This window comes from Bradyrhizobium iriomotense, assembly GCF_018129405.1.
In the GTDB taxonomy this organism is placed as follows: Bacteria; Pseudomonadota; Alphaproteobacteria; order Rhizobiales; family Xanthobacteraceae; genus Bradyrhizobium; species Bradyrhizobium iriomotense_B.
In genome coordinates, this window is record NZ_JAFCLP010000004.1 from 222699 (window position 1) to 279171 (window position 56473).

General features: G+C 64.8%; 54 protein-coding genes (2 of these 54 only partly in view). 15 read left to right on the top strand and 39 right to left on the bottom strand.

Annotated elements, in window-relative coordinates:
- The 8 genes from JQ592_RS12515 to JQ592_RS12550 form a co-directional block, all read right to left on the bottom strand.
- On the bottom strand, positions 1 to 336 hold the 5' portion of the coding sequence (locus JQ592_RS12515) for an NAD(P)/FAD-dependent oxidoreductase (protein ID WP_211403344.1). It extends 894 nt beyond the left edge of the window; only the first 336 of its 1230 coding nucleotides appear in the window; it begins with the start codon at positions 334 to 336; its stop codon lies beyond the left edge, outside the window.
- The gene (locus JQ592_RS12520) at positions 333 to 1250 is read right to left on the bottom strand and encodes an SDR family NAD(P)-dependent oxidoreductase (protein WP_211403157.1); all 918 of its coding nucleotides are present in this window, start codon (positions 1248 to 1250) and stop codon (positions 333 to 335) included. The genes JQ592_RS12515 and JQ592_RS12520 overlap by 4 nt, the downstream gene beginning before the upstream one ends.
- A gap of 225 nt (positions 1251 to 1475) precedes the next feature.
- Positions 1476 to 1955, bottom strand: a complete 480-nt coding sequence (locus tag JQ592_RS12525) for a MaoC family dehydratase (protein WP_211403158.1) — start codon at positions 1953 to 1955, stop codon at positions 1476 to 1478.
- A complete protein-coding gene (locus JQ592_RS12530; protein ID WP_211403159.1) occupies positions 1956 to 3677 on the bottom strand; it encodes an AMP-binding protein in 1722 nt (573 codons plus the stop codon).
- 10 nt (positions 3678 to 3687) lie between these two features.
- Positions 3688 to 4575 (bottom strand): 3-hydroxyisobutyrate dehydrogenase, encoded by an 888-nt coding sequence (gene mmsB, locus JQ592_RS12535; protein WP_211403160.1) that lies wholly within the window; start codon positions 4573 to 4575, stop codon positions 3688 to 3690.
- Positions 4576 to 4600: 25 nt separating this feature from the next.
- Positions 4601 to 5668 carry an enoyl-CoA hydratase/isomerase family protein gene (locus tag JQ592_RS12540; RefSeq protein WP_211403161.1) on the bottom strand — a complete coding sequence of 356 codons (1068 nt, stop codon included), beginning with the start codon at positions 5666 to 5668 and terminating at the stop codon, positions 4601 to 4603.
- Positions 5665 to 6810, bottom strand: coding sequence for an isobutyryl-CoA dehydrogenase (locus tag JQ592_RS12545; RefSeq protein ID WP_211403162.1), 1146 nt, complete (start codon positions 6808 to 6810; stop codon positions 5665 to 5667). The genes JQ592_RS12540 and JQ592_RS12545 overlap by 4 nt, the downstream gene beginning before the upstream one ends.
- A gap of 122 nt (positions 6811 to 6932) precedes the next feature.
- Positions 6933 to 8429, bottom strand: coding sequence for a CoA-acylating methylmalonate-semialdehyde dehydrogenase (locus JQ592_RS12550; protein ID WP_211403163.1), 1497 nt, complete (start codon positions 8427 to 8429; stop codon positions 6933 to 6935).
- Between the two features lie 102 nt (positions 8430 to 8531).
- Between JQ592_RS12550 and JQ592_RS12555 the strand changes: the two genes are divergently transcribed.
- Positions 8532 to 9440: a LysR family transcriptional regulator gene (locus tag JQ592_RS12555; RefSeq protein WP_211403164.1), complete on the top strand. Its 909-nt coding sequence runs from the start codon at positions 8532 to 8534 to the stop codon at positions 9438 to 9440.
- A 109-nt stretch (positions 9441 to 9549) separates the two neighbouring features.
- On the opposite strand, the gene JQ592_RS12560 is transcribed toward JQ592_RS12555, so the two are convergent.
- Entirely contained in the window at positions 9550 to 10170 is a 621-nt protein-coding gene (locus JQ592_RS12560; RefSeq protein WP_211403165.1) for a TetR/AcrR family transcriptional regulator, read from the bottom strand.
- A 70-nt stretch (positions 10171 to 10240) separates the two neighbouring features.
- Positions 10241 to 10768: a PaaI family thioesterase gene (locus JQ592_RS12565; protein ID WP_211403166.1), complete on the bottom strand. Its 528-nt coding sequence runs from the start codon at positions 10766 to 10768 to the stop codon at positions 10241 to 10243.
- A 155-nt stretch (positions 10769 to 10923) separates the two neighbouring features.
- Here JQ592_RS12565 and JQ592_RS12570 point away from each other — a divergent pair, with 155 nt between their 5' ends.
- The 3 genes from JQ592_RS12570 to JQ592_RS12580 all read left to right on the top strand — a co-directional run bounded on the left by JQ592_RS12570 (position 10924) and on the right by JQ592_RS12580 (position 14611).
- Entirely contained in the window at positions 10924 to 11694 is a 771-nt protein-coding gene (locus JQ592_RS12570) for an enoyl-CoA hydratase (RefSeq protein WP_211403167.1), read from the top strand.
- Between the two features lie 315 nt (positions 11695 to 12009).
- Complete coding sequence (locus JQ592_RS12575) at positions 12010 to 13206, top strand: acetyl-CoA C-acyltransferase (protein ID WP_211403168.1); 1197 nt, start codon at positions 12010 to 12012, stop codon at positions 13204 to 13206.
- Between the two features lie 109 nt (positions 13207 to 13315).
- Positions 13316 to 14611: an MFS transporter gene (locus JQ592_RS12580; protein ID WP_211403169.1), complete on the top strand. Its 1296-nt coding sequence runs from the start codon at positions 13316 to 13318 to the stop codon at positions 14609 to 14611.
- Here the strand turns inward: JQ592_RS12580 and JQ592_RS12585 are convergent.
- The 3 genes from JQ592_RS12585 to JQ592_RS12595 form a co-directional block, all read right to left on the bottom strand.
- Positions 14608 to 15981, bottom strand: a complete 1374-nt coding sequence (locus JQ592_RS12585) for a carbohydrate porin (RefSeq protein ID WP_246820379.1) — start codon at positions 15979 to 15981, stop codon at positions 14608 to 14610. The genes JQ592_RS12580 and JQ592_RS12585 overlap by 4 nt on opposite strands.
- A gap of 45 nt (positions 15982 to 16026) precedes the next feature.
- Complete coding sequence (locus JQ592_RS12590) at positions 16027 to 17043, bottom strand: transporter (RefSeq protein ID WP_211403171.1); 1017 nt, start codon at positions 17041 to 17043, stop codon at positions 16027 to 16029.
- A 108-nt stretch (positions 17044 to 17151) separates the two neighbouring features.
- On the bottom strand, positions 17152 to 17934 hold the full coding sequence (locus tag JQ592_RS12595; RefSeq protein WP_211403172.1) for an acetoacetate decarboxylase: 783 nt from the start codon (positions 17932 to 17934) through the stop codon (positions 17152 to 17154).
- 282 nt (positions 17935 to 18216) lie between these two features.
- Between JQ592_RS12595 and JQ592_RS12600 the strand changes: the two genes are divergently transcribed.
- A complete protein-coding gene (locus JQ592_RS12600; protein ID WP_211403173.1) occupies positions 18217 to 19392 on the top strand; it encodes a patatin-like phospholipase family protein in 1176 nt (391 codons plus the stop codon).
- A 157-nt stretch (positions 19393 to 19549) separates the two neighbouring features.
- Here the strand turns inward: JQ592_RS12600 and leuD are convergent, their stop codons facing one another.
- From leuD to JQ592_RS12625, 5 genes are read right to left on the bottom strand one after another with little or no spacing between them, the layout of a single operon-like run.
- Positions 19550 to 20173 carry a 3-isopropylmalate dehydratase small subunit gene (gene leuD, locus JQ592_RS12605; protein ID WP_211403174.1) on the bottom strand — a complete coding sequence of 208 codons (624 nt, stop codon included), beginning with the start codon at positions 20171 to 20173 and terminating at the stop codon, positions 19550 to 19552.
- Positions 20170 to 21579, bottom strand: coding sequence for a 3-isopropylmalate dehydratase large subunit (gene leuC, locus JQ592_RS12610; protein WP_211403175.1), 1410 nt, complete (start codon positions 21577 to 21579; stop codon positions 20170 to 20172). Before leuC ends, leuD begins: the two co-directional genes overlap by 4 nt.
- Positions 21580 to 21582: 3 nt before the next feature.
- On the bottom strand, positions 21583 to 22578 hold the full coding sequence (locus JQ592_RS12615) for a Bug family tripartite tricarboxylate transporter substrate binding protein (protein ID WP_211403176.1): 996 nt from the start codon (positions 22576 to 22578) through the stop codon (positions 21583 to 21585).
- A 47-nt stretch (positions 22579 to 22625) separates the two neighbouring features.
- Positions 22626 to 23840, bottom strand: coding sequence for a CaiB/BaiF CoA transferase family protein (locus JQ592_RS12620; protein ID WP_211403177.1), 1215 nt, complete (start codon positions 23838 to 23840; stop codon positions 22626 to 22628).
- Complete coding sequence (locus JQ592_RS12625; protein WP_211403178.1) at positions 23837 to 24796, bottom strand: hydroxymethylglutaryl-CoA lyase; 960 nt, start codon at positions 24794 to 24796, stop codon at positions 23837 to 23839. The genes JQ592_RS12620 and JQ592_RS12625 overlap by 4 nt, the downstream gene beginning before the upstream one ends.
- Positions 24797 to 24915: 119 nt before the next feature.
- Here JQ592_RS12625 and JQ592_RS12630 point away from each other — a divergent pair, with 119 nt between their 5' ends.
- A complete protein-coding gene (locus JQ592_RS12630) occupies positions 24916 to 25878 on the top strand; it encodes a LysR family transcriptional regulator (protein ID WP_211403179.1) in 963 nt (320 codons plus the stop codon).
- A 217-nt stretch (positions 25879 to 26095) separates the two neighbouring features.
- Here the strand turns inward: JQ592_RS12630 and JQ592_RS12635 are convergent, their stop codons facing one another.
- The 6 genes from JQ592_RS12635 to JQ592_RS12660 all read right to left on the bottom strand — a co-directional run bounded on the left by JQ592_RS12635 (position 26096) and on the right by JQ592_RS12660 (position 32378).
- Positions 26096 to 26761 (bottom strand): TadE/TadG family type IV pilus assembly protein, encoded by a 666-nt coding sequence (locus JQ592_RS12635; protein ID WP_211403180.1) that lies wholly within the window; start codon positions 26759 to 26761, stop codon positions 26096 to 26098.
- Positions 26761 to 27321: a TadE/TadG family type IV pilus assembly protein gene (locus JQ592_RS12640; RefSeq protein ID WP_211403181.1), complete on the bottom strand. Its 561-nt coding sequence runs from the start codon at positions 27319 to 27321 to the stop codon at positions 26761 to 26763. Before JQ592_RS12640 ends, JQ592_RS12635 begins: the two co-directional genes overlap by 1 nt.
- An 11-nt stretch (positions 27322 to 27332) precedes the next feature.
- Complete coding sequence (locus JQ592_RS12645; RefSeq protein WP_211403182.1) at positions 27333 to 28760, bottom strand: TadE/TadG family type IV pilus assembly protein; 1428 nt, start codon at positions 28758 to 28760, stop codon at positions 27333 to 27335.
- 383 nt (positions 28761 to 29143) lie between these two features.
- Positions 29144 to 29638: a hypothetical protein gene (locus JQ592_RS12650; protein WP_211403183.1), complete on the bottom strand. Its 495-nt coding sequence runs from the start codon at positions 29636 to 29638 to the stop codon at positions 29144 to 29146.
- A 276-nt stretch (positions 29639 to 29914) separates the two neighbouring features.
- Complete coding sequence (locus JQ592_RS12655; protein WP_211403184.1) at positions 29915 to 31474, bottom strand: acyl-CoA carboxylase subunit beta; 1560 nt, start codon at positions 31472 to 31474, stop codon at positions 29915 to 29917.
- Positions 31404 to 32378: an IclR family transcriptional regulator gene (locus JQ592_RS12660; RefSeq protein ID WP_211403185.1), complete on the bottom strand. Its 975-nt coding sequence runs from the start codon at positions 32376 to 32378 to the stop codon at positions 31404 to 31406. Before JQ592_RS12660 ends, JQ592_RS12655 begins: the two co-directional genes overlap by 71 nt.
- A gap of 96 nt (positions 32379 to 32474) precedes the next feature.
- Between JQ592_RS12660 and JQ592_RS12665 the strand changes: the two genes are divergently transcribed.
- From JQ592_RS12665 to glsA, 4 genes are all read left to right on the top strand, one after another.
- On the top strand, positions 32475 to 32696 hold the full coding sequence (locus tag JQ592_RS12665) for an acetyl-CoA carboxylase biotin carboxyl carrier protein subunit (protein ID WP_211403345.1): 222 nt from the start codon (positions 32475 to 32477) through the stop codon (positions 32694 to 32696).
- 167 nt (positions 32697 to 32863) lie between these two features.
- Positions 32864 to 34030, top strand: a complete 1167-nt coding sequence (locus tag JQ592_RS12670; RefSeq protein WP_211403186.1) for a TAXI family TRAP transporter solute-binding subunit — start codon at positions 32864 to 32866, stop codon at positions 34028 to 34030.
- A gap of 37 nt (positions 34031 to 34067) precedes the next feature.
- Positions 34068 to 36143 (top strand): TRAP transporter permease, encoded by a 2076-nt coding sequence (locus JQ592_RS12675; protein WP_211403187.1) that lies wholly within the window; start codon positions 34068 to 34070, stop codon positions 36141 to 36143.
- A 21-nt stretch (positions 36144 to 36164) separates the two neighbouring features.
- Positions 36165 to 38012, top strand: a complete 1848-nt coding sequence (glsA, locus tag JQ592_RS12680) for a glutaminase A (RefSeq protein WP_211403188.1) — start codon at positions 36165 to 36167, stop codon at positions 38010 to 38012.
- Between the two features lie 5 nt (positions 38013 to 38017).
- Here the strand turns inward: glsA and JQ592_RS12685 are convergent, their stop codons facing one another.
- From JQ592_RS12685 to JQ592_RS12750, 14 genes are all read right to left on the bottom strand, one after another.
- Positions 38018 to 38320, bottom strand: coding sequence for a nucleoside triphosphate pyrophosphohydrolase family protein (locus tag JQ592_RS12685; protein WP_211403189.1), 303 nt, complete (start codon positions 38318 to 38320; stop codon positions 38018 to 38020).
- 26 nt (positions 38321 to 38346) lie between these two features.
- Positions 38347 to 38874, bottom strand: a complete 528-nt coding sequence (locus tag JQ592_RS12690) for a carboxymuconolactone decarboxylase family protein (RefSeq protein ID WP_211403190.1) — start codon at positions 38872 to 38874, stop codon at positions 38347 to 38349.
- Positions 38875 to 39469: 595 nt separating this feature from the next.
- Positions 39470 to 39829, bottom strand: a complete 360-nt coding sequence (locus JQ592_RS12695; protein ID WP_211403191.1) for a Zn-ribbon domain-containing OB-fold protein — start codon at positions 39827 to 39829, stop codon at positions 39470 to 39472.
- Positions 39826 to 40962, bottom strand: a complete 1137-nt coding sequence (locus tag JQ592_RS12700; protein WP_211403192.1) for a thiolase family protein — start codon at positions 40960 to 40962, stop codon at positions 39826 to 39828. The genes JQ592_RS12695 and JQ592_RS12700 overlap by 4 nt, the downstream gene beginning before the upstream one ends.
- Positions 40963 to 41089: 127 nt before the next feature.
- A complete protein-coding gene (locus JQ592_RS12705; protein ID WP_211403193.1) occupies positions 41090 to 42289 on the bottom strand; it encodes a CaiB/BaiF CoA transferase family protein in 1200 nt (399 codons plus the stop codon).
- 126 nt (positions 42290 to 42415) lie between these two features.
- The gene (locus JQ592_RS12710; protein WP_211403194.1) at positions 42416 to 42622 is read right to left on the bottom strand and encodes a hypothetical protein; all 207 of its coding nucleotides are present in this window, start codon (positions 42620 to 42622) and stop codon (positions 42416 to 42418) included.
- A 147-nt stretch (positions 42623 to 42769) separates the two neighbouring features.
- Entirely contained in the window at positions 42770 to 43939 is a 1170-nt protein-coding gene (locus tag JQ592_RS12715; protein WP_211403195.1) for an acetyl-CoA acetyltransferase, read from the bottom strand.
- A gap of 60 nt (positions 43940 to 43999) precedes the next feature.
- Positions 44000 to 44650 carry a bifunctional 4-hydroxy-2-oxoglutarate aldolase/2-dehydro-3-deoxy-phosphogluconate aldolase gene (gene eda / locus JQ592_RS12720; protein ID WP_211403196.1) on the bottom strand — a complete coding sequence of 217 codons (651 nt, stop codon included), beginning with the start codon at positions 44648 to 44650 and terminating at the stop codon, positions 44000 to 44002.
- 17 nt (positions 44651 to 44667) lie between these two features.
- Positions 44668 to 45642, bottom strand: a complete 975-nt coding sequence (locus JQ592_RS12725; RefSeq protein WP_211403197.1) for a sugar kinase — start codon at positions 45640 to 45642, stop codon at positions 44668 to 44670.
- A 29-nt stretch (positions 45643 to 45671) separates the two neighbouring features.
- On the bottom strand, positions 45672 to 46658 hold the full coding sequence (denD, locus tag JQ592_RS12730) for a D-erythronate dehydrogenase (RefSeq protein ID WP_211403198.1): 987 nt from the start codon (positions 46656 to 46658) through the stop codon (positions 45672 to 45674).
- Between the two features lie 66 nt (positions 46659 to 46724).
- Positions 46725 to 47570, bottom strand: a complete 846-nt coding sequence (locus JQ592_RS12735) for a carbohydrate ABC transporter permease (RefSeq protein ID WP_433996417.1) — start codon at positions 47568 to 47570, stop codon at positions 46725 to 46727.
- 73 nt (positions 47571 to 47643) lie between these two features.
- The gene (locus tag JQ592_RS12740) at positions 47644 to 48561 is read right to left on the bottom strand and encodes a carbohydrate ABC transporter permease (protein WP_409334104.1); all 918 of its coding nucleotides are present in this window, start codon (positions 48559 to 48561) and stop codon (positions 47644 to 47646) included.
- A gap of 100 nt (positions 48562 to 48661) precedes the next feature.
- Positions 48662 to 49981, bottom strand: a complete 1320-nt coding sequence (locus tag JQ592_RS12745) for an ABC transporter substrate-binding protein (RefSeq protein WP_211403200.1) — start codon at positions 49979 to 49981, stop codon at positions 48662 to 48664.
- 52 nt (positions 49982 to 50033) lie between these two features.
- Positions 50034 to 51101 (bottom strand): ABC transporter ATP-binding protein, encoded by a 1068-nt coding sequence (locus tag JQ592_RS12750; RefSeq protein WP_018645714.1) that lies wholly within the window; start codon positions 51099 to 51101, stop codon positions 50034 to 50036.
- 204 nt (positions 51102 to 51305) lie between these two features.
- On the opposite strand from JQ592_RS12750, the gene JQ592_RS12755 reads away from it, so the two are divergent.
- The 5 genes from JQ592_RS12755 (at position 51306) to JQ592_RS12775 (ending at position 56389) form a co-directional block, all read left to right on the top strand.
- Entirely contained in the window at positions 51306 to 52406 is a 1101-nt protein-coding gene (locus JQ592_RS12755; RefSeq protein ID WP_211403201.1) for a LacI family DNA-binding transcriptional regulator, read from the top strand.
- Positions 52407 to 52541: 135 nt separating this feature from the next.
- Complete coding sequence (locus JQ592_RS12760; protein WP_211403202.1) at positions 52542 to 54368, top strand: IlvD/Edd family dehydratase; 1827 nt, start codon at positions 52542 to 52544, stop codon at positions 54366 to 54368.
- Between the two features lie 125 nt (positions 54369 to 54493).
- Positions 54494 to 55225, top strand: a complete 732-nt coding sequence (locus tag JQ592_RS12765) for an SDR family oxidoreductase (RefSeq protein WP_211403203.1) — start codon at positions 54494 to 54496, stop codon at positions 55223 to 55225.
- Positions 55226 to 55242: 17 nt separating this feature from the next.
- Positions 55243 to 55989, top strand: a complete 747-nt coding sequence (locus JQ592_RS12770; RefSeq protein ID WP_211403204.1) for an SDR family NAD(P)-dependent oxidoreductase — start codon at positions 55243 to 55245, stop codon at positions 55987 to 55989.
- A gap of 7 nt (positions 55990 to 55996) precedes the next feature.
- Positions 55997 to 56389: a GFA family protein gene (locus JQ592_RS12775; protein ID WP_211403205.1), complete on the top strand. Its 393-nt coding sequence runs from the start codon at positions 55997 to 55999 to the stop codon at positions 56387 to 56389.
- A gap of 8 nt (positions 56390 to 56397) precedes the next feature.
- Here JQ592_RS12775 and JQ592_RS12780 read toward each other — a convergent pair whose 3' ends face one another.
- Positions 56398 to 56473, bottom strand: the final stretch of a protein-coding gene (locus tag JQ592_RS12780; RefSeq protein WP_211403206.1) for a DMT family transporter. The gene runs 824 nt beyond the window's last position; 76 of the gene's 900 nt are visible here — the last part of the coding sequence; the start codon falls outside the window, past its right edge; its stop codon occupies positions 56398 to 56400.

A 56473-nucleotide genomic window follows, 5' to 3' on the forward strand; every position in this document is an offset into this window, starting at 1 on the left:
GAGCAACGGCGAAGCCTTGAACGTTTTTGGAAACACCCGTCCACTGCTGCCGACGAACGTCAGCTGCCCAAGCGCCGCACTCCAATCGCGCAGCGCATCCGGCGCAAACGCTTCGATCGCGGCTTGCAGCTTCGGTGCCGCCTCGCGGTAGCGCGTCATGAACTGCGGCAGCGGCTCGCTGTGGGTGAGGTTGAGCCCGCCGCGACCGGCCATGAGGAATTTGCGGCCCGCGGACGGCAAGGCGTCGTAGACGGTGACACGGGCACCGCCCTGCGCCAGCACCTCCGCCGCCATCAGCCCGGCGGGACCTGCGCCGATGACGGCGACGTCAGTCAGAGCTTGATCCCCGCCCGCGCTGCGGCCTGCGCCACATATTTCTGCGTCTGCTCGAACGCGCCCTGCAAGGCCCTCGCCTTCGACATATCGCTGATCTCGGCGAAGTGGGCGGCGATCGCATCGGGCGTCCATTCGGACTCCGGCAGGTTGATACCTTCACTCTCCAGGATCTTGATCACAGCAAACGAGCCGGCACCGGCGCCCATGATGGTGCGGGTTGGCGCGTCCTCGCTCAGCATGTATTCGACGGCGGGCGTGATAGCGTTCGGCTTCATCAGTTGCAGCGCCTGCGGCGGCAGCAGCTCCTCGGTCATGCGGGTCGCGGCGGTCGGGGAGATGATGTTGGCGCGGATGTTGTTCTTGCGGCCTTCCTCGGCGAGCACGTTCATCAGGCCGACCATGCCGGACTTGGCCGCGCCGTAATTGGCCTGGCCGAAATTGCCGTAAAGGCCGGACGACGACGTCGTCAGCACGATGCGGCCATAATTGCGGTCGCGCATGCCGGCCCAGGCCGCCTTGCAGCAATAGAAGGTGCCGACGAGATGCACGTCGAGCACCTTCTGGAAATCGGCGGCTTCCATCTTGCCGAACGACTTGTCGCGCAGGATGCCGGCATTGGCGCACATCAAATCGACGCTGCCCCACTCCCTGGTAGCGCGCTCGACCATCGCGGTGACCTGCTCGAAATTGGAGACGTCGGCGCCGTCGGCCATCGCGATGCCGCCCGCTTTCCGGATCTCCTCGACCACGGCCTCGGCCGGCGTCAGCGAGCCGCCGGTGCCGTCGCGCGCGCCGCCGAAATCGTTCACCACGACCTTCGCGCCGCGGCTGGCGAGCCCCAGCGCATGCGCGCGTCCGAGACCATTGCCTGCGCCGGTGACGATGGCGACGCGTCCGTCGAACCTGATTGCCATTGTGCTTCCTTTCTTCCTTCTCCCCTTGCGGGAGAAGGTGGCGCGCAAGCGCCGGATGAGGGGTATCTCTCGGCAGCCGAGTTCGTGGAGAGATACCCCTCACCCGGCTTCGCGTTCCGCGAAGCCACCCTCTCCCACAAGGGGGAGAGGGTGCACCGAGCGCGATTTGGAGAGCTTTTGAGCAGCGATGGGTTGCCGGGTCAAGCCCGGCAACGACGCCTCAGGTCAGGCGAAATAGATCAGGCCGAGCCACTCGGCGACCAGCGCTGGCTTTTCTTCGCCCTCGATCTCCACCGTGACGTTGGTGCGGGACTGCAGCTCATTCGGCTTGCGCAGCTTGGCCTCGGCGAGCACGAAGCGGCCGCGGACGCGCTTGCCTGAGCGCACCGGCGAGATGAAGCGCAGCTTGTCGAAGCCGTAATTCACGCCCATCGTGGTGCCCGCGATCACGGGCATCACCTCATAGGACATGATCGACAGCAGCGACATCGTGAGAAAACCATGCGCGATCGTGGTGCCGAAGGCGGTTTCCTCCTTGGCGCGTTCCGGATCGACATGGATGAACTGGTGATCCTCGATCACGTCGGCATAGGTGTCGATGCGGGGCTGGTCGATCAGGTGCCACGACGACACGCCGATCTCCTTGCCGACCATGGCCTGATAGGCCTCGAGCGTGACAGGCGGCTTCTTCCAGACTTCGTTCACTTAGGTCTCACTCCGTGTCTTTGCCAGCTCCGGAAAATCCTCCTCGCGGTACTCGGCGCCGCGCAGCGCGTCACCGCGGTTATTCTCCTGTTCGAGCCGGCGCAACTGCACGCGGCGGATCTTGCCGGAAATCGTCTTCGGCAGTTCCGTCACCAGCTCGATCTTCCTGATGCGCTTGAACGGCGCCAGCCGCGCGTGCAGGTGCCGGAAGATCGAGAGCGCGGTCTCCGGCGAACACTCCACACCCAAGGTCAGCAGCACGTACGCCTTGGGGATCGCGAGCCGGATCGGATCAGGGCTCGGGACGACGGCGGCTTCGGCCACCTGTTCATGCTCCAGCAGCACGCTTTCCAGCTCGAACGGGCTGATGCGGTAATCGGAGGACTTGAAGACGTCGTCGGAACGGCCGACGAAGGTGAGATAGCCCTCGTCATCGGCAAACACGACGTCGCCGGTGCTGTAGAGTGCGGCGTCCGTGCCAGTCAACCTGCCATCGTCCCCCTGATAGCCCTGCATGAGGCCTGCGGGGCGATCGGAACCAAGCACCACCTTCACCTCGCCCTCTTTGGCGACATTGCCGTCGGCGTCTGCGATCTTCACCCGATAGCCGGGCATCGGACGGCCCATCGAGCCAATCTTGAGCTTCTGCCCGGGAGAATTGCCGACGATCAGCGTCGTCTCGGTCTGACCGTAGCCGTCCCGAATCGTGAGCCCCCAGGCGGCACGTACCTGATCGATCACTTCCGGATTGAGCGGCTCGCCTGCTCCGAGAACTTCGCGCAGTCTCACCTTGTAATCCGTGAGTTTCTCCTGGATCAGCAGCCGCCACACGGTGGGCGGCGCGCAGAGCGTGGTGATCCGGTGGCGCTCGATCACCGAGAGCAGTCCTTTTGCCTCGAAGCGCGGCTGGTTGAGAATGAAGATAGTGGCCCCGGCGTTCCAGGGAGCGAAGAAACAGCTGTACGCATGCTTTGCCCATCCGGGTGAAGAAATGTTCAGATGTACATCCCCAGGCTGCAGCCCGAGCCAGTACATGGTTGAGAGATGTCCAACCGGATAGCTGCGCTGGCTGTGCCGTACCAGTTTTGGTTTTGCCGTCGTGCCAGAGGTGAAATAAAGCAGCATCGGGTCATCGGCATTGGTCGGCCCGTCGGGCGTAAAGTCTTCCGGCGCGCTATCCGCCTCGCCAAACGGCAGCCATCCGTCTTGCTTCGCGGTTGCGCCGACCACGATGCGTACCAGCCCATCGCTACCGAGGCCGGCAAATTTTGCGACCTGATCCTGCGTCGCGACCACCGCCCTCGCTCTGCCGCGGTCGAGCCGGTCGCGCAATTCATCCGGCGTCAGCAGCGTGGTGGCGGGGATCACGACGACGCCCAGCTTCATCGCTGCCAGCATGGTCTCCCACAGCGGCACGACATTGCCGAGCAGCAGCAACAGATGATCGCCACGCTTCAGCCCCTGCCCGCGCAGGAAGTTGGCGACCTGGTTGGAGCGGCGTGACAGCGCGGCGAATGAAAGCTTGGTTTCCTTATCGCCGGGGTCGACGATCCAGAGCGCAATGCGGTCCCGGCTTTCCGGATTGTGCGCCAACTCGGTATCGAACCAGTCGAGCGCCCAGTTGAAAGGCACCGGCTCGGGCCAGCGAAATCCCTTTACGGCCGCATCGTAGTCGGTGCGGTGCTCGAGCAGAAAGGCGCGCGCTTCCTGAAAGGTCGTCATCGGGACTCCGTTATTTCGCGGCAAGGCTCCTAACGTGCTTGATAATTCCGGAAAAATCCACCCCGCCCTGGCCGGCTGCGTTGAAAGACTGATAGATCTCCTGCGCATGCTTGCCGAGCGGCGTCGCCGCGCCCGCAGCCTTCGCCGCATCCTGCGCCAGGGTGAGGTCCTTCACCATGAGCGCCGAGGCAAAGCCCGGCTTGTAGTCGTTGTTGGCGGGCGAGGTCGGCACCGGGCCCGGCACCGGGCAATAGGTGGTCAGCGACCAGCACTGGCCTGACGAGGTCGAGGCGACATCGAACAGCGCCTGATGCGAGAGCCCGAGCTTCTCAGCCAACGCAAAGGCCTCGCTCACCGCGATCATGGAAATGCCGAGGATCATGTTGTTGCAGATCTTGGCGGCCTGGCCGGCACCGGCGCCGCCGCAATGCACGATCTTCTTGCCCATGTTTTCGAGCACCGGCTTTGCAGCGGCGAATGCCTTCTCCTCACCGCCGCACATGAAGGTGAGCGTCGCCCCCTTGGCGCCGCCGGTGCCGCCGGAGACCGGCGCATCGACCGAGAGCACGCCGCTGTTGGCGGCCAGCGCATGCGCCTGCCGCGCGCTTTCGACGTCGATGGTGGAGCTGTCGATGATCAGCGCGCCCTTGGTCATGGCGGGCACCACCTCGTTCCAGACGCCGAGCACATGCTTGCCGGCTGGCAGCATGGTGACGACGACATCGGCGCCCTTCACCGCGCCCGCGGCGCTGTCGGCGATGCCGGCGCCGTCGGCCTTGGCCTGGTTGCGCGAGGCCTCGACGAGGTCGAACGCGACCACCTTGTGGCCGGCCTTGACGAGGTTAGCGGCCATCGGGCCGCCCATGTTGCCGAGACCGATGAATGCGATCGTGGCCATTGTTGTTTCCTCCGATTGAGCGTTGTTAGTTGAATTTGAGTTCGTCGGCGCCGATCTCGGCGAGATACGGCGCAAGCATGTCCGGCGTGACATCCTCGATCCGCGGCGGCGACCAGGTCGGATTGCGGTCCTTGTCGATCACGGCCGCGCGCACGCCCTCGCGGAAATCGTCGCTGCGGAACACTTCCAGCGCGGCGCGATATTCGCGCACCAGGCATTCCTCCAGGCTCGAAGATGCGCGCGCGAGGCGCAGCAGCTTCAGCGTCACCACCATGCCGCGCGGCGATTTTTCGCCCAGCGTCTTCAGCGTGGCCTGAGCGAAGTCGGAGCCGTCACGCTTCAGCGCCGCGACGATGTCCTCCATGCGGTCGAAACCGAACAGCGCGTCGATCGCCGGCTCCTTCGCGGCGACCGGCCCCGCGGTCTCGCCGGTTGCAAAGCCATCGATGAGCTTTCCGACTTCGGCGGCGGTCGCGCCCGGGCGCACCTTCGTCAGCGCCTCGCGCAGCTCGGGCAGCCTCGAAGCCGGCACCACCCAGTCCGCGAACTTCGCGTGGATCGCGTCCGGTCCGTTCATGGTCTGGCCGGTGAGCCCGAAATAGGTGCCGATCTCGCCCGGCGAATGCGACAGCAGATAGGTGCCGCCGACGTCGGGGAAGAAACCGAGCCCGACCTCGGGCATCGCAAGCTTCGTGCGATCGGTGACGACACGATGGCTGGCATGGGCGGAAAGCCCGACGCCGCCGCCCATCACGATACCGTCCATGAAGGCGACATAGGGCTTTGGAAACTTCTTGATCCGGGCGTTGAGGATGTATTCCTCGCGCCACAGGATCTTGCCGAGGTCGCCACCAGCCTTCGAACTCTCCCAGAGCGTGCGGATGTCGCCGCCGGCACAGAGACCGCGCTCGCCGGCGCCTTCCAGCAGGATCACGGCCACGGCCGGATCGGCCTCGAAGCGGTCGAGCGCCTTCTCGATGTCGCGAAACATCTCCAGCGTCACGGCGTTGATCGCCTTGGGGCGGTTGAGCCGGATGATGCCGGCCGCGCCCTCGACGCGGGCGACGAGATCGCCCTCTTCCGCTCCGCTCATCGCGCGCCCTCGATCAGTTTGCGCGCCACGATGAGCCGCATGATTTCATTGGTGCCTTCGAGGATCTGGTGCACGCGCAGATCGCGCACGATCTTCTCGATGCCGTATTCGCTCAAGTAACCATAGCCGCCGTGCAGCTGGAGCGCATGGTTGGCGACCTCGAAGCCGACATCGGTGCCGAAGCGCTTGGCCATCGCGCACAGCATGGTGGCGTCGGGGTCTTTCCGATCCAGCGCCGCAGCTGCGCGCCACAAAAACGTGCGTGCGGCCTCGAGCTCGATCGCCATGTCGGCAAGACGGAATTGCAGCGCCTGGAATTCGTCGAGGCGTTTTCCGAACGCCTTGCGTTCCTTCATATAGCTGCGCGCCTTGTCGAGCGCAGTTTGGGCACCACCAAGAGAACACGCCGTGATGTTGAGGCGGCCGCCGTCGAGGCCGGCCATCGCGATCTTGAAGCCTGTGCCCTCTTCGCTCAGGCGATTGACCACGGGCACGCGGGCATTCTCGAACATCACAGCGCGGGTCGGTTGCGCGTTCCAGCCCATCTTGCGCTCATTGGCGCCGAAGGAAACGCCCGGCGTCTTGCCATCGATGACGAGCGTCGAGATGCCGCCGGGCCCGTCGCCGCCGGTGCGCACCATCGCGACCAGAATGTCGGTGCCACCCGCGCCCGAGATGAACTGCTTCTGGCCGTTGAGGACGTAATGGTCGCCGTCACGCACCGCGCGGGTACGCAGCGCTGCCGCGTCCGAGCCCGCGCCCGGTTCGGTCAGGCAGTAGCTCGCGATCAGCTCCATGGTGCAGAGCTTCGGCAGCCATTGATGGCGCTGGGTGTCGCTGCCGAAGGCATCGATCATCCAGCTCGCCATGTTGTGGATGGAGATGAAGGCCGAGGTGGTCGGGCAGCCCGTTGCCAGCGCCTCGAAGATCAGCGCCGCGTCGAACCGCGACATGGCGGAGCCGCCGACATCCTCGCGGATGTAGATGCCGCCCATGCCGAGGGTTGCCGCCTCGCGCATCACGTCGACGGGGAAATGCTTCTCCTCGTCCCAGCGCAGCGCGTGCGGCGCAATCTTCTCCGCCGCAAACGCCAACGCCATGTCGCGAACCGCGATCTGTTCCTCGTTCAGAGCGAATTGCATGCTGCCGCCTACCCTTTCAGTCCATCGTCATTGCGAGCGCAACGAAGCAATCCAGCATCCGTCCGCAGAGACAGTCTGGATTGCTTCGTCGCAAGGGCTCCTCGCAATGACGGCTGAGGAGATTACTTCATCAGCGGGATCGAGAACTCCGCGCCTTCCTTGACGCCGGACGGCCAGCGCGAGGTCACCGTCTTGGTCTTGGTGTAGAAGCGGACCGAATCCGGACCGTGCTGGTTGAGATCGCCGAAGCCGGACTTCTTCCAGCCGCCGAAGGTGTAATAGGCAATCGGAACCGGGATCGGCACGTTGATGCCGACCATGCCGACATTGACCTTGGCCGCGAAGTCGCGCGCGGCGTCGCCGTCGCGGGTGAAGATGGCAACGCCGTTGCCATAGTCATGGTCGGACGGCAGCGCCAGCGCTTCCTTGTAATCGTGCGCGCGCACGACCGAGAGCACCGGGCCAAAAATCTCTTCCTTGTAGATCCGCATGTCCTTGGTGACGTTGTCGAACAGCGAACCGCCGAGATAGAAGCCGTTCTCGTAGCCCTGCATCTTGAAGCCGCGGCCGTCGACAGCGAGGGTTGCGCCTTCCTTGATGCCGATGTCGATGTAGCTCTTGACCTTCTCGACCGCCTCGCGCGTCACCAGCGGACCGTAATCGGCCGAGGGATCGATCGAGGTGCCGATCTTGAGCGACTCGACGCGCGGGATCAGCTTTTCCATCAGGCGGTCGGCGGTGGACTTGCCGACGGGGACGGCGACGGACACGGCCATGCAGCGCTCGCCGGCCGAGCCGTAGCCGGCGCCGATCAGCGCGTCGACGGCCTGGTCCATGTCGGCGTCCGGCATGACGATGGCGTGGTTCTTGGCGCCGCCGAAGCACTGGCAGCGCTTGCCGGTCTGGGCCGCGCGCTCATAGATGTACTGCGCGATCGGCGTGGAGCCGACGAAACCGATGGCCTTGATATCGGGATCGTCGAGGATGGCGTCGACCGCTTCCTTGTCGCCGTTGACGACGTTGAGGATGCCGGCCGGCAGACCCGCCTCCATCATGAGCTCGGCGAGCAGCATCGGCACACCGGGATCGCGCTCCGACGGCTTCAGGATGAAGGCGTTACCGCAAGCAATCGCAGGGGCAAACTTCCACATCGGGATCATCGCCGGGAAGTTGAACGGCGTGATGCCGGCGACGACGCCGAGCGCCTGGCGCATCGAATAGATGTCGATGCCGGGGCCGGCGCCTTCGGTGTACTCGCCCTTCATCAGATGCGGGATGCCGCAGGCGAATTCCGCGACTTCGAGGCCGCGCTGGATGTCGCCCTTGGCGTCGGGCACGGTCTTGCCGTGCTCGCGCGCCAGCAGCTCGGCGAGCTTGTCGTAATCGCGCTGCACCAGCTCGACGAACTTCATCATCACGCGGGCGCGGCGCTGCGGGTTGGTCGCAGCCCATTCGGGCTGCGCGGCGCGGGCGTTCTCGACGGCGGCACGGACCTCGGCCTTGGACGCCAGCGCCACTTTGGCCTGCACGTCGCCGGTCATCGGCTCGAAAACGTCGGCGGTGCGGCCAGAGGTACCCTTGACCTCCTTGCCACCGATGAAATGTCCGATTGAACGCATGGAATGGTCTCCTTCAGGCCGAGCGTGGTCGCTTTGACAAATCCTATTGACCTGCATTTTATAGGATTCAAGTCTGAGATAATGCACCATAGATGTGCGAAAATGCTGGATCAAGGTCACATCGACTGGGACGACTTTCGCTTCGTGCTGGCCATCGTGCGGGGCGGCTCGGTGTCGGCTGCGGCAAAACAGCTCGGCGTCGACCATGCCACGGTGATCCGCCGCGTCGACCGGCTGGAAAAGCACCTCTCCGCCAAGCTGTTTGACCGGCGCAAGACCGGCTATCTCCTCACCGAGGCCGGCCAGCGCGTCGCCGACAGCGCCGAAGCCATGGAATCGACCATCGTTGCCAACCAGGAACAGGTCGGCGGTTCGGTGGCGCGGCTGACCGGGACGGTGCGGATCGGCGCGCCCGACGGCTTCGGCACCGCCTTCCTGGCGCCGCGGCTGGCGCCGTTCGCGGACCGGTATCCCGATCTCGATCTGCAACTTGTGGCTACCGCGCGGCTGTTCAGCCTCTCCAAGCGCGAGGCCGACATCGCCATCAGCCTGACCATGCCGAAGGAAGGCCGCATCGTCGGCCGCAAGCTGCTCGACTACCGCCTCGGGCTTTATGCCGCGCCCGCCTATCTCGACCGTTTCCCTGAGATCACCTCGCGGCAGGACCTGCCGCAGCACCGCTTCGTCGGCTACATCGAGGAGCTCTTGTTCACGCCGGAGCTCGACTATCTGCCGCAGGTGTCGCCGCGGATTTCCGCGCGCTTCCGCAGCGCCAATCTGATCGCGCAGCTCAACGCCACCCTCTCCGGCTTCGGCATCGCCGTGCTGCCGCATTTCATGGCGAGCGACTATCCGCAACTGGTGGCCGTGCTGCCGGACGACATCTCGATCACGCGGACGTTCTGGATGCTGATGCACGCCGACAGCAAGGACCTGGCGCGGATCAGGGCCGTGGCGGATTACATCTCGGAGATCGTGGAGCGCGAGCGGGCGCTGTTTGCGGGACGGTAGCACCGGTGCCGTAGGGTGGGCAAAGCGAAGCGTGCCCACCAAATCTTTGCGATCATGGAAAACGTGGGCACGGCGCTGCCGCGCCTTTGCCCACCCTACGGCATCTCGTCTAGTTCTGCCTCGCCTTCTTCGCCGCCGCCATCTTCGGCTCGCGCTTCGCGCCCTCGAGCGCACTGTCCCGGCCCGCCTTCAGCAGTTCGTCGGACAATTCGCTGGAGCCGGCGATCCGCGCCAGCAGCATGGTGCCGGCCATCGTCGCCAAGGTCGCGATCGCCTGCTTGCGCGCGGTCTTGCGCGGCACGTTTGGAATGTAGTCGGTCATCATCTCGATCATCTCGTCGAGCTTGCCGGCGAAGGCTTTGCGCGTCTTCGGGCTCTCGCGGGCGATCTCGGCGCCGAGCGAAGGGATCGAACAGCCGTGGCCGGGATTGTCGCGGTGCAGCGCCGAGAGATAGGCCTCGGCGATCAGCGCCAGCCGCTTCTCGGGCGAGGCCTCACCGGTAATCTTGCGCCAATGCTCCATCGAGCGGTCCATGGCGTAGGCAAAGGCCTCGATCACCAGCGCCTCGCGGGAATCGAAATGCGCGTAGAAGCCGCCATGGGTCAGGCCCGCCTCCTTCATGAGGTCGGCGACGCCGATGCCATGGGCGCCCTTTTCACGCAGCCGCACCGAGGCCTTCTTCACGATGCGGTCGTGGGTTTCCTGCTTGTGTTCCCGGGAATAGCGCATGGACGTCTCATTGCATGTCGGAGATCATCTCATAACACAGAAATGGACCAGGCGGTGAATTAATTCGTGTTCAGCCATTGCCGATCATGGAGAAGGTTGCAGTTGCATGGACCGCGAGCGCACCCTTGCCGTCGCGGACGAACCCCTCGGTGTAGCTGGTCTGGCGTCCCAGCTTGATGATCTTGCCTTCGGCCGAGATCAGCCCGGAACGCACCGACAGCGGCCGCAGGAACGTCATTTTCAGGTCGAGGGTCACGGAGGACTGCCCCGCCTCCAGCCGGGTCGAGATCGCGCAGCCCATGGCGGTATCGATCAGGGCCGCGGCAGTTGCGCCGTGCAGCAGGCCGATGGTATTTTCGAGATCCTCGCGCGGCTCCAGTTCCATCACGATCCGGCCCGGTTCGACCACGGCCATGGTGAAGCCGATCAGCTTGGCGAAGGGCGGCGGCGGCAGTCGGCCATCGCGGATGCCGAGCATGGCGTCCATGCCCGACAGCCCCATGGCCACCTTGGCAACCGGCGCAGGGACCTGCCAGTCCACCACGCGTTCGCGTCGTTGCGCGGGCGAAAACAGGTCGAGTTGATCGGTGTCGGTCATGGGGCGCCCTTTTGAATGATACTCATCATACTATGCCACGGACTTCGCGCTGGCAACTCTCCACCCTCGCCCGCTTGACAAGCAAGGCGTTTCGGCCCGGAAGTGATCCCGACCGGCGCGCTTCGCGCCTTCCACGAAAGCACCGAGATCCCAAGATGGAAATGCTCAACAACCACTGCGGCATCACGCGCGATGCGCGCGGCGTCGTCCATGTCGCGATCTGCAACGCCGGCACGCTGAACATTCTGGGCTCGCCCGTGACCGACGCGGTGCGCGAAGCTTTGCAAAAGCTCGCCACCGACCGCAGCATCCGCGTCATGGTGCTACGCGGCCAGAGCGAGAAGAGCATGATCGGCGGCGCCGACATCAAGGAGATGGCCAGGCTCGACCAGAAGTCGGCCGAAGCCTTCATCAGCCGCCTGCGTGATCTCTGCGAGGCCGTGCGCCAGTTCCCTGCCCCGGTGATCGCGCGCATGCCCGGCTGGTGCCTCGGCGGCGGGCTCGAGGTCGCCGCCGCCTGCGATTTCCGCATCGCCGCCCATGATGCCCATTTCGGCATGCCGGAGGTGCGTGTCGGCATCCCCTCGGTAATCCACGCCGCGCTGCTGCCGCGCCTGATCGGCTGGGCCCGCGCGCGCTGGCTGGTGATGACGGCGGAGAACATCGATGCAGCCACCGCGCTGGCCTGGGGTTTGGTCGACAAGGTCGCGCCGGAGGGCGGGCTCGATGCGGAGATCGAGCATCTCGTGACCGCGCTGCTTGAATGCGGCCCCGAGGCCCTGCGATCGCAAAAGGCTCTGCTGCGCCAATGGGAGGAGCTGCCCCTGACGGAGTCAGTGAACCTCAGCGTGAAAGTGTTCGGCGAGTCGTTTCTGACGGACGAGCCGACGCGGCTGATGGGCGCGTTTGTGAACAGGAAGCGGTAGGCCCTAGGCTAGCGGACGCGGCCTATTGTTTGCCCCTCCTTACAACCACCCTCGGTGTCGTCCCGGCGAAGGCCGGGACCCATACGCCGGGAAGAAGTTGGGACGAGGAGCTCGTAACGACCGGTCTTCGTTCAACTTGACTCGGTGGCTATGGGTCCCGGCCTTCGCCGGGACGACGTTGGGGGAGGCAACTCGGCTCCGCCAAAAAACTTCATCCGACCCACGACATTTTCTCATCCCCGGCGCGGTTGCTTTTTTTGCGCCGCATCATATGATGATCGTAATCTTACAACGTCATCGCCAGGGAGTCCCGTCATGGCCGAAGCCGCCGATCCCGTCGTCATCGTCTCCGCCGCCCGTACCCCGCTCGGTCGCTTCATGGGCGAGCTTTCACCACTCCCCGCGCACAAGCTCGGATCGCATGTGATCGGTGCGGCGCTGGAACGCGCCAAGCTCGCGCCCGAAAAGGTCGACGAGGTCTTCATGGGCTGCGTGCTGCCGGCCGGACAAGGCCAGGCGCCGGCACGGCAGGCCGCGCGCGCTGCTGGCCTCCCCGACGCCACCGGCGCCACCACGGTGAACAAGGTCTGCGGCTCCGGCATGAAGGCGACCATGCTGGCGCACGACATCATCCGCGCCGGCTCGGCCGACATCGTGGTTTCCGGCGGCATGGAGAGCATGAGCAATGCGCCCTATCTGCTGGCCAAGGCGCGCGGGGGCTATCGCGCCGGCCATGACCGCATCATCGACCACATGATGATGGACGGCCTGGAAGACGCCTACGAGACCGGCCGCTCGATGGGCGATTTCGGCGAAGCGACCGCGGAGGTCTATCAGTTCACCCGCAAGGACCAGGACGCCTATGCGATGGAGACGCTGAGCCGCGCCCGCAAGGCGGTCGAGGGCGGCGCGTTCAAGGCGGAGATCGCGCCGATCACGCTGACAGAGAAGGCAGGTCCCCGCATCATCGCCAACGACGAGCATCCGCTGAAGGTCGATCCCGCAAAGATCCCCGGGTTGAAGCCGGCGTTCCGCGCCAACGGCACGATCACGCCGGCGGCCTCCTCCGCCAATGCCGACGGCGCTGCCGCGCTGGTGCTGACGAAGCGCTCGCTTGCCGATCAGAGCGGCCTGCCCGTTCTCGCCGAGATCAAGGGCCACGCCACGCACAGCCAGGAGCCGCAATGGTTCACGACGGCGCCGATCCCGGCGATCCGCAAGCTGCTGGACAAGGTCGGCTGGAGCGCAGGTGACGTCGACCTGTTCGAGATCAACGAGGCCTTCGCCGTGGTGGCGATGGCGGCGCAGCGCGATCTCGGCATTCCCCGCGACAAGCTCAACGTCAATGGCGGCGCCTGCGCACTCGGTCATCCCATCGGCGCCACCGGCGCGCGGCTGATCGTGACGCTGCTGCACGCACTGGAGGCACAGAACCTCAAGCGCGGTGTCGCGGCGCTCTGCATCGGTGGCGGCGAAGCCACGGCGATCGCGGTGGAGCGAAAGGCACACTAGCGCCAATGTCCGAAATTGAGGGAAGTCTGGCATTTCAGACTTCCCTCAATTGTGCCAGACAGCAAGGATGACGCGGGTCCCGTGGGCTCGCCAACAAGATTGAGGCCCAATGATTTCGAACTGGCTCGCGGCAGCACTGTCCCGCCGCAATATCCATTACGGCTGGGTGATGGTCGGCGTGACCTTCCTTGCCGCGCTGATCAGCGCCGGCACGGTCGGCGCGCCCGGCGTGTTCATCGTTCCCCTGCAGAAGGAGTTCGGCTGGAGCACGGCGCAGATCTCCTCCGCGCTGTCGATCCGCTTCATCCTGTTCGGGCTGATGGCGCCGTTCGCCGCCGCCCTGCTCAATCGCTACGGCCTGCGCAACGTCACGCTGACCGCGCAGCTCATCGTGGTCTCGGCGCTGGTCCTCTCGCTCGGCATGACCGAGATCTGGCAGCTCATCGCGCTGTGGGGCGTCGTGATCGGCATCGGCACCGGCATGACCGCGCTGGTGCTGGGCGCCACTATCGCGACGCGCTGGTTCGCAGCAAGACGCGGCCTCGTGGTCGGCATCATGACCGCGAGCGTCGCCACCGGCCAGCTCTTGTTCCTGCCGCTGCTCGCAAGCCTCACCGAACGCTTCGGCTGGCGCCTCGCGCTCGGCTTCGTCTGCATCATGCTCGGCGTCTCGGCGCTGGCCGTCCTGCTCGCGATGCGCGACCGGCCGAGCGATGTCGGCCTGCGTCCGTTCGGTGACGAGGGCACCGAGCCCCTGCCCGCCCCACCGGTCAGCCACGGCTCGATCACGGCGGTGGCGCTCGGCACGCTGCGCGACGCCTCGAAGTCGACCGCGTTCTGGATCCTGTTTGCGACCTTCTTCGTCTGCGGCGCGTCGACCAACGGCCTCGTCCAGGTCCACCTGATCCCGATGTGCCTCGATTTCGGCATCCCGCAGGTGCAGGCCGCCAGCCTGCTCGCGGCGATGGGTATCTTCGACTTCTTCGGCACGATCTTCTCGGGCTGGCTGTCGGACCGCTACGACAATCGCTGGCTCTTGTTCTGGTACTACGGCCTGCGCGGGCTCTCGCTGATCTTCCTGCCATTCAGCGATTTCTCGTTCTATGGGCTCTCGATCTTCGCAATGTTCTACGGCCTCGACTGGATCGCCACGGTGCCGCCGACGGTCCGGCTTACCGCGCAGAAATTCGGGCCCGAGCGCGCCAATCTGGTGTTCGGCTGGATCTTTGCCGGCCATCAGCTCGGCGCCGGCACCGCAGCGTTCGGCGCCGGCCTCTCGCGAACGGTCTATCAGAGCTATCTGCCTGCGTTCTTCATCGCCGGCGCGCTCTGCGTGTTCGCCGCGCTGATCGTGCTGGCGCTGTCGCGGCAGCCGAAGGCCGAGCCGAAGCCGGCGATGGCCTAATACCGGATCGTGGTGGTGACGCCGAACACTGCGGCGTCACCGATCCGCGATGTTCCGGTCGGATCGTTCGGGTTCGCGATCCCGCCCGAGGGCCGGAACACATATTGGAAGTAAGGTGCGATCAGCCAGCCGGGCTTGATATGCGCCTCGTAGATCATCTCGATCAGGGTCTCGTTGCTGCGCACCGGCCCCTGCACGCCGGTATAGACATTCGTGTCGACGTCGAGATTGCGCGCGGTGTTCGAGATCCGCATATAGGCCATCGCCACGCCGAAGCGGTCGAGGGGACGGCCGGGCGTGAAGCCGACGAAGCCGATGCCGCCGTCGAGGTAAAGATCGATCAGGTTGCGGTCCGGAGGGCTGTAGGCGACGCGCCCGAACGCAGTGATGCCCGGGAGCGAGGCCGAGGTGCTGTTGTCCTTTACCTCCGGCGGGCGATAGAGCACCTGCTCGATGACTGCGAAGATGCCGTAGTTGCCGCGCAGCCTGGCCGGAAGGCCGGTGCCGGCGGGATCGGCGATCGACTGGCCCTCGGCCGTAAAGCGCTGGCTGTCGAACGAGCCATAATGCTTCCAGGCGCCGGGCGTGAAATTGCCGGCGAGCGGACGACCGCCGACGTCGATATCGTAGTTGAAGCGGACCTGCCCAATCAGCCAGGGCGGATCGTTGACGCGGAAGGCGAGACCGTGATGGTCGCGCAGCTGCGGATCCTGATCGCCCGGTCCCGAGGGATCGCCGTTGAACACGGCACCGAAAAGAGTGACCTTGTCCGACAGCGTAGCCTTGATGCGAAGGCCGGGCACCGCGATCGGCGGCGCCGGGCCGCCGGCCGGAAGGTTGCTCGCCTTGATCGCGGGCCAGCCAAACGTGCCGTTGATGAAGAGGTCGTCGGTCTGGCTGTCGAAGAACTCCACATCGGCGGCCTGCTGGCCGGCCCTGATGTTCAGGCGATCGCCAAAGAAGCTCTGCTCGAAATAGGCATTGTAGAGCCGCTGGTCCGGTAGCGCCTCGATCTCGCTGATGGTGGCGAGATTCATCACGTAGTTGCGGGACAGCCCCTGCCCGTAGATCACGAAGGCATTGGCGTAGAAGCGGCCGCCGGTCCAGCCGACCAGCTTGTCGAGATCGGCATCGACCGACAGATCGAGCCGGCCAAAATGGATCGCGCCGCGCTTCACACCGCCGGAGACGTTGGCGATGTTGTCCGCGATATAGGTGGCGCCGAAGTTGAGGCCCTTGTTGGCAAGGCCGTCATGCCATTCGTTGAACCATTTTGGAAACAGCCACGGGGCCGAGCTCTCGTCCTTGGCGCCGGCGAGCGCGCTCGTGCTCGCCAGCGTGCACGCTGCCGCGACGGCGACCTCTCGCAACCGAAATGTTCGGGCAGATCCGCTCACTATCGATACCGGCTGGCGCTATTTGAAGATGCCCTTGCGCCGCATGAACACGTAGGCGAGGCCGACCGAGCTCGCCATCAGCACCGCCGCCCAGAGGAATCCGGTCTCGACGTCGGTGAGCGGCAGGCCCTTGGTGTTCATGCCGAAGATGCCGGTGATCAGCGTCGGCGGCAGCAACAGCGAGGTCACGATCGAGAGCGTGTGGAGATGACGATTGCTCTCCTCCTCGTTCTTGAAGCGCAGCTCCTCCTCGAGCAGACGGCTGCGCTCGCGCAGCTCGACGATGTCGTGATCGAGGCCATCGAGCCGCTGCGCGAGCTTGCCGGCGTGGATGCGAAGCGCGGGCGAGAGGTGGTCGGTGTTCTTCTGATCGAGGCGATGAAACAGCACGCGCAGGCCAGTGAGCTGGCGATGCAGCCTGACACAGGTGCGGCGCAGGCGGCCGAGGTTACGGCGCATCTCGGGCTTGGCGTCGTCGGCGAGAATGCGTTCCTCGATGTCGTCGATCTCCTGCCCGAGCTTGTCGACCATCCGGTCAAGCGTGTCGGCGACCTCGTCGACGATCTTTTCCAGGAGATGGGCGACATTGTCGACGCGGTAGCCGCCTTCGAGCACCCGCCGCGTCGCGTCCGCCGAGCACAGTGCCTGATGACGGCCGCTGACCAGGAGGCGCTCGGTCATGGCGAAGCGCAGGAATGCGGTCTCCTCCGTCGCGCTGTCGATCTCGCGGACGAGATCGGAGAACACGCCATAGACGCAATGGTCGATGACGTGGAGCTGCTGGAAGGTGTCGTGCGAAAGCAGCAGATCACGCGCGAGCGGCGGCAGGCTGGACACCGCAATCCATGGACGCACGCGCGCGTCCGTCAGGTTGAAATGCAGCCAGAGCCGGCCGTCATGGCTGAACTCGATCGGCTGGTCGATCGGCAGCGCCTCGGCGCTGCCGTCGCTGTGCAGGCGGAACGCCCAGACCAGGCCGGGAATGGCGGGGTCGGTGTCCGACATCGCGCTGACAAGCTTCGCCGGCTCAGCCATGCGGCCCCCCACGTCCATGCAGCCCATCCCGGAACGGGCGTCGGCGGCCCGCTCCGGATCTCTCGCGGGTACTCAATTACGCCAGTGTTACAGTTTGATGATGGCGCCCTACTCTGCGGCCAGCCCCGTCGCAGCCACAGCTTCCGCTTCCCTGACATAGTCGTGCACGACGCGGCCGAACGGCAGCGTGAGGTCGGCGATGTAGTGATGCGCACCGAGGCAGCGGCGGACCGGAAAGTCCGCAACCGGCGCGTTGACATGCGGCACCAGGTGCAGCCGGCCGGGTCCCATCCAGGAGCCCTTCGGCACGATGTCGACGAGGTTGATCGCGACGAGCTGGCAGACCTCGAGCCGGCCGTCGACGCCCGGGATCATCTTCAGATTCACCTGCGTCTTCGACAGCGTGGCGCGGGTGAGATCGCCGTTGCCGGCCATGCTCTCGTGCTTGTAGCCCATCGTGCCCATGGCGACGAGCTGGCCGGCATATTCCAGCGTGCCCGTCAGCGTGTCCTTGACGATCTCGAGTTTTGGATGGGCGTACTTCTTGGGAAAGCCCCAGATCTCGCGGCCGGCGGCGATCGGCGGATCGTCGTCCAGGTACATCTGCGAGACGAAGTTGACCTCCTCGCCGTTGAGGCGCGCGGGGATGACGAGGCCGGATTCGGTGTAGCTGCCGAAGCCGGAGGAGTCCGGCATCTTGATCCATTCGTAATGCACGATCGGCTGCACGATCGGCTCCAGCGGCTCAGGCAGGCCGGCGCGGATCAGGTCCGGGTCGGTCTCGTAGGTGATGACGAGGAATTCGCGGTTGACGAAGCGATATGGCCCGGCCGGATAGCTCGGCCCGGCAGCCGGCATGGACGGAAGTCTCAGCACGTCTTCCCTGCGCATCGCTGGTCTCCTGATCTCTGTGATGCCTGCCCGGCAGCGTCAGGCGGCGATGCCAATTGCTAGCCGCGCTCGTTGACCACGCTGTGAAGGATTTCCGTCAGGCCCGCGACTGCCGGCATTCCCGTTCCGGTTGACGCGCATGCAGGCGATGCATCGGCGCGGAAATTGTCATCACGCCGTCACCGCAGGACGCAATCGTTTGGCTCTTTATTCTTGGAGCATGATCCTCTCGGAAAACCGCTGCGCACTTTTCCGGATCATGCTCGGCACGGAGGCATCACCATGGACGCCCGCACGTCGCAACCGACATATCAGACCCATCAGCCTCCCTCACGCGGCTGGCGCCCCGAGCGCTGCGACCGCGTCGCGCTGGTGCTGCAGGGCGGCGGCGCGCTCGGTGCCTACCAGGCCGGCGTCTACCAGGCGCTGCACGAGGCCGGCATCGAGCCCGACTGGGTCTGCGGCGTCTCGATCGGCGCCATCAACTCCGCGATCATCGCCGGCAACCGGCCGGAGAAGCGGCTCGATGCGCTGCGCGTCTTCTGGGAGCGCATCACCAACCGCAAGATCTGGCACTACACGCCCGACGGCGACGTCTTCCGCCAGTGGCGCAACCTCACCAGCGCGTGGATGACCTCGGCCATGGGCCAACCCGGCTTCTTCACCCCGCATCAGGTCAATCCCTGGTTCAGCCCGGTCGGCGCCCGCACCGCGACCAGCTACTACGACACGACACCGCTGCGCGAGAGCCTGCGCGAGCTCGTCGACTTCGATCTCATCAACGAGAAGAAGGTTCGCTTCGCCGTCGGCGCGGTCAACGTGCTCTCGGGCAACTTCATCTATTTCGACAACGCCCATGACGAGATCGGGCCGGAGCACATCATGGCATCGGGCGCCCTGCCCCCGGCGCTGCCGATGGTGCGGATCGGCACCGATCATTTCTGGGACGGCGGCATCGTCTCCAACACGCCGCTGCAGCATCTGCTCGACCAGGAGGACGACCTGAACTCACTGGTGTTCCAGGTCGACCTGTTCAGCGCGCGCGGCGTGCTGCCGCGCTCGATCCAGGACGTGATGGCCCGCCACAAGGACATCATGTATTCCTCGCGCACGCGCCACAACACCGACGTCTACCGCCGCACGCACAATCTCAAGGTCCTGCTCTACAAGGCGCTGGCGAAGCTCCCCGACGAGCAGCTCTCCGACGAGGAGCGCCAGCTCAAGGCGAGCCTGCGCAACATGCCGGAGATCGCGATCCTGCACCTGATCTACCAGCAGAAGGCCTATGAGGGCGATGCCAAGGACCACGAGTTCTCGGGCACCTCGATGCGCGAGCACTGGACGAGCGGCTACGAGGACACCAAGCGCACGCTGAAGCGCCGCGACTGGATCAAGATGCCGGACGAAGGCATGGGGCTGGTCGTGCACGACGTGCACCGGGAGACCGAGAGCGCGTAGGTTCTGCCTCGCGGAGCGCTCAAACAAAAAAGTGCGAAAACAACCCCATGCACAGTAGCCTGGGTGTGGCGGATCAATGGCTTAGCGTGTCCGCCAGCTCATTTGACCCGTCGGGCAAAACACTGGCATGGTGGCATCATCGCACGTGGCCCCCGCCTCACCCCGCGAGCCATGGACAGGCTTCGGTCAGGCGACGTTGCGTTGCCACGATGTCTGGGATGTACTGCGCGGTCAGCGCGAATTCGTCGACGCCCTGGACGATCATCTCCAGACCCATCTCGTCTGCGCTGAAAGAGCCAATGGCCTGACCGTCGATTTCGATGTGACGTGCGACGAGGTCGATCGACATTTGCGGCGGCCGGGGGCGGCTCAACGCGCTGACGATGCGGGCATGGGTCGCGGCATCGACGGTCGCAGGCAACAGATGGTTCTTGTAGGCGTTCTGCTCGAAGATTTCGGCAAAGCTCTTCGCAATGATTGCACGGAAGCCGTAGTCCAGCAGAGCCCATACGGCGACCTCACGTGAGGAGCCGCAGCCGAAATTCTCGCCGGCAAGCAGGATCGGCCCTTCCGCGAACTGCACGTCGTTCAGCACGAAATCCGGCTTGAGGTGCCCCGCAGCGTCGAAGCGGAATTCGTGGAAGAGGACCTCGTGCAACCGGTCCCGGCCGCCGCCGTTAATCCGCTTGTGCGGCGCCGCGGGGACAAGTGCGTCGGTGTCGACATTGTCCCACAGCAGCGGAACGGCAACGCCTTCGATGCTGGTGAGCTTGCCTGTCATGCCAAGGTCCTTGCCAAGGTCCTGACATCGGTGATCGCACCATTGACGGCCGCGGCGGCAACCATCGGCGGGCTCATCAAGTGCGTGATCGATCCCGGGCCCTGCCGGTTCTCAAAATTCCGGTTCGAGGTGGAGGCGCAGCGCTTGCCGCGGCCGACGACGTCGGGCCCCAGCGCCGCGCAGAGAGAGCACGCGGACTCGTGCCATTCGAAGCCTGCGTTGCGGAAGATCCGATCGAGCCCCTCGGCCTCGGCCTGTCGTTTCACGCCGGATGACCCCGGGACCACCAGCGCGCGCACGGCCGGCGCGACCTTGCGTCCGTCGACGATGCGCGCTGCTGCGCGAAGATCGGAAAGCCGGGCGTTTGTGCAGGAGCCGATGAAGGCGACGTCGATCGGTGTCCCCAGGATGGGCTTGCCCGCGTTGAGGTTGGCGTAGACGAGCGCCCGCTCCCATCGGGAGCGCTGCGACTGGTCCCTTGCCGTCCCGGGATCAGGGACGGCGCCATCGATGGGGATTGCATCTTCCGGGCTGGTGCCCCAGCTCACCATGGGGGCGATCGAACGCGCATCGATGGCGTACTCCTTGTCGAAATGCGCATCATCGTCGCTCGCAAGATCGCGCCAGGCGGACACTGCCGCGTCGAACGCGGCCCCTTTTGGCGTTCTCGGACGTCCGTCGAGATAGGAGAAGACCGCATCATCGGGCGCGACCAGCCCGATCCGGGCGCCGAATTCGATGGAGAGATTGCACAGCGTCATCCGCTCCTCGACCGAGAGCGCCCGGATGGCGCTGCCGGCATATTCGACGGCGCAGCCGGTGCCGCCATCCGTCGAGAAACGCGAGATGATCGCCAGCGCAATATCCTTCCCGCTGACCCAGGGATCGAGAACGCCGTTGACGGTCACGCGCAATGATTTCGGCCGTGGCAGCCAGAGCGCCTGATAGGCGAGCGCGTGTGCAATCTCCGTGCTGCCGATCCCGAAGGCGATCGCGCCCAGCGCGCCGTTGGTGCAGGTGTGGCTGTCACCGCAGACCGCCGTCATGCCCGGAAGCACAGCGCCCTGCTCCGCGGCGACGACGTGGACGATGCCCTGGGCGGGATCCCCGAGCCCGATCAGGGGAATGCCGCGTTCGGTGACTTCCCGACGGAAGGCGCGCACAGTCGGCGCCATCACGGGATAGGTCTCTTCAGTCCGGCCGGACGCGGTCGCGACGGTGTGATCGATCACGGCCAGGGTGCGCGCGACATCGGCCACCGCGAGGTTGCGCGCGCGCAAAGTCTCGAAGGCGGGCAGCGAGGTCATGTCGTGGAGAAAGACGCGGTCCAGCGTCAAGAGGTCCCGCGTTCCGTACGTCCTGGCGGTGTGGGATTGCCAGACCTTCTCGAACAGCGTTCGCGGCATGCCCTACTCGCCTGTGATGCCAAGCGCGCGGACAAGCTCGCCCCGCGCCTTGTAGTCGATCTCGATCTGGCGCTTGAAGTCGTCCTGGGTGCCCCCCATTGCGACCATGCCCTGCTTGTCGAGCCATGTGCGCATCGACTCGGCTGCGAGGATCGCGTTGATCTCCTTGTTGAGGGCCGCGATCACCGGCGCCGGCGTCTGCTTCGGCAGCATCAGCCCGATATAGCTGATGATCTTGAAGCCGGGGTACGTCTCGCTGATAGTGGGCACGCCCGGCAACAGGGGATAGCGCTGCTCGGACGTGACGCCGAGCAGCTTGATCTGGCCTGCCGTCGCCAGCGGCTCCACGGCCGTTGGCGCGCCGAAGATCAGGGGTATCTGCCCGGCCAGGAGGTCGCTCACCGACGCCGCCGTTCCCTTGTAGGGAATATGGGTCATGGTGAAACCACCGGACTTCTGCAGCATCTCGCCGGCGAGGCGATGCGGCGTCGACGCGCCGGCGCTGCCAAAGCTCAGTGCCTGCGGCTTCTGCTTGCCCAGAGCTGCGAGCTCGGCGACTGAATTGGCCGGCACATCCTTCGCCGCGGCCAGCAACAGCGGCGACCAGGCGACGCTGACGACGGGCTCCATCGCCTTCGAAAGATCGAAATGGTTGCTGGTCGCAAGGTGCGGATCGATGGTGAGCATCGCATCCGTGACCATCAGCACCGTGTATCCGTCCGGCTCCGCCCGCGCTGCCGCCTGCGCCGCGATCATGCCGTTGGCGCCGGTCTTGTTCTCGATCACGACGGAGATCTTGAAGGTGTCACCGAGTTGCTTGCCGATGGTCCGCGCCAGCGCGTCGGCCTGGCCTCCCGCGGAATAGCCGACAAGGATCGTGATCGTTCGCGCGGGATAGGCTTGCGCCCCCGCGGGCTCCACCATCGCAACCAGCCCAAGCAGCGCAATCGCGGCCGCTGGAATACGCGCCGTCCAACGAAGCAGCATGCGGGACATCATGATCCCTTCCCTCCCTGTTGCAGATGGTGGCTCGGCCACTCTTCTTTTTATGCAGGCACGTTCGCGGACGTGCCCAATATGCCGGCGGCGCGGAGATCAGCGATCTCGCGCGCCGAATATCCGGCCGCCCCTAAGATGTCGTCGGTGTGTTCGCCAATGCGAGGCGGCTGGCGCTCGAGGCCCGGCCGGTCGCGCGCGTCGCCGAACTCGACCGGCAGCGCCGGAATTCCGACCAGCGGTCCGCCGCCAAAGCCGGCGATGGCCGTTGCCAGCAGTCCACCATTGGCCAGCAGATGCGGATCGACCGACAGCTCATCCGGCCGCCCTACCCGCGAATACGCCACGCGGGCGGTTTCGCATTTGGCGAGAATCTCCTCGAGCGGCAGTCGCGCGATCCGCCGCTCCAGTTCGGGAAGCATCCATTCGCGCGCCTCGCAGCGATTGGCGTTGCCGAGGAGCCTCGGATCGTCGCGCCAGTCGTCGAAGCCGAACGCCTCGCAGAAGCGTTGCCAGTGCCCGTCGGAGGTGCATCCGATGAAGACCTGGCCGCCATCCGATGCCGTGAAGACGTCGTACACGCCCCAGGCATTCTTGCGGGCCGGCATCGGCGGCATCGGACCGCCGATCACCGCGCTGCCGACGACGAGCGCGCCGAGCATGAAGGTTGCGCTCTCGAACAGCGAGCTCGAGACCTTCTGTCCCATGCCGGTAACGTCGCGCTCGCGCAGCGCCGACAACGCCGCCACGACGCCGAAGACGCCGCCGAGGATGTCGATCACGGGCGCGCCTGCGCGCAGCGGCCGGCCGGGCGGCCCCGTCATGTAGGCGAGACCGGATTGCATCTGCACGACTTCGTCGAGTGCGCCCCGGTTCTCGTAAGGGCCCTTCAGGAAACCCTTCATCGACAGGTACACGAGCCGCGGGTTGATCTTGCGCAGATCGTCCCAACTGCATTTCAGCCGCTCGATCGTCCCGGGGCCGAAATTCTCCAGCACGACATCGGCATCCTTCACCAGCCGGTGCACGATGGCCTGCCCCTCCGGCCGCTTCAGATCGATCGCGATGGAGCGCTTGTTGCGGTTGTAGGTCGCGAAGAATCCGGCTGCGAAGCCCGGCAGCCGCCGGGTCGGATCGCCGTCGGCAGGCTCGATCTTCACCACGTCGGCGCCGAGATCGGCGAACAGAACGCCCGCGCACGGACCCATGATGGTATGGCCGAAATCCAGCACCTTCAGTCCGGCGAGCGGCTTCGCGGAGGTCATGCGCCGGCCCTCCGCCGAAATGCGGCGAGCGTGCCCGATCGCAGCGCTGCGCTCGGCAGCCGGTGTCCGACGATCCGCTCGGCAAGCCGTCCGGCCTCGATCAGCGCCTCGATGTCGAGGCCCGTTGCGATGCCCATTTCCTCGCACAGCAGCGCCAGCTCTTCGGTGGCGATGTTGCCGGGTGCACCCGGCTGTCCCGCGAACGGGCAGCCGCCGAGCCCCGCCACCGCGGCATCGAACGCAGTGACGCCAAGTCGCAGCCCCTCATAGGCGCAGGCGATGCCCTGGCCACGGGTGTCGTGCAGATGCAGCGCGATCCGCAGATCGCTCCAGCGGTCGCGGACAGCCCCGACCGCCGCCGCGATCCGCTGCGGTGTGGCCCAGCCCATGGAATCGGCGAGCGACACCTCGTGCACCTCGATGCCGGCTTCGCGCGCGATCGCGAGCCCGTCGGACACGGTCTCGACAACCCGCGCCGCCCGCACGTCTCCGCCAAAGTTGCAGCCGAAGGCGGCCATGACGATGATCTTGGCAATCGGCACGCCCGCCTCTCGGTGCGCGCGCACATATTTTTGCATCGCCTCGATCTGCCCGGCACGATCGCGGTTGAGATTGCGAAGCGCGAACGGCTCGGAGGCGCTCAGCGAGATGAACCCCGCGAGCGTGAGCTTGTCCTTGAACGCCAGAGCGCGCTGCAGACCGCTGTCGTTGAACCACAGCGCTGTGTACTCGACACCTGCGCGGGGGCTGAATCCCGCAACAACCGCCTCGGCGTCGGCCCAGCCCGGCACCTGCCTGGGATTGACGAAGGACGCGACCTGAATGCGCGAAAGCCCGGTCGCCGAGAGCGCGTCGATCAAGGCGATCTTGTCCGCGGTCGCGATCGGCCCCGGCTCGATCTGAAAGCCTTCGCGCGGCCCCTCCTCGGTGATGACGATCCTGTTCGGCAGGTCCATGCCGCAACGCTCCCGGAGCTGTTCTTATTGGTTCTGGCCGGAGCTTGCCGGGCACCAAGACATCTGACAAATATAATATGAAGATCGTCGTGATCTGATAATTAGATCGGAGCCGTGCGATGGCGCTGGGGTTGCGGCAGATCAGGTACTTCATCGCGATCGCCGATGCCGGGGTGCTGTCGCGTGCCGCCGAGACCCTCAACATCGCACAGTCTGCGCTCAGCCATCATGTTGCGGCGCTAGAAGCCGACCTCGGCGTGAAGCTCCTGGAACGGCGGCCACGCGGCATCGCCCTGACCGCGGCGGGACGCCGGCTCTACGAACATGGCAGCGCGGTGCTGGCGAGTCTTGGCAAGGCCGAGGAGGACGTGCGGACCTATAACGAGGCGGCAACGGGACCGGTGAGCCTCGGCCTCAGCCACACCGCGATCGCGATGGTCGCGCTCGATCTCATGAAGGCGGTCCGCACACACTCCCCCGGCGTGCACCTGACAATCATCGAAGCGCTGTCACCGGCGCTGATCGAGCGCGTCCTATCGGGCACGGTCGATCTCGCGCTGGCGTACAATCCACCGCGGGATGCCCGGCTGGATGTGGAATGGCTGCACGAGGAAGATCTTTTCCTCGTCGGACATCCGGGCCTGATCGGCCGATCCTCCGGTCCGGTTCCCTTCTCCGCCATTCCGCAGAAGAGCGTGCTCGGGCTGACGCCGCTGCCCGCCTCCCGCGCCATCATCCAGACCCAGGTCCTGCGCAACCAGATCGTCCCGAGCCCGACGCTCGAGGTCGATTCCCTGTCGGCGCTGCGCATGGCGCTCGAAGCCGGGCTCGGATGCGCAATCCTCTCCCGCGCCACGGTCCTTGCAGACATCGCGGCGGAGAAATATCACGCCCGCCGCATCGTCGATCCGGCACTGTCGCGTTCGCTTGCCCTGGTTGCTCTCGCAGACCGGCCACAGACCAAGGCCTTCCTCGAGGTCCGCAAGACCGTGACGGAGGTCGTCCGCGCAGCCGTGAACGAACGACGATGGCCTGCGAAGAAGAGCGAACGGCAGCGCAGACGCGCCGGCCCTGCGGCCTGACCTAGGGCTATCGCATATGACAGTAGGAGGCTGCCGAATGAGCTCGGCCTGCATGGTTCGAGACGCCCGCTTTGGCGGGCTCCTCACCATGAGGGTCTAATATCTGGCCGCAAAACGTGTCCTCATCCTGAGGGCCCGCCCTAGGCGGACGTCTCGAAGGATGGGCCGCAGGCAAGCTGCCCGCCACGTTATATGCGATAGCCCTGCGGATCAGGCCTCAGCAGGTCTTCTGCTGCAGATGCTGGATGCATGTGCAGGTCGTCGACGACGACGAATATTTCACGTCGTAATACGGGAAGCTCGACACGGCCGGGCTGTTCGTCGAGCAGCGCGGGAACAGGTAATAGCTGTCGCTCAGCTTCACGGTGCCGGTGAGGGTGTAGCCGAGGTTCGTCTTGTAATCATAGGTAACCTCGCTGAGAATGAGCGAGATGTTCGCATTGCTGGGATTCTTCGGATCAGGTGCGGTGAACGAGGACAACGTCATCGGATCACCCTTCTTTCTCGCCGCCGACGAATCGGTCGACTCGCTCCATTGGACAGTCGCGTTTCCACTGCCGTCGGTAGAGACTTCGGACACCGTGATCGTAATGAGCGAAGCGCCGCTACCATCCTTGACGGGAAAAGGCGCCATGATTGCCTGCGCCGAGCCGAGAATGGCTTGCATGCGGGCCGTGCTGATTGACGTGTTCTGCGTGACCATGTCGACGACACTGTGCGCGGTGGCGGTGACCTTGACGTTCATCGCCAGCCCGTTGCCGAGCTCGACGCCGCCGATGTAGAGCACCAGCATGAAGGGCGCCACGATGGCGAACTCCGTCGCTGCAACAGCGCGGACATCGGCTAGCAGGCGCCGAGCGCGAGACGACAAGGCGGCGATCATCAGGAGGCTCCTGGCTCGTTCTGGAACGCGGCCGACGACGTGAGCAGCCGGTTGCCGGTCGAAAGGTTCGAGAGGTTGAAACCGAGCGGCCCGAGCATGACGGGCCAGACATACATCACCCTGAGAATGACGATGTCACCGGCATCTCCCGGATTGTATTGCCAGGTGTTCGTGACGGCCCCGGAACTGTCGAAGGTCAAGGTCGGCATGCCCGTGTTGGCGGAGGACCACGAATTGGCCACCTGCAGGTCAACCATCAGACCACTGCAGGTGAACAGGATCGAGATCTGATCGCAGACCTTCTGCTTGAAGGCGGCCTGGGTCATCTGCGCAGACTGCACCTGCCCGGTCATGACCAGGCGCGCGGATTGACGCGTGATGTTCTCGAGCAGCTGTTGGGCAAAGAAGACGAGGAACGTCTGAAGGAGCGCGATGATGAGGGCGAGGAACGGCGCGGCCACGAGCGCGAATTCGACGGCCGTGGCCCCCCTGCTGTCCCGCGCGAAAGCAGCGCAGCGATTGCGGCATCTCTTCGTTGTTGCAACACCCGGCCCCGTCATGGCGCTTTTCTCTACTGTACGAGGCTGGCTGTGCTGGACGCGACCTTGATGAACAGGTTGGTCAGCGCCGCGGAAATGTCGCCACCTGTCTGCACGCTCGCATACAGCCCGGGCGATGCGCACGATTGCAGCCGCGTCGCGATCGTGCCGGTCGACGAGGACGGATTGTTGAACTGCGCGATGCGGGTGTTGTACCAGTTTTCGGTCGGCAGTGGCAGATACTCGGTGTAGAGCACCGCGATGCGAATGCCGCGGTTCTTGATCGTCGTGCAGATCGCGGTGTCGAGCGGCTGCTGGCATCGCAAAGTCGTCGAGTTGGCTGCCGGAAGCGCATAGGTGGCATTGGGGTCGCAGGTGCCTCCCGACTTCGGGATCAGCTTGTCCTCGACGCCGTCGGTGACGAGGAAGACCACCTCCTGCGGCGTATCGCCCGCCTGGTTGGTGCCGGTGCCCGGCGCAGGCATCACGTTGTTGACGCCCGTGAGGCCGGCCGAGATATCCGTACCGTAGTCGGTGGTGTAGATGCAGTTGCCGCTACCGTTGAGAACGGGGCAGTTCTGGTGGTCGACCGTCAGGAGCTGAATATTGGGGATCTTCGTGCCGGCGGCAGTCGGCGTGGTCAGCGTCTGGATCGTGTTCAGGCCGTAGTCGAAGGTGTAGATGGCGGCATTGTAGGTCGTGTTGTTGATCGCCGACATGCACTGCATCACGCCGCCCGAAACGCCCGACTGCGGGCACGTCCAGGGTCCGACCATCAGTTGCGTAACGGCGTTCGTCACGAGATCGATGCGCAGCTTGACGTTGTTCGCGCGCGCGACGGTGAGATTGTCCTTGTTCGTCGAGCTGGGATTTGCGTTGTTGGGATGCGCCTCATGGCAGGCGAACGCGCAATTTTTCGCGTAGGTAGGCTGGTTCTTCGTGGCCGCGATCATGTTGTTGATGTCGGTCTGGGTCGCGGCGATCGCCATCGACGGCGAGTCGTCCAGCAACAGGTAGAAGTTCATGTTGGGGGCGCTGGACGCCTTCGCCGTCGCGGTGCCGCCGATCTGCCAGGTCTGCTGGCCGAGAACGCCGGGGAAATTGTTCAGGGACTGCGCGGTGTAGGAAACCGTGATGGTCCGCGCCAGGCCGGAATCGACGATACTGATCGTCGGCGTCGGGACCGACGCCAAACCCGAGAGGTTGGCCTTGGCGGCGAACACGGCTTCCGCGGTCGCCCTGACCACGGAAGTGTCGGTCTGCGTCAGCATCGCCGGCCTGACGGCAGCGATTGCGGCGGCGTCGGCGGCCGCGTTCAATTGCTCGCGCTTGCGCAAGGCCAGCGTGTAATCCAGCGTCATGCCCAGCAGAAAGATGATCGGAACCATCATCAAGGCGAAGATGATGGCCACGTTAGCCTTTCGGTCTCTCGCGAAACGAAGCATTGCGCGGCGGAGCATTGCCCTTAACCCTGATTGCCGTGGTTGCGGCAGCGACACGTCCCAAAACGGGTGTGATCAGAGCGGATTGAAGGGGTATTCCACCTCATCACGGCGGGAACTATGGGGATGGGCTTCTTAATCAACGCTTACGGGCAACCCATAAACATGGACTGCAACAAATTGAGACGTGTCTTATTGAGAAGGCATCATTAACGCCAATTAAACGGGTTCCCGGAGATTGCAGCGATGGGATGCAGGGACGCGTAATACGGGCGGCCCCCGGTCGCCGGGCGGCTCCGAGGCGCGCATCAAGGCCATGGCGGTATGGGGCCCCGGACAGCCTTGCCCCAATTGATTGCGCGCCGAAACGCGAGGCGCCTCCGCGCAGGCGGAGTTCGAGGTCACTTTGCTTCCTTGTTCAATTCGATTGCGACCTCCGACATCCAGGAGCCCGGAGCTTCCATCAGGAAGGACTGACGCGTGGCCTTGGTCTGGATCGTCACCAGCGCGGCCACCGTGTTTCCTTCAATCCGGGCCTCGATCAGGCCATCCTTGTTCGTGCCGTAGACCTTGCCGCCCTGGCGGTATTCGCTCTCGAACCAGTTTCCCGAAAGCTCGGTCCCGCTCTGCTCGATGTTGGCGGACAGGACCATCTTGTACGCATCGCTCGCGCAGCGCAGCTCCAGCGTCAGCGACCGTCCGGGCCGCGTGACGTTGTACGCCACCTTGCAGCGAACCTTTTCACGCGGGCCGTCCGACGGCTTCATCGTGCCGGTGCCCGACCATGCGCCGGCCAGGCTGTCGAACACCGGCTCTGCCCGCAACGGGCTCGCGCCGACGAGCACAAGGCAAATCACGCCGACACCCACGCGCGTCGCCCAGAACTTCAATGACATCTGCAAATCCTGATCCGTAAAATCCGCGCGCGTCCTAAGCGTGAACAGCCGCGAGATGTTGGCGAAGATGTTTACAAATGTTGCGGAGATTGCCTGAACGTTGCCGCGCTGGGGATTAAGCTCGGCTTTACGAACCCGTCATTGCGAGCGCTGTGAAGCAATCCAGAATCTTTCCGCGGAGACTCTGGATTGCTTCGCGGAGCCTGTCAGCGGGCCGCGCTTCGCGCGGACCCGGTGGCTCGCAATGACGGTGGTGTTCGCCGCGACAGCCGGGCCTTACGGCCTGATCGAAAAATTCTCCGGCGGGCCGGGCTTGCGCAGCGGCTCGGCGAGACGCGCGAACTCGCACAGCAGCGACCGCGTCTTCCGGGGGTCGATGATCTCCTCGACCCAGAATTTCTCGGCCGAGCGGAACGGCGAGCGCAGCTTGTTGAGGCGCTCCTCGATCTCCTTCAGTTTCGCAGCCTTATCCTCGGCCGCGTCGATATCGGCGCGGTAGGCGGCCTCAATGCCCCCCTCGAGCGGCAGCGAACCCCAATAGGCTGACGGCCAGGCGTAGCGGATCGAGAAGCGGTCGGCCGGCTGATGCACGACGCCGGCGACGCCGAAGGCGTTGCGCAGGATCACGGTGCACCAGGGCACCGTGGTCTGGTTGACCGCGGCCATGGCGCGGACGCCGTGGCGGATGGTGGCGGCCTTCTCGGCATCGAGGCCGATCATGAAGCCGGGGCAGTCCATGAGATAGACCACCGGCAGGTGAAAGGTCTCGGCGAAGTCGACCCAGCGCACCACCTTCTGGCAGGCATCGGCCGTCCAGGAGCCGCCATAGTGGAAGCTGTCGCTGGCGAGCAGCAGCACCGCCCGGCCTTCGAGGCGCGCCAGACCGACAATGATCGGCTTGCCGAAGTTCTTGGCGACCTCGAAGAACGAGCCCTTGTCCACGACCGACTCGATGATCGGCCGCATCTTGTAGACCTGCTTGCGGTTGCGCGGCACCGCGTTCATCAGCGCTTCGTCGCTTCGCTCGGGACTGTCCGCGCAGGGCAAGGTCGGCGGCAACTCGTAGACCGACGACGGCAGGTAAGAGAGGAAACGGCGCGCACAGGCGAACGCCTCCTCCTCCGTGTCGACGGCATGATCGACCGCACCGGCGCGGGTCTGGATCTCGGCGCCGCCGAGCTCCTCCTTCGAGAGGTCCTGCCCCAGCGCCTTCACCACCGGCGGGCCCGCGACGAACATCGCAGACTTCCGCGTCATGATCGAATAATGGCTGGCGGCAAGCCGTGCAGCACCGAGGCCTGCGACCGAGCCGAGGCCGAGCGCAACCACGGGCACGCGCGACAGATTTTCCGTCGTGAAGCGGTACCAGCGCGTGCCGCCGATGCCTCCAGGCAGATTGGCCGCGCCCTTGGTCTCGATCGTTTTCACCGAACCGCCGCCGCCCGAGCCTTCGACGATGCGGACGATGGGCAGGCGGAAGTCGTGCGCCATCTCCTCCGCCATCAGGGGCTTTGCCGAGATCGACGCATCCGCCGAGCCGCCGCGCACGGTGAAATCGTCGCCGACCACGACCACGGTGCGGCCGTCGACGCGCGCGCGGCCGAACACGCAGTTCGCCGGCGTCAGTTTCTTCAGATCGCCGCTGTGATCGTACTCACCGATGCCGGAGACGGCACCGATCTCGTGGAAGCTGCCCTTGTCGATCAGCTTGTCGATACGCTCCCGAACAGTCAGCCGGCCCTGGTCATGCTGTCGCTTGACCTTGTCAACGCCGCCCATCTCCCGCGCGAAGGCTTCGCGCCGGGCGAGCTCGTCGAGTTCCGGCTTCCAGTTCATTCACTCCCTCCGAATTGATCGGCTTGTTATTGTTATGCACGGCCATTGCGACCGGTTTGCGCGAGATGCGGTTGTTGAAGACGTCGCCTTCCGCGCCCTCCATCAGGCTGCCGAGCGAACGGCCGAGCGCGAGCATGAGCGGAGCGACCTCGTCATGCAGACGCTGCTCGTCATACATCGCGGACAGAAGACCAATCGTGATGACGACGAAGGTCTGATACTGCGGCGACCAGATCGGCACCGCGAGGCCGTTGATGTGCGGACTCCAGAGGCCGCAGGCCACGACATAGCCGCGCTCGCGCAGCGACTGCCGGTTGGCCTCGATGCGAGGCTTCAGGATCTTCGCAGCCTCCGGCGCTTCGCGCTCCATCTCCGCGATGAAGGCATCGCCGACTTCCGGCGCCAGCGCCGCGGTGTAGGCCGCGCCTGCTGCGGTCGAAGCCATCGAGATGCGGCTGCCGGTGCCCTCGTGCAGGCCGAGCGCAGAGGGCGAGCGCGCGAACTGGAGATAGACGAGATGGAAGCGATCGGGCACGACGAAGCCGACCGTGCCCGGCAACTGCTCGGCGACTTCCTGGAGCCGCTGGCGGATCATGCTGCGCAGCTGCGCGCCCTTCATCATCGAGGCGCTCATCGCCACCGCGCTCGGGCCGATGCGATATTTCTGGTCGCGCGGCAGATACACCAGCTGGCCCATGCGCGTCAGCGTGTGCGTGAGCCGCGACACCGTCGAGCGCGGCAGGCCGCAGCGATTTGAAATCTCGAGATTGCCGAGCCTTGCCTCGTGGCCCTCGAAGCATCGCAACACGTCGAACGCGCGCGACACCACCTGGATGACATCACCCTCACCGGCTTCGCCAGCGAGTGCACCTTGCCTACTCAACCGCTCCGAACGTCGTCCCATGATCCCTACCGCTATGTTTCGCTCTGCGGAATTAAATTCCACTTGCAGACGAAGCTACCTCAGGCATTTTGCGACGACAACAAAAAGGCGATTGGCATGCCAGAAATAAAGATCGTCACTGAAATCGCGGGGCGCATCTGCGCAACTCCCGTGCAAGTTGGAGGAACCGTCGCGGATGGTGATGACGTTGTGGTCGTCGAAGCCATGAAGATGGAGATCCCGGTGCTCTCGCCCGCGAGCGGCACGATCACATCGCTTCTGGTGAAGCTCGACGATGTCGTTGCCGAGGGACAGGCGATCGCGATCGTCGCGAACTGACTGCGTTATCCCAGGTTTCCGCGACATTCTGTCAGTCGTATTCCTGCATGCGCGGTACGGCGTTGCCATCGTCTGATGCGGATGACATGATCTGATTCAAACAAAACCTTGTTTCAAACAAAGAAAGAAAATCCTCGCGGCAAAGCGAGGATCATTGGAGGGAAAACATGCTTCGTGGGCTGCTCATGCTCGTGCCTGCCTTGGTGGCGGGCATTTCTTTTGCGTCTACACGCTATGCATTCGCCGAAGATATCAAGCTGCCGGCGACATTGACGTTCACCGCCTATGACACCGGCACAGCCGGTTTCAACATCGCGGTCGGCGTCGGCAAGATGATGAAGGACAAATACAGCACCGACGTGCGCGTGCTCCCCGCCGGCAACGACGTCGCCCGTCTTGCGCCGCTGCGCGCCAAGCGCGCGGCCTCCGCCGCGATGGGATCGGGCACCTATTTCGCGCAGGAGGGCGTGTTCGAGTTCGGCTCGAAGGAATGGGGGCCGCAGCCGCTCCAGATCCTGCTCTCGACCGTCGACTGCAATTGCGGCTCGCTCGCCGTTGCGGCGGACACCGGTGTCAAGGAGCTGAAGGACCTCAAGGGCAAGCGCGTCGGCTTCGTGGTCGGCTCGCCCGCGCTGAACCAGAATTCGCTCGCGGTGCTTGCCTTCGCCGGGCTGACGCAGAAGGACGTCAAGGCCGTCGAGTTCGCAAGCTACGGCGCGATGTGGAAAGGCCTGATCAACAACGATGTCGATGCCGCGTTCGGCACCACCATCACCGGCCCCGCCAAGGAAGCCGAGACCTCGCCGCGCGGCCTGATCTGGCCGCCGCTGCCGGCCAAGGACAAGGAGGGCTGGGCGCGGATGCAGAAGGTCGGCTCGTTCTTCTTCCCGCAGTTAGCTACCTGCGGCGCCGGCATCTCGCCGGAGAAGCCGGTCGAGCTCGGCAACTACCCCTACCCGATCTTCGTCGCCTATGCCTCGCAACCGGCCGACCAGGTCTACGCCATCACTAAGGCGATGATCGTCAATTACGACGCCTACAAGGACTCCGCGCCCGGCGCCGGCGGGCTTGCCGCAGACCGCCAGACCAAGAACTGGGTGGTGCCGGTGCATCCCGGCGCGGTGAAAGCGCTGAAAGAAGCCGGGCAATGGAGCGACACTCAGGAGGCGCACAACAACAAGCTGATCAAGCGCCAGGAGGTGCTCGGCGCAGCCTGGACCGATTACGGCAAGTCCAATCCGCCGTCGGACGACAAGGCGTTCCTCGACGGCTGGATGAAGGCGCGCGCCGCAGCGCTGGCGAAGGCCGACATGCCGAACGAGTTCGAGGATTAGTCCACCAGCTGTTACCAGCCCACGCGCGGGGTCGATGATGTCTTCTGCTTCCACCTCCACCGGCCCGAAGGACGAGGCCAAGCGGATCGTGTTCGACGATCCACACGGCGCGGCCGGCAACATGCAGGAGGCGGAGGTGACGCGCGTGCGCGCACTTCGCGGCGCCTGGCGCTGGACGCTGATCGTTGCAACCGCGGCGACGATCCTGCTCTGCATCAACCAGCAATTCTCGCTGCGCTTCTTCATCGGCTACACCCAGCTCAACACGGAATATTTCTATCTCCTGATCGCCTTGATGCTGCCGTTCACGTTCCTGATCTTTCCGGGCACCGAACGCGCGCCGCTCGACCGCATTCCCTGGTATGACCTCGTCTTCTTCGTCGTGACCTTCGCAGCCGCGCTGCTGCTGATGTCGAACGTGCGCAAGGCGGCGGAGGCCGGCTGGGAATTCGGCGGCGCGCCCAACACCGTGATTGCCGCAGGCCTCGTGATGTGGGTGATGCTGATGGAGGCGCTGCGCCGCACCGGCGGCTGGAGCCTGCTGCTGAGCGTCTTGCCCTTCACCGTCTATCCGTTGTTCGCAGAAGCCAGCTGGCTTGGGCCGTTCCGCGGCACGCAATCGACGATCGAACAGGCGACGGCCTATCATGTGCTCTCGGGCGAAAGCCTGCTCGGCATTCCCATCCAGGCCTTCGCCGACACCGTGATCGGCTTCCTGGTGTTTGGCACCGCGCTGATGATGACGGGCGCCGGAAAATTCTTCATCAACCTCGCCTTCGCGCTGTGCGGCACCTTCCGCGGCGGCGCGGCAAAAGTCTGCATCTTTGCCAGCGGCCTGCTCGGCATGATGTCGGGCTCGATCATCTCCAACGTGCTCACCGCCGGCACCATGACCATCCCGGTCATGAAGAAGAGCGGTTTTCGCGCCTCCTATGCTGGCGCCATCGAGGCCTGCGCCTCGACCGGCGCAGTGCTGGCGCCGCCGGTGATGGGCGCGACCGCCTTCGTCATCGCGCAGTTCCTCAATGTCAGCTATGCCGACGTCGCGGTTGCCGCGATCATTCCGGCCGCGCTCTATTATGTCGGCCTGTTCATGCAAGTCGACGCCTATGCCGCGCGCCACAAGCTGAAGGGGATTCCGCGCGCCGAACTGCCGCGGATCATGGATACGATCAAGGACGGCTGGTACTACGTCTTCGTCATCGCGCTCCTGATCGTGATGCTGCTCTACTTCAAGCGCGAGAGCCACGCGCCGTTCTACGCCACCGCGCTGCTGCTGGTGCTCAACCAGTTCTTCTCCAAGGACACGCGCTGGACGCTGGCGACAATCGGCAAGTTCCTCGAGGTCAACGGGCGCACCTTCGTCGAGCTGGTCGGCATCCTCGCCGGCTGCGGCCTGCTGATCGGCGCATTCTCGATGACCGGCGTGGTCTCGAGCCTTGCCAACGACCTGCTGCACATTGCCGGCGACAATGCGTTCCTGCTGCTCGGCATGTGCGCGCTCACCAGCCTGATCCTCGGCCTCGGGCTGACGACGACGGCCTGCTACATCTTCCTCGCCATCCTGGTTGCGCCCGCGCTGGAGAAGCTCGGGCTCAACCGTATGGCCGTGCACATGTTCATCTTCTACTGGGGCATGCTGTCGTCGATCACCCCGCCGGTCGCGATCGCCTCCTTCGCGGCCGCAGGCATCGCCGGCTCGCCGGCGATGAAGACGGGCTGGGAATCGATGTGGGTCGGCAGCATCATCTATTTCATCCCATTCTTCTTCGTGCTCAATCCGGCGCTGGTGCTGCAGGGCTCGAGCCCGTACCTCGCCGGCCTCGGCCTGATGGCGCTCGCCGCATTCGGCACGCTGTTCATCTGCGGCGGCATCCAGGGCTATCAGCCCTTCGTCGGCGACTTACGCGGCACAGGCGCATTGGAATGGCCGATCCGCGTGCTGCTGGTCATCGGCGGCTTCGTGGTGGCCACCCCCGGCGGCGGCATCATGCCGCTGTCGCAAATGCAGGTCACGCTGCTCGGGCTCGCCATCCTCGCGCCTACCGTCTTGATCGCCCTGCTGCTGGTGCGGCGGCAGTCGCCCTTGCCGAACGGGTTGCGCGTGCCCTGATTGCGTTGCACAAGAGAGGCGATGAAACCGCTCTCGCCTCTCGCCACCGCCTGGACCCGTTCGAAGCCGCCCTTGCTGCGGTTCCTGGACAATTGCCTCAGCGAATTCTCGGCCGAAACGTCAGGCCATGTGGCCGACTACATTCCCGAACTCGGCAAGGCCGACCCTGCCTATTTCGGCATCAGCCTGGCGACGCTGGACGGCCATGTCTATGAGGTCGGCGACAGCCGCGTGCCCTTCACCATCCAGTCGATGTCAAAGCCGTTCGTGTTCGCGCTGGCGCTGGACCTGCTCGGCGCTGGCAAGGTCGAGAGCGCAATCGGCGTCGAACCCTCCGGCGATCCCTTCAACTCGATCCGGCTCAATTCCGACAACCATCCGTTCAACCCGATGGTCAATGCCGGCGCGATCGCCTGCACCGGGCTGATCTACGACAGCAAGGGCGCAGTCGCCTTCGAGCAGATCCGGCTGGCGCTCAGCCGCTTCGCAGGCCGCGACCTCGCCGTGGATGAAGCGGTCTACAACTCGGAGAGCCAGACCGGCGACCGCAACCGCGCCATCGGCTATCTGCTCAAGACCAACGCGGTGATCTCGGACAACGTCGCCGCCGTGCTCGAGGTCTATTTCAGGCAATGCGCGGTGCTGGTCAACGCGCGCGACATCGCGGTGATGGCGGCAACGCTCGCCAATCGCGGCGTCAATCCGGTGACCGGCGAGCAGGTGATGACGCCGTACGCGATCTCGCGCACGCTGTCGGTGATGACGTCGTCGGGCATGTACGACTATGCCGGCGAATGGATCTACCGGATCGGCATCCCCGCCAAGAGCGGCGTCGGCGGCGGCATTCTGGCCGCGCTCCCGGCACGCCTCGGGCTCGGCAGCTATTCGCCAAAACTCGACAAGCACGGCAACAGCGTGCGCGGCATCAAGGTCTGCGAGGCGCTGTCCTCGCATTACGACCTGCACATGCTCAACCGCAGCGACGACGCGCGCAACGCGGTTATTGCTGACTACGACATCGGCAAGAGCCCGTCCCGCCGCGTGCGCCGCCCGCAGGAGCGCGAGATCCTCGCCGCGCATGAGCAGGAGGTACGGATCATCGAGCTGGTCGGCACGCTATCGCTGTCGGCGGTCGACTACGTCTCGCGCCGGCTTGCGGGGCGGCCGCGGCCGCAATTCGTGATCTTCGATCTCCATCGCGTGACATCCACGACGCGCGCCGGTGCGCGGCTCGTCGCCGAAGCATTCGAGGAATTGGCCGCGCTCAATGTCACGGTGGTTCTGTCGGGCGTCAGGCGTGCGTCCAAGGAATGGAACAGCTTGCGCGAATGGACCGCGGAGCTGAAGAACGTGCGCGACTTCTACCTGCTCGACACCGCGATCGAATGGGCCGAAGACCAGATCGTCTACCGCTATGGCGGCTCGATCGACTTTCATGAGACCACCGAGCTCGCCGAACAGCCGCTGCTGGCAGGGCTGAACGAGCAAGAGCTGGCCGATCTCGCCTCGCTCTGCACCATCAGGACCTACCAGTCCGGCGCGAAAATCCTCACCACCGGCGATCCCGCCGACGCCCTGTTCTTCCTGCGCAGCGGCGCCGTGCATGTCACGCTGCCCGACGGCGTCAGGCTGGCAACACTCACCGCCGGCATGGCATTCGGCGAGATGGCGCTGCTGGAGCAGACCCGCTCGGCCGACGTGTTCGCCGACATGGCGGCGACGGCGTTCGAAGCGCCGCTGAAGGAGTTCGAGCGCTTCCGCCAGCAGCACCCGCGCGCCAGCGAGTGCATCATGCGCAACCTCGCCCGGCTGCTGGCCGACCGCCTGATCGTCGCCAATGCGAAGGTGGATATCTTGACGTCGACGTGAGCGGCCTAGCGGCTCGCCGCCTCGCTGATCCGCCGCTTGATCTTGGCCGCGCTGGCCTTCAGCAATTCGGACGGCTGTTGACCGGTCGCGGCGCACAGGCAGGCCCAGTAGTAGATGACATCGCCGAGCTCTTCGACGAGACCCGCCTTGTCGAGCCAGTCGTCGCGCAGCAGCTTCTTGATGTGCTCGGCGACCTCGCCGGATTCACCGGCGAGGCCGAGCCCGAGATAGGACAGGCGCTCGTTTGAAGGATGCTCATCAACTTTCGCGATGGTGGCGGCCCAGGCCGCGTATTCGTCGATCGTCATGAGCATCCCTCTCCGCGGATTTCGGATCAGCCCACCACTTCGGTGACGGGCTGGAGATCGATCTCGAACGTCTCCAAGAACTTTGACGTCATGATGTAGAAGCCGACCGAGAGCTGGAGCTCGACCAACGCGGCCGGCGTGAGCTTCGACGCGATCGCCTTGAAGGTCGCATCGGTCGGCTTGTTCAATTTCACGATCTCGTCGGTGAAGGCGAGCGCTGCCCGCTGCACCTCGTTGAAACAGGTCGCGGCCTGCCAGTTCTCGAGCGCCTCGTTCTGCTCGTCGGTGACGCCGACATTCTTGCCGATGCGCTTGTGCGCGACGATCTCATACGGAGCCTGGCACAGGATACCGGTGCGCGTGATCGCAAGCTCGCGCACGACCGGATCGAGCTCGCCCTTGTGCCTGATCGCGCCGCCAAGACGGCAGTACTGCTCAAAGTAGCTCGGCGAGTGCGCCATCATCCGGAAGATGTTGGCGTGGCGGTTCTTGTCGAGGATTTCGCGGGTGCGGTCGGATGCCTTGGACGGGTCGCTGTACTGAATGCGGGCCATGATTTTCCTGAAGTTTTCCCTGATCTTTTGATGCTTCTTGTCGCCATCGGCGAGGGTTCCCTGAAACTGTAATTGCGAGTTGACGCAGGAGCAACATCATCGAGTCAAATTGCCGCCGCATTGCTGAACGACCCTGACACAGTCGATATTCGCCGCGTGGGGACAAATCACGGCGGATACTCGCAAGGGGTGTTCCGAGTAAAAACAATTGGCCGTCGTGCGCGCTCGCCGCGCAACGATGAGTCACGCCCAAGTCTAGGGAGAAAACGGCATGAAGGAAGCCACCAAGGGGGCGGCCTCGGGAGCGCTCGCGCATATGCTGGCGGTGACGGCGATGCTCGTCATCGCCAGCATCCTGTTCTACGGGCGTTGAGTTAAGCGTTCTGAGTGTTTTCGTCATTCCGGGGGGGCTCTCGCACAAGCCAGACCCAGAATTCCCGTTCCAGGTTCGGTCCCATGACCGCCCCCGAATGACGGATCCTACTGTTCGTCGTGTAGCCCGGATGAAGCGAAGCGCAATCCGGGAAAGTCTGTCCGTCAGGCGAAAACCCCGGATTTCGCTGCGCTCCATCCGGGCTACAGCGTACCAATTCCACTATTTCTCTTTGGCGAAGAACGGCACGAGCTTTCCGGCGAACGGCTTGAAGCTCGCGACGACCGAATCGCCGATGGCGAGCCCGTTGTCACCATGCGCCATCATGCGAAAGCCCTCGGCGCAATCGACCAGCAGAATGTTGTAGGGCACGTGGGCGCGCGTCTCGGGCGTGGCGGCGCGGCAGACCAGCGAGGTCGCGTAGACCCTGCCCTTGCCGCTGGCGCACTGCTCGCGGAGATCGGATGCCCCGCAGGCCGCGCAGAAAGCGCGGTGGAAATACTGCACATGACCGCATGAGGTGCAGGCCTGGTAGGTGATCGTCTGCGCGCCCTTGGTCCAGTCCGCGATTCGTTCGCTCATCGCACCCGCTCCAGAAACATGCTGACATGGGACGACAGCACGCCGCCGTCGCCGTGCAGCAGCGCGATCGAAGCGTCGCGCACCTGGCGGCTAGCCGCCCGCCCCGTCATCTGCCAATGCGCCTCGACCAGATGCGCCATGGCGCCGCCGACACCGCAATGACCGTAGCTGAGCAGGCCGCCATGGGTGTTCAGTGGTATCGCGCCATCGCGGCCAAAATGGCCTGCACGGACGCGGGCCGCCGCCTCGCCGCGGCCGGCAAGGCCGAGGTCTTCCAGCAGCATGGCCAGCGTGATCGTAAAACTGTCGTAGATCGCGGCATAGCGCACGTCTGAGATCGCAATGCCCGTGGCCTCCCTGGCGCGCGCGATAGAGATCTCGGCGCCGAGCTCGCTGAGGGCGGGCGCGGCGGTGACATGCTGATGGGTGTGGGCCTGTGCGCAGCCGCGGATGCGCACGCCCGTCTCCCCGGTCCGCTCGCGGCTGATGACGAAGGCCGCGCCGCCATCGGACACCGGGCAGCAGTCGAGCAGCTTCAGCGGCATTGCGACCGGCTTCGAGGCCATGACGTCGGCGACGGTGATGGGATCGTGGAATTGCGCGCCCGGATGGGTGCAGGCGTGGCGGCGCATCAGCACCGCGAATTCGGCAAGGTCCTCTTCGGTCACGCCGTATTCGTGCATGTACCTGTTGGCAACGAGGCCGTAATAGGCCGGGATGGTCGGCCCCAGCGGCACCTCGTAGTCGGGATGGCCGACCTGCGCCAGCGCCTGGATCGAGGCATCGCGGCTCTGCCCGGTGAGGCGGTTCTCGCCGGCAACGACCAGCACGTTGCGCGCGACACCTGATACGACGAGATGATGCGCGAGCATGGTCATCGCCAGCCCCGTGGCGCCGCCGACCTGCACGGCATGGGCGTAGGACGGGCGAATGCCAAAATGCTCGGCGAACACGGTAGCGAGCATGATGTGCGGCGAGACGGTGGAGTAGCCACAGAGGATGCCGTCGATCTCGGATCGCTTCAGCCCGGCATCGTCGAGCGCAGCTTGCGCGGCCCTGCTCATCAGGTCGAGCGAGGACGAGCCCTCGTGCTTGCCGAAAGGCGTGAGGCCGACGCCGGTGATGAAGCTCATCGCCTCTCCTCCTCGTCATTCCGGGGCGGTCCGAAGGACCGAACCCGGAATCTCGAGATTCCGGGTTCGATGCTTACGCATCGCCCCGGAATGACGGATGAGAGAGCTGCGGTCATCGCCATTCCCCCTACTCCGGCGCCGAACGCGTGACGCCATCGCGAACCATGGCCGCGATCTCGTCGGCGGAATATCCGATCTCGCGAAGAATCTCCGCGCCGTGCTCGTTGAGCCGCGGCGCCAGGCGCACCGGCTCGGCCTCGGTCTCGGACCAGGTCGCTGTCACCTTCATGCTACGGATCGGGCCTTCGGTCGGATGCGTCACGACCGGGAAGAAGCCGGTCGCCTCCAGATGCTCGTCGTGCAGGATCGAAGCGAGATCGTGCATCGGCATGACCGGCACGTCCGCTTTCGTCAGCAGCTCGATCCATTCTGCTGTCGTGCGTGTCTCGAAGATGCGCGCGAGCTCGGCATAGACGAGATCGATGTTGGCGGCGCGGCCGGCGAAGGTTGCGAATTTGGGATCGGCACGCAGATCATCGCGCCCCGTCGCCTTGAAGAAATTCTCCCACTGCTTGTCGTTATAGACGATGACGCTGAGATAGCCGTCCGACGTCTTATACGGTCGGCGGTCGCGCGAGAGGTGGCGGGCATAGCCGCCCTTGTCGAGCGGCGGCTCATAGGTGAGGCCGCCCATGTGGTCGCCCATGACGAAGCCGGCCATGGTCTCGAACATCGGGATATCTACGCGCTGGCCGCGCCCGGTGCGGTCGCGGTGCACGAGGCTGGCGCAGATCGCGCCGACGGCGGTCAGGCCGACGATGCGGTCGACCAGCGCGTTCGGCACGTAGCGCGGCACGCCGTCGCCGGTCTGCGCCATCAATGCGGGGAGCGCCGTCGCACCCTGGATCAGATCGTCGTAGGCCGGCTTTGCGGCATAGGGTCCGTCCTGGCCGAAGCCGAACACGCCGGCATAGACGAGGCGCGGATTGATCTCGGAGACGACATCGTAGCCGAGCTGCAGCCGCGCCATCGCCTGCGGACGGACGTTGTAGACCAGCACGTCGGCGTCCTTCAAAAGGCGCAGCACGGCTTCGCGGCCGGCCGGCTTCTTCAGGTCGAGGCAGATCGAGCGCTTGCTGCGGTTGGTGTTGAGGAACACCGGGCCCATGCCGGCATGGCGCATCGGGCCGATCAGGCGGGTGACGTCGCCGTCGAGCGATTCCACCTTGATGATTTCAGCACCGTAGTCGCCGAGCATCTGGGTCGCATAGGGCCCCATCAGCACGGTGGTCATATCAATGACCTTGATGCCCTTCAGCGGCCCCATCGTTCGCTCCCGATTGCGCGGGCTCTGGAAGCGGCCCAGCGATTTCGGTCCAGCTAAAGACAGTGGCCCCGCGCGCGCAAGGGCGACCGGGGTATGGCCGCATGCGCCGCGCGGCGATATCGGCTGCTATTTCTTCTGGCGGGATTCCCGGATCTTGATCAGACGGTCGAGCTCGTCGTTCTGCTGGTTGATGCGGTCGGCGATGCGCGACTCATTCTGCTCGCCCGAGGCGGCGGCGGCCTGCTCGATGAGCTGCCGGATATTGTCCTCGAGGATCGCAATGCGATCGTTGAGTGCGTCCATCGAGAGTGAATCTTCGTAGTTGGTGCTCATGATGCATTTCCCGCAAAATCAATCAGAGCATTAAGGGGGCCACGCGGGCCCACCATGATCTAACGCAAAGAACTTAATGCGTCGGGTGGGTTACGCCGCGCGAACCGCGCTTTGCGCAGTCGCGAGGCCAACCCACCCTACGCAAGCCTACTTCAACGGCTCCAGGATGGAGACGTAGTTCGCGACGGCCGCGCCGCCCATATTGAAGATGCCGCCGAGTTTCGCATTTTTGAGCTGCATGCCCTCGGGCGCTTGCCCTGCGAGCTGCATCGCCGTCATGACGTGCATGGAGACGCCGGTGGCGCCGATCGGGTGGCCCTTGGCCTTGAGGCCGCCGGACGGATTGACCGGCAGCTTGCCGTCCTTGAGGGTCCAGCCCTCCTTGATGGCGCGGGCGCCCTGCCCCCTCGGCGTCAAGCCCATGGCTTCGTATTCGATCAGCTCGGCAACGGTGAAGCAGTCATGGGTCTCGACGAAGGAGAGATCGGACAGGGTCACGCCCGCCTTCTCCAGCGCCCGCTGCCAGGCGACCGTGCAGCCCTCGAACTGGAGGATGTCGCGCTTGGACATCGGCAGGAAATCCTGGGCATGCGCGGTGGCGCGGAAGCCGATCGACTTGGTCATGCCCTTGGCGGTCTCGGCATCGGCCAAAACCAGCGCCGCGGCACCGTCGGAGACCAGCGAGCAGTCGGTGCGCTTCAGGGGGCCGGCGACGTAAGGGTTCTTCTCGCTCTCGGCGCGGCAGAAGTCGAAGCCAAAATCCTTGCGCATCTGGGCAAAGGGATTGGCGACGCCGTTCTTGTGGTTCTTGGCCGCGATCAGCGCCAGCGCATCGGACTGGTCGCCGTATTTCTGGAAATAGGAGCTGGCGATCTTGCCGAACACGCCGGCGAAGCCGCCGACCGTATCGCCGTCCTCCGGCAGATAGGACGCCTTGAGCAGGTTCTTGCCGATCTCCGGGCCCGGCGTGCGGGTCATCTGCTCGACGCCGACGACCAGCACGATTTTGGCTGCGCCTGCGGCAATCGCGCGCAGGCCCTGGTGCACCGCGGCCGAGCCCGTGGCGCAGGCGTTCTCGACGCGGGTCGCCGGCTTGAAGCGCAGCTTCGGGTCGGCCTGGAGCACCAGCGAGGCGGTAAAATCCTGCGGCGAGAAGCCGGCGTTGAAATGGCCTAACACGATCTCGTCAACGTCGGAGGCCGAAATGCCGGCATCGGCCAGCGCCTCATTGGCGACGCGGGTGACGAGGCTTTCGACGGTTTCGGTGTCGAACTTGCCGAACGGCGTATGCGCCCATCCGACGATGCTGGCGGTCATGGTCTCTTCTCCCTGAGGTCTTTTACCTGAGCTAAGTCTTAGCCCAGGGATGGCAAGACTTCACGCGGCTTTCAGGGCCTGGAGCGTGCGCTGGCAGATGGCAGTTATGCCGGCCCAGTTCCCGGCCCTGATCTCCGCCGTCGGGCACAGCCAGGAGCCGCCGACCGCCACCACGTTCGGCTCGGCGAGCCATGTCGCCGCATTGGCCTCGCCGACCCCGCCGGTGGGGCAGAACCGCACGTTCGGGAACGGTCCGCCGAGCGCCCGCAGGCCCTTGATGCCGCCGGCCTGCTCGGCCGGGAAGAATTTTGCCACGTCGAACCCTTGCGCCAACGCCATCATCAGCTCGGACGCCGTGGCGATGCCCGGCGCGAACGGCAAGGAGCTGTCAGCGGCGGCCTTGAGGAGATCGGGGGTCAGGCCCGGGCTGATGCCGAATGCGACACCGAGCTTCTCGACCCGGGTGAAGTCGGCCGGATTGAGAATCGTGCCGATGCCGACGACCGCCTCGGGGACCTCGGCCATCATCGCCCGCGCTGCCTCGATCGCAACGGGGGTGCGCAGGGTCACCTCCAGCGTGCGGACGCCGCCGGCAACCAGCGCACGCGCCAGCGGCACGGCATCCTGGATACGCTCGATGGTGAGAACGGGAATGACGGTCGCGGCCTTGAACAGCGCGACGAGGTGGTTCTGTTGGGCAGCAGTGGGCATCTTGGGGATCTTTTCGTTTACTTGGTCGCTTGGCGAGAGGCCGCCGGCCGGTGCCGCTTCTTCGGCGGCATGGCATAGCCCGGAATGATGGCGCCGGGATAGCAGATCACGAGGCTGGCGAGGCGATGCCCGGCCTGGGCCGCCTCGACCGGTTCCGAGCCGGCGAGCCGGGCGGCGATATAGGCGGCGGCGAAGCTGTCGCCGGCGGCGGTGGTGTCGACCACGGGCTTGGTCATGGGCTCGGCGCGGACCTCGTGGATCCCCCCCGGGAAGCGCAAGAGGCTCACCGGCTCGGCGAGGCGGAACACCAGCTCGGGCGTGGGAATGCGCGCCATCAGCTGCTCGTGGCTCTCGCCGGGATAGAGCGCGAGCAAATCCTCGGTCGAGGTCAGCACGATGTCGGCGGCCGCAAAGGCCGCGGCGAACGCCTCGCGCGCCACGTCGCGATCCGGCCATCCGCGTGCGCGGAAATTGCTGTCGAACACGAAACGCGTGCCGAGCAGGCGCGCGCGCTTGATCGCCGCGAACAGACGCTCGCGTCCGGGCGCATCGTAGATCGAGAGCGTGATCGCCGAGAGATAGACGATGTCGTAGCTCATCAGCGAGTTGAGCAGCTCGTCGGTCTCCGGCAGGCTCATCAGCTGCCGCGCCGCCGCACTGTCGCGCCAGTGGAAGAACTGGCGCTCGCCCTTCGCATCCGTCTGGATCATGTAGAGGCCGGGCAGCTTGCCCGGCAAGCGCACAACGCGCCGCGTACCGACGCTCTCCGCGTTCCAGGCCGCGATCATCTCATCGCTCAAGGCATCGTCGCCGAGCGCGGTGAGATAATCGACCTTGACCTCGAGCCGCGCGAGATAGACGGCCGTGTTGAGGGTGTCGCCGCCGAAGCCGCGCGAGTACAGCCCGCCGCCCTGCCCCTGGCCGGCAGAGGCGCCCCCCTGGGCCTGCCGGAGCTCGACCATGCATTCGCCGATGCAAGCAACGCTCGCCATCGTCATATCCACGCTGTTCATCGGTTAGGTCAGGCGACGAAGTTGCCGCCGAGCTCGTCTTCGATGTGAATGCGGATGATATCGTCGAAAGTCTTCTCGGCGGTGGTGAATCCGAGCTCGCGCGACCGCTTTGCATCGAAATTGCGCGGCCAGCCGCCGACGATGCCGACGATGAAGGGATCGGGCTCGCGCTTGATGCGGGCGGCAACCTTTTCGCCGGCAACCCGCTTCAATGCAGCGATCTGCTCGCCGACGGTGGCCGACAGGCCGGGCATGGTCAGGTTGCGACGCGGGCCGACGGTTGAGAGGTCCATGGTGCCGGCGTGGAGCAGGAAGCCGACCGCGGAGCGCGGCGTGGCGTGCCAGTGGCGGACGTCTTCGGAGACCGGGAGCACCGCTTCCTTGCCGGCCAGCGGCTCACGCAGGATGTTGGAGAAGAAGCCCGATGCCGCCTTGTTGGGCAGGCCGGGCCGGATGCAGATGGTCGGCAGGCGGATGCCGATGCCGTCGAGGAAGCCGCGGCGCGAATAGTCGGCGAGCAGGAGTTCGCCGATCGCCTTCTGGGTGCCGTAGCTGAGCAGCGGGGTGTGGAAGAACTCGTCGCCGATTGCATCCGGGAACGGCGCGCCGAACACGGCGATCGAGGACGTGAACACCACGCGCGGCTTGTAGCCGCCGCCGACGAGCCTGATGGCGTCGAGCAGCATCCGCGTGCCGTCGAGGTTGATGCGGTAGCCCTTGTCGAAATCGAGCTCGGCCTCGCCCGAGACGATCGCGGCGAGATGAAAGATCGCGTCGGGACGGCCCGCGATCAGCTTCTCGGCAGCGCCCGGGACGGCGAAATCGCCCGAGACGGTCTCGACCGGAAAACCGGCCTTCTCCGGCTTCTTCGGCTCGACCACGTCATGCATGGTGAGTTTCGTGATGTCGCTCTTGCCGAGCCGACCGTCGCGCAGCAGCCGTTCACAGAATTTGCGGCCGACCATGCCGGCGGCGCCGAGAACCAGAATGTGCAAGAGCTTAACTCCTTCTTATTGGCCGGAACGCGCCGCTCCTGGCGCGCCCTCAGGCAAGCCCCGCGATCATTCCTTCACGGCGCCGGTCATCGCCGACACATAATGCTCCACGAAGAAGGCGTAAAGGATGACGAGCGGCAGCGAGCCGGCCAGCGCCCCCGCCATCAGCGAGCCCCAGCGGTAGATGTCGCCGTCCACGAACTCGTTGACGATCGCCACCGGCACCGTCTTGTTGCTGGTCGATTGCAGGAAGGTCAGGGCGTAGATGAACTCGTTCCAGCACAGGGTGAAGCAGAAGATGAAGGCCGAGATCAGGCCGGGGATCGCGAGCGGCAGCACGATCTTGATCAGGATCTGCCAGCGGCTCGCCCCGTCGATCAGGGCGCATTCCTCGAGCTCGAACGGGATGGTCTTGAAATAGCCCATCAACAGCCAGGTCGAGAATGGGATCAGGATGGTCGGATAGGTCAGGATCAGCGCCAGCGGCGAATCGAACAGGCCGTACTGGAACACGACGGTGGCGAGCGGAATGAACAGGATCGACGGCGGCACCAGATAGGCGAGGAAGATCAGCCCGCCGACGAGATGAGCCCCCTTGTAGCGCAACCGGACGATGGCATAGGCGGCCAGCACGCTCGCGAAGATCGAAAGCACCGTTGCACAGACGGCCACGTACATCGTGTTCCAGAGCCAGTGCGGGTAGTAGCTCTCGAACAGCAGCTTGTGGAAGTGCTTGAACGTCGGACTCCAGGTCCAGAACGGATTGTACCTGTCGAGATCGAGCAGCTGTTCGTCCGGCTTCACCGACGTCAGCGCCATCCAGTAGAACGGGAACAGCAGGATGACGACGATGATTGCGAGCGGCAGATACAGCGTCACGATCCGGCGCGGCACCGACTGCAGATAGCTCATGCCTTCGCTGTGATCGGCCGTAGGCGACGAGCCCGACAGCACATTCTTCAGATCGATGGATCTGGTGGGCAGGTCAGTCATTGCTCTCTCCCTGCTGCCATTTCCGGCGCTGCAATCCGAACCATGAGACCATGATCGCGGCAAGCAGGAACGGGATCATCGCACTGGAGATCGCAGCGCCTTCGCCCAGCTGCCCGGCGATGATCGCGCGCTGGTACGACAGGGTCGCCATCAGATGGGTGGCGTTGACCGGGCCGCCGCGGGTCATGGCCCAGATCAGCTGGAAGTCGGTGAAGGTGAACAGCACCGAGAAGGTCATCACGACGGCGATGATCGGCGTCAGCAGCGGATAGGTGATGTACCGGAAATTCTGCCAGCGCGTGGCGCCGTCGAGCGTTGCCGCCTCATAGAGCGACGGCGACACCGTCTGCAGGCCTGCGAGCAGCGTGATCGCCACGAACGGCACGCCGCGCCAGATATTGGCGAAGATCACGCAGATGCGTGCCCAGGTCGTGTCGCCGAGGAAGTTGATGTTCTGGTTGATTAAGCCGAGGTGCTTCAGCGACCAGGAGATGATGGAGAATTGCGAGTCGAAGATCCACCAGAACGCCAACGCCGAGAGCACCGTCGGCACGATGAAGGGGATCAGGACCATCGCGCGCAACATCGCCTTGAACGGCATGTTCTCGTTCAGCAGCAGTGCGAGATAGAGCCCGATCGCGAATTTGAGAGCGCTGGCGACGAAGGTGTACAGGAGCGTGTTGAACACCGACAGCCAGAAGATGGAATCGTCCCACAGCCACTCATAGTTCTCGGTGGCGACGAAGTGCCCGACCCTGCCGATACGGGTGTCGGTGAAGGACAGCCAGATGCCGAGCCCCAGCGGATAGGCCAGGAAGAAGATCAGGAACGCCATGGCCGGCACCATGAACCAGAAGCCGAGCCAGTTGCGATTGTGTTTGAGCTGGGTCCAGGCGCTAGCCTCGCTCATCTGAGGCTTGGCCCGGGGAATTGCGACATCAGCCATGCCCGATATCCTTGAACGAAATGTTGACGAGCGGGCGGCCGGGTGGCCGCCCGCCCCGTGACCGTCAGCGATAGATGCGCTTCAATTGCCGTTCGGCTTCCGCCATCGCGCCCTTTGCATCCTTTGAGCCGGTGCAATAATTGGCGAACATGTCGACGACGATGAAGTCGGCGATCGCGGTGGCCGCCTTCTCGCCGACCGTGCCGATGCCGGAGGCCGGCAGCGTGCGCTTGGAGGCCAGCGAGAACACGGTGTTCTTGGGATCCGCGGTCCAGACGGGCGCCGACTCATAGGCATTGAGCGTCTGGGTCAGATAACCCTGCGCGCCGTCCAGCCACTTCTCGTAATTCTCCTTCTCGAGCATGAAAGCGACGAAGGCCTTTGCCGCATTCGGATATTTCGTGAAGTTGAAGGCGAGAATCGGAAACGCCAGCTGCAACTCGCTCGGCTTGCCGACCGGCCCGACCGGGTGCAGCGCGTGATAGGTGTCTTCCGCGAGTTCCTTCTTGGTGGGGTCAGTTTTGGCGGCGACATAAATCGAAATGCCGTTGAGGGTACAATAGAGCTCACCGGCCAAGTACGCCTTGTTGTTGGAGGAGTCGTTCCAGGACGGGGTGCCCGGGATGAAGGTTTCGTAAAGCGCTTTGCAATACTCCAGCGCCTTCGCGGTCTCGGGCGAATTGATGATGATCTTGTCGTTCTGGTCGACCGTGTAGGCGCCGTGCCCCCACAGTATCCAATGTAGCCAGGCGTTGGCATCGCCGCTGGCGTGTCCGAGCGCGTAGCCAGCCGGCGTGTTGTTCGCTTTGAGCGCCTTGCACATCTCGAGGAAGCTCGGGAAGTCCTTCGGAAACTCCTTGAAGCCCGCCTTGTCGGTCGCCGACTTCCGGTAGGTCATGTAGCCGCCGTTGGTCGCGACGGGGATGCCCAGCCAGTCATCGCCAAGCTTGCAGGTCTTTGCTGCAGCGTCCGTCCAGCCGCCATACTTCTTGCCGAGGTAGTCGGCGACATCGTTCATTTTCAGGACTTTGGTCGGGAACAGCTGCGGCAGCGTATGCAGGCCCCAGGCGACGTCGAGGCCGGAGCCCGTGTTGGCTGCAACGGATGCTTTCGGCTGCACGTCCTCGAAAGACTCGCTAAACACGTTCATTTCGACGCCTGTCGCCGACTTGAATGCCGCCACCATCGCGTTGAACGCATCGTCTTCCGCCGGCACGAAGCGCTTCCACCGCATCACGGTCAGCTTGGCGCCGGGCTCGGCCTTCCAGGGCGAGCTCTGTGCCCAGGCCCTGGCGAAGTCGAACAGAGCCGGCCCCGTCAGCATGCCGGTCGCAGCCAGAGCCGTTCCGCCTTGAAGCAGAGTCCGGCGGGTAAAGTCTTGCATGTTGTCCTCCCTGTGATGCTTTTTGTTGTCTTATGCCTTGTCGTCTTACGCGCTAGGCGTTCATGCGCTTGCCCGTCGCATCGTCGAACAGATGGACCAGCGACGGGTCGGGCTTCAGCCGCACCTTGTCGCCCGGATTGAACTGGTGACGCTCGCGGAAGACGGCGACGACCTGCTCGCCGCCGAGCTTGGCGAACACCTGCGTCTCCGAGCCGGTCGGCTCGACCACGATGATCTCGGCCTCGGCGCCGTCATCGGCGATGGTGAAATGCTCTGGCCGCACGCCATAGACCGCGGGACGGCCGTCGGAGGCCGCCGGCGCCGTCTTGAGCGGCAGCTTGACGCCGTTCGGTCCCTCGAAGGTCGCAACGCCGTTGACGCGCACATGACCCTTGAGGAAGTTCATGGCGGGGGAGCCGATGAAGCCGGCAACGAACTGGTTCTCCGGCTTGTCGTAGAGTTCGAGCGGCGTACCCATCTGCTCGACGATGCCGTCATGCATGACGACGATCTTGTCGGCCATGGTCATGGCCTCGATCTGGTCGTGGGTGACGTAGACGGTGGTCGTCTTCAGCCGCTGGTGCAGCTCCTTGATCTCGGTGCGCATGGCAACGCGCAGCTTGGCATCGAGGTTCGACAGCGGCTCGTCGAACAGGAAGACCTGGGGATCGCGCACGATGGCGCGGCCCATGGCGACGCGCTGGCGCTGACCGCCGGAGAGCTGGCGCGGATAGCGATCGAGCAGCGGCGACAGCGCGAGGATCTCGGCGGCGCGCTTGACGCGCTTGTTGATCTCGTCCGAGCCGGCATTCCGCAGCTTGAGCGAAAAGCCCATGTTGTCGGCCACCGTCATGTGCGGATAGAGCGCGTAGTTCTGGAATACCATCGCAATGTCCCGCTCCTTGGGCTGGACATTGTTGACGACGCGGTCGCCGATCGAGATCGTGCCGGAGGTGATGTTCTCGAGGCCTGCGAGCATGCGCAGAAGCGTCGACTTGCCGCAGCCGGAGGGGCCAACCAGAACGACGAACTGGCCGTCCTCGATCGGAATCGTGACGCCGTGCAGGACTTCAAAATTGCCGAACGATTTCCGCACGTCGCGGATTTGCACAGACGACATCTAGCTCCCTCCTCCGACTCAGGCAGCGCAACCCTGGCGCCGCCACCGTCTTGTTTTTCTGAACTTCGCCGAACGAAGCCCACCCTTAGCAGGCGACATTGTCGGCAGTTTGCGCGGCTTTGGCAATTTGTCTTTGGTTAGTCGTTGCTGGTAGCGCTGTCAACGTTCCTTTGTTTGCGGCAATGACTGTGTTAAGAGCAACAAATGGGTCGAAAACGCACCAAGTCAGGCAAAATCCGGCTGGCGGAAGTCGCCGAGCTTGCCGGCGTGAGCCCGATTACAGCGTCCCGCTTCTTCCGCAATCCCGAGGCGCTGTCGGTGGCCAAGCGGACGCGGGTCGAAAGCGCCGCCAAGGAGCTCGGCTATGTGCCGAACCTTGCGGCACGCGCCCTCGCCTCGCAGCGCACCGAGGTGATCGGTGTCTTGATTCCGTCACTCACCAACAACGTGTTCTCCGACGTGTTGCGCGGCATCTACGACGCGTCCGAAGGCAGCCGTTACTCGATCCAGTTGTCCAACACACGCTACAGTATCCTCCAGGAGGAGAAGCTGCTGCGCCTGTTTCTGGCGCAGAAGCCGGCCGGGCTGATCGTCACCGGCATCGACCAGACCGCGGAATCGCGCGCGATGCTGGAGGCGGCCGACTGCCCGATCGTGCAGATCATGGAGATCGGGCCCAATCCGGTCGACATGATGATCGGCTTTTCCCACTATGATGCAGCACGCGCGGCGGTTGCCCACCTGTTCGCGCAAGGTCACCGCAGGATCGGCTTCGTCGGCGCGCGGATGGATCCCAGGGTGCAGCGGCGGCTGGATGGATATGTCTCTGCCATGAAGGACGCCGGCCTGTTCGAGCAGCGCCACGTCGTGACGACGGCGACGCCGACCTCGGTGACGCTCGGCGGTGCCCTGTTCACCGATCTCCTGGCGCGCGAGCCCGACCTCGACGCGGTGTTCTGCGCCAATGACGACCTTGCGCTCGGCGTGCTGTTCGAATGCCGCCGCCGCGAGATCGGCGTCCCCGAGCAGATCGCGATCGTCGGCTTCAACGACCTCGAGTTCATGGCCTCCGCCGTTCCCACCCTCACCAGCGTCCGCACCAACCGCTACGAGATGGGCAAGACGGCCGCCGCCATGCTGATCGAGGCGATCGAGGGACGGCGCCCGGAGCAGCCGGTGCTCGACCTCGGCTTCAAGGTGATCGAGCGGCAAAGCTCGTCGTCGCGCCAGTCGGACAACAGGCCCGCCTTATCAGCCGGCGCCGCACCGAACAAAATGGTAGCGTTACCAAGCAGCCATGACTAGTATCGCACTTGTGAGGAAACGACCCGCCAACGGGCAGGCAGACCATTGCTCACGCCGTTGGGCATCGCACAAGCCGACAGCCCAAAATTTACGCCGGTGACCGACGCCAGTGCGTTTGCATTGCAGGAGAAACCAATGACAAAAAAGCCAACCAATGGGCACGCGCCCGGTAACGGCGCCCGCCGCCACCTTCGCTCGCAGGACTGGTTCAACAACCCGCACAATCCGGGCATGACCGCGCTGTACATGGAGCGCTACCTGAACTACGGCCTGACCCGGGCCGAGCTGCAGTCCGGCAAGCCCATCATCGGCATCGCCCAGACCGGCAACGACCTCTCCCCCTGCAACCGCCACCATATCGAGCTCGCCCACCGCGTCCGCGAAGGCATCCGCGAGGCCGGCGGCATTGCGATGGAATTTCCGACCCACCCCATTCAGGAGACCGGCAAGCGCCCGACTGCGGCGCTCGACCGCAACCTCGCTTATCTCGGCCTGGTCGAGATCCTCTACGGCTATCCGCTCGACGGCGTGGTGCTGACCACCGGCTGCGACAAGACGACGCCCGCCTGCATGATGGCGGCGGCGACCGTGAACCTGCCCGCGATCGTGCTGTCGGGCGGCCCGATGCTGAACGGCTGGCACGACGGCGAACGCACCGGCTCCGGCACCATCGTCTGGAAGTCGCGCGAGAGGCTCGCCGCCGGCGAGATCGACTATGAGGAGTTCATGGAGATCGTGGCCTCCTCGGCGCCCTCGGTCGGCCATTGCAACACCATGGGCACGGCCTCGACCATGAACGGGCTCGCCGAAGCGCTCGGCTTCTCGCTGCCGGGCTGCGCGGCGATCCCAGCCCCCTATCGCGAGCGCGGGCAGATCGCCTACGAGACGGGAAAACGCATCGTCGAGATGGTCTGGGAAGATCTCAAGCCCTCGGACATCCTGACCCGCAAGGCGTTCGAGAACTGCATCGTGATCAACTCCGCGATCGGCGGCTCGACCAACGCGCCGATCCACATCAACGCGCTGGCCCGCCACATCGGCGTCGAGCTGTCGATCGACGACTGGCAGAAGGTCGGCCACGACGTGCCGCTGCTGGTCAACATGCAGCCGGCCGGCTTCTATCTCGGCGAGGAATTCCACCGCGCCGGCGGCGTGCCGGCCGTGGTGCGCGAATTGATGAAGCACAAGCGCATCCATGAGGATGCGATCACGGTCAACGGACGCGGCATCGGCGAGAACTGCAAGGATGCGCCCAAGCCCGACAACGACGTGATCTGGGCCTACGACAAGCCGCTGGTGAAGGATGCCGGCTTCCTGGTGCTGAAGGGCAATCTGTTCGATTCCGCGATCATGAAGACCAGCGTGATCTCAAAGGAATTCCGCGACCGCTATCTCAGCAACCCGAAGGACCTCAACGCCTTCGAGGGCCGCGCCATCGTGTTCGAGGGCCCGGAGGACTACCACGAGCGGATCGACGATCCCGCACTCGACATCGACGAGCGCTGCGTGCTGTTCATCCGCGGCACCGGGCCGATCGGCTACCCTGGTGGCGCCGAGGTCGTGAACATGCAGCCGCCGGCAGCGCTGATCAAACGCGGCATCCTGTCCCTGCCCTGCATCGGCGACGGCCGTCAGTCCGGCACCTCGGGCTCGCCGTCGATCCTGAACGCCTCGCCGGAAGCCGCCGCCAATGGCGGGCTTGCGATCCTCGAGACCGGCGACAAGGTGCGCATCGACCTCAACAAGGGCAGCGCCAACATCCTGATCTCGGACGAGGAGCTGAAGAAGCGCCACGCCGAGCTCAAGGCCAGCGGCGGCTTCAAGCATCCGCCGAACCAGACGCCGTGGCAGGAGATCTATCGCAACACCGTCGGCCAGCAATCGACCGGCGCCTGCATGGAGCTCGCCACGCGCTACCAGAACGTCGCCGGCACCTTTGGTGTGGCGCGGGATAATCACTGAACTGGGCACACGTAGCCCGGGTGAGCGAAGCGACACCCGGGACATCCCGTTCCCGGATGTCGCGCTTGCGCGCTCATCCGGGCTACGGCATTGGCAATCAAATTCAAGGTGAGGAGAACAACAACATGGCAGACCGCCTCAAGGGAAAGCGCGCCGTCGTCACGGCTGCGGCAGCAGGCATCGGGCGCGCTTGCGCCATCGCATTCGCGCGTGAAGGCGCTACCGTCATCGCCACCGACATCAACGAATCCGGCATCGCGGGCCTGACCAAGGAAGGCATCGCCGAGGTCGCAAAGCTCGACGTCCGCAACACCGCCGACGTCAACGCCTTTGCCAAGCGCGTCGGCAAGATCGACATCCTGCTCAATGCGGCCGGCTTCGTGCACCACGGCACCATCCTGGAATGCTCGGAAGAGGACTTTGATTTCTCCTTCGACCTCAACGTCAAGTCGATGCACCGGACCATCAAGGCCTTCCTGCCCGACATGATTGCGGGCGGCGGCGGCAGCATCGTCAACATCTCGTCCTGCGCGGCCTTGAGGCCGCCGGCGAACCGCTACGTTTACAGCTCGTCGAAGGCAGCGGTGTCGCTGCTGTCGCGCGCGGTCGCGCTCGACTTCATCACCAAGGGCGTCCGCTGCAACTCGATCTGCCCCGGCACCGTCGAGACGCCCTCGATGCTCGACCGCGCGGCCGCGCAAGGGCCCCAGGGCAAGGAGATGTTCATCTCCCGCCAGAAGATGGGCCGGCTCGGCACCGCCGAGGAGATCGCATCCATGGCGGTGTATCTCGGCAGCGACGAGAGCGCCTTCACCACCGGTGTCGACCTCGTCGTCGACGGCGGCTACATGCTCTGACGCCAGAGGGCCCCGGCATGAACAAGATCGACCTCAACGGCCGCGTCGCCATCGTCACCGGCGGCGCGCAGGGCTTTGGCCGCGCCATCACCGAGCGCTTCGTTGCCTCCGGCGCCAAGGTCGCGATCTGGGATTTCGACGCCGCGCTGGCCGAGAAGACCGCCAAGGAAATCGGCGGCGAGACCAAAGTCTTTAAGGTCGACGTCACCGATACCGCAGCCGTCGAGCAGGCGCGCGATGCAACGCTTGCCGCCTTCGGCAAGATCGACATCCTCGTCAACAATGCCGGCATCGCCGGCGTCAACAAGCCGGTCTGGGAGACCGATCTGGAGGAATGGCGCAAGGTGCTGCGCATCAACCTCGACGGCCCCTTCATCGTCAGTAAGGCGATCGTGCCCGAAATGCTCAAGCAGAAATACGGGCGGATCGTGAACATCGCCTCGATCGCAGGCAAAGAGGGCAATCCGAACGCGGCGCACTATTCGGCGTCCAAGGCCGGCCTGATCGCGCTGACGAAGTCGCTCGGCAAGGAGCTCGCCGCGCACGACATTCTCGTGAACGCGGTGACGCCGGCGGCTGCCAAGACCGCGATCTTCGACCAGATGACGCAGCAGCATATCGACTTCATGCTGTCGAAGATCCCGAAGGCGCGCTTCGTGCTGGTGGAAGAGCTCGCCGCGATGGTGAGCTGGCTCGCATCCGAAGACTGCGCGTTCTCGACCGGCGCGGTGTTCGACATTTCGGGCGGGCGCGCAACCTATTGAGGCGGCCATGATCCGGGAAGGTGGATGCCTGTGCGGCGCGGTGCGGTTCAAGGCGGAGGGCGAGCCGCTCAACGTCCGCATCTGCCATTGCCGCATCTGCCAGAAGGCGATGGGATCGCCCTATTTTGCCCGCGCGCAGTTCGATCAGCGCGCCCTGACCGTCGAGGGCGAGACCGCCCGCTACGCGTCGTCCGAGAACATCGACCGCGTGTTCTGCAAACGGTGCGGCACGCGGCTGTTCGCCTGGCGGCGCAACGGCACGCTGGCGGGCGTTTCGCTCACGACTTTCGACGATCGCAACGCCTTCGCGCCGACCGAGCACATCTGGGTTTCGGAAAAGCTGGCGTGGCTGAAGCTCGATGACGGTCTGACGCAGTATCAGACGACGATCCCGACGTGAGGTGGCGATCAGCCTGAGGCGCCGGCGGCTTCAACACGCCGGCCCGTCGTCGTTGCGGTCCAGATCCCGGCAAACACCGCGACG

Bases quoted from the DNA above. Each gene is read 5' to 3' on its own strand.
- JQ592_RS12705 (WP_211403193.1), bottom strand. From the start codon at position 42,289: ATGGGGCCGCTGAAGGGCATCAAGGTCATTGATATGACCACCGTGCTG.
- JQ592_RS12645 (WP_211403182.1), bottom strand. From the start codon at position 28,760: ATGCTCCGCCGCGCAATGCTTCGTTTCGCGAGAGACCGAAAGGCTAAC.
- JQ592_RS12600 (WP_211403173.1), top strand. From the start codon at position 18,217: ATGGACGCCCGCACGTCGCAACCGACATATCAGACCCATCAGCCTCCC.
- JQ592_RS12520 (WP_211403157.1), bottom strand. From the start codon at position 1,250: ATGGCAATCAGGTTCGACGGACGCGTCGCCATCGTCACCGGCGCAGGC.
- JQ592_RS12745 (WP_211403200.1), bottom strand. From the start codon at position 49,981: ATGCAAGACTTTACCCGCCGGACTCTGCTTCAAGGCGGAACGGCTCTG.
- JQ592_RS12650 (WP_211403183.1), bottom strand. From the start codon at position 29,638: ATGTCATTGAAGTTCTGGGCGACGCGCGTGGGTGTCGGCGTGATTTGC.
- JQ592_RS12575 (WP_211403168.1), top strand. From the start codon at position 12,010: ATGGCCGAAGCCGCCGATCCCGTCGTCATCGTCTCCGCCGCCCGTACC.
- JQ592_RS12625 (WP_211403178.1), bottom strand. From the start codon at position 24,796: ATGGACCTGCCGAACAGGATCGTCATCACCGAGGAGGGGCCGCGCGAA.
- JQ592_RS12670 (WP_211403186.1), top strand. From the start codon at position 32,864: ATGCTTCGTGGGCTGCTCATGCTCGTGCCTGCCTTGGTGGCGGGCATT.
- JQ592_RS12725 (WP_211403197.1), bottom strand. From the start codon at position 45,642: ATGGCGAGCGTTGCTTGCATCGGCGAATGCATGGTCGAGCTCCGGCAG.
- JQ592_RS12580 (WP_211403169.1), top strand. From the start codon at position 13,316: ATGATTTCGAACTGGCTCGCGGCAGCACTGTCCCGCCGCAATATCCAT.
- JQ592_RS12695 (WP_211403191.1), bottom strand. From the start codon at position 39,829: ATGAGCGAACGAATCGCGGACTGGACCAAGGGCGCGCAGACGATCACC.
- JQ592_RS12690 (WP_211403190.1), bottom strand. From the start codon at position 38,874: ATGGCCCGCATTCAGTACAGCGACCCGTCCAAGGCATCCGACCGCACC.
- JQ592_RS12675 (WP_211403187.1), top strand. From the start codon at position 34,068: ATGTCTTCTGCTTCCACCTCCACCGGCCCGAAGGACGAGGCCAAGCGG.
- JQ592_RS12590 (WP_211403171.1), bottom strand. From the start codon at position 17,043: ATGGCTGAGCCGGCGAAGCTTGTCAGCGCGATGTCGGACACCGACCCC.
- JQ592_RS12685 (WP_211403189.1), bottom strand. From the start codon at position 38,320: ATGACGATCGACGAATACGCGGCCTGGGCCGCCACCATCGCGAAAGTT.
- JQ592_RS12540 (WP_211403161.1), bottom strand. From the start codon at position 5,668: ATGAGCGGAGCGGAAGAGGGCGATCTCGTCGCCCGCGTCGAGGGCGCG.
- JQ592_RS12530 (WP_211403159.1), bottom strand. From the start codon at position 3,677: ATGACGACCTTTCAGGAAGCGCGCGCCTTTCTGCTCGAGCACCGCACC.
- JQ592_RS12615 (WP_211403176.1), bottom strand. From the start codon at position 22,578: ATGATGTCCCGCATGCTGCTTCGTTGGACGGCGCGTATTCCAGCGGCC.
- JQ592_RS12565 (WP_211403166.1), bottom strand. From the start codon at position 10,768: ATGACCGACACCGATCAACTCGACCTGTTTTCGCCCGCGCAACGACGC.
- JQ592_RS12555 (WP_211403164.1), top strand. From the start codon at position 8,532: ATGCTGGATCAAGGTCACATCGACTGGGACGACTTTCGCTTCGTGCTG.
- glsA (WP_211403188.1), top strand. From the start codon at position 36,165: ATGAAACCGCTCTCGCCTCTCGCCACCGCCTGGACCCGTTCGAAGCCG.
- JQ592_RS12620 (WP_211403177.1), bottom strand. From the start codon at position 23,840: ATGACCTCCGCGAAGCCGCTCGCCGGACTGAAGGTGCTGGATTTCGGC.
- JQ592_RS12560 (WP_211403165.1), bottom strand. From the start codon at position 10,170: ATGCGCTATTCCCGGGAACACAAGCAGGAAACCCACGACCGCATCGTG.
- JQ592_RS12740 (WP_409334104.1), bottom strand. From the start codon at position 48,561: ATGAGCGAGGCTAGCGCCTGGACCCAGCTCAAACACAATCGCAACTGG.
- JQ592_RS12570 (WP_211403167.1), top strand. From the start codon at position 10,924: ATGGAAATGCTCAACAACCACTGCGGCATCACGCGCGATGCGCGCGGC.
- JQ592_RS12595 (WP_211403172.1), bottom strand. From the start codon at position 17,934: ATGCGCAGGGAAGACGTGCTGAGACTTCCGTCCATGCCGGCTGCCGGG.
- leuD (WP_211403174.1), bottom strand. From the start codon at position 20,173: ATGACAGGCAAGCTCACCAGCATCGAAGGCGTTGCCGTTCCGCTGCTG.
- JQ592_RS12630 (WP_211403179.1), top strand. From the start codon at position 24,916: ATGGCGCTGGGGTTGCGGCAGATCAGGTACTTCATCGCGATCGCCGAT.
- JQ592_RS12550 (WP_211403163.1), bottom strand. From the start codon at position 8,429: ATGCGTTCAATCGGACATTTCATCGGTGGCAAGGAGGTCAAGGGTACC.
- JQ592_RS12640 (WP_211403181.1), bottom strand. From the start codon at position 27,321: ATGACGGGGCCGGGTGTTGCAACAACGAAGAGATGCCGCAATCGCTGC.
- JQ592_RS12700 (WP_211403192.1), bottom strand. From the start codon at position 40,962: ATGAGCTTCATCACCGGCGTCGGCCTCACGCCTTTCGGCAAGCACGAG.
- JQ592_RS12755 (WP_211403201.1), top strand. From the start codon at position 51,306: ATGGGTCGAAAACGCACCAAGTCAGGCAAAATCCGGCTGGCGGAAGTC.
- JQ592_RS12655 (WP_211403184.1), bottom strand. From the start codon at position 31,474: ATGAACTGGAAGCCGGAACTCGACGAGCTCGCCCGGCGCGAAGCCTTC.
- leuC (WP_211403175.1), bottom strand. From the start codon at position 21,579: ATGCCGCGAACGCTGTTCGAGAAGGTCTGGCAATCCCACACCGCCAGG.
- JQ592_RS12665 (WP_211403345.1), top strand. From the start codon at position 32,475: ATGCCAGAAATAAAGATCGTCACTGAAATCGCGGGGCGCATCTGCGCA.
- eda (WP_211403196.1), bottom strand. From the start codon at position 44,650: ATGCCCACTGCTGCCCAACAGAACCACCTCGTCGCGCTGTTCAAGGCC.
- JQ592_RS12750 (WP_018645714.1), bottom strand. From the start codon at position 51,101: ATGTCGTCTGTGCAAATCCGCGACGTGCGGAAATCGTTCGGCAATTTT.
- JQ592_RS12715 (WP_211403195.1), bottom strand. From the start codon at position 43,939: ATGACCGCCAGCATCGTCGGATGGGCGCATACGCCGTTCGGCAAGTTC.
- JQ592_RS12635 (WP_211403180.1), bottom strand. From the start codon at position 26,761: ATGATCGCCGCCTTGTCGTCTCGCGCTCGGCGCCTGCTAGCCGATGTC.
- JQ592_RS12765 (WP_211403203.1), top strand. From the start codon at position 54,494: ATGGCAGACCGCCTCAAGGGAAAGCGCGCCGTCGTCACGGCTGCGGCA.
- JQ592_RS12760 (WP_211403202.1), top strand. From the start codon at position 52,542: ATGACAAAAAAGCCAACCAATGGGCACGCGCCCGGTAACGGCGCCCGC.
- JQ592_RS12660 (WP_211403185.1), bottom strand. From the start codon at position 32,378: ATGGGACGACGTTCGGAGCGGTTGAGTAGGCAAGGTGCACTCGCTGGC.
- JQ592_RS12770 (WP_211403204.1), top strand. From the start codon at position 55,243: ATGAACAAGATCGACCTCAACGGCCGCGTCGCCATCGTCACCGGCGGC.
- JQ592_RS12710 (WP_211403194.1), bottom strand. From the start codon at position 42,622: ATGAGCACCAACTACGAAGATTCACTCTCGATGGACGCACTCAACGAT.
- JQ592_RS12735 (WP_433996417.1), bottom strand. From the start codon at position 47,570: ATGAGCTATCTGCAGTCGGTGCCGCGCCGGATCGTGACGCTGTATCTG.
- mmsB (WP_211403160.1), bottom strand. From the start codon at position 4,575: ATGGCCACGATCGCATTCATCGGTCTCGGCAACATGGGCGGCCCGATG.
- JQ592_RS12545 (WP_211403162.1), bottom strand. From the start codon at position 6,810: ATGCAATTCGCTCTGAACGAGGAACAGATCGCGGTTCGCGACATGGCG.
- JQ592_RS12775 (WP_211403205.1), top strand. From the start codon at position 55,997: ATGATCCGGGAAGGTGGATGCCTGTGCGGCGCGGTGCGGTTCAAGGCG.